This is a genomic window from Bacillus sp. LL01 (assembly GCF_001037965.1).
Map to the genome: position 1 here is coordinate 344,260 of NZ_LFEL01000003.1, position 57,671 is coordinate 401,930.

A 57,671-nucleotide genomic window follows, 5' to 3' on the forward strand; every position below is an offset into this window, starting at 1 on the left:
CGGTGATCGTAAAAGGCACAAGTGATAAACCCAGTTTCAATTGTACTTGTTTCTTTTTCCAAATCGTATAGAAGCTCGTAAAAGAACTGAATGTATTAGAGAATTTGTTGGCAGCAATGGCAGTGTGAATCGGCACTCCCAACAGAAGCATGGAGGGTAGATTGATAAGACCTCCACCTCCGCCGAGTGTCCCGATGAACGTTGCGATAAAACCGATTATTATTAGATAGTAGTAGGATGTTTCCATTGATGTCGCCTTCCTTCCGCAATTTTTTCATTGCTTGGAAATGGTATTTGTATATCCGACCTAGCTACTTTATTTTATGCTTTTAATAGTCATAATGAAATGACATTAAAATTAAGATATACTATAAGAAAAACTTATATTGAGGTTGGTCTATGAATACTTCAGAGTTTCAAATTTTATCGGTATTGGCAAAGGAAAAGAATATGAGAAAAGCGTCTGAACGATTATTCGTTTCACAACCAGCCTTATCACAAAGGTTGCAATCCATTGAAAAAAACTGGAATACAAAAATTTTCATTCGGACACAAAAAGGGTTATTGATTACACCGGCGGGTGAAAAAATTGTGGAGTTTGCAGATGAAGTTTTGGCTAAGGATGCAAAGGTAAGAGAAGATATCACTTCTTTGGATAAAGAGATCTATGGGACATTAAAGATTGCCGTAGCGACCATTATTGGACAGTACTGGCTCCCTAAGGTATTGAAGAGATTCATTCAAAAATACCCTAATGCGAAAGTCTCTCTTGTCACAGGGTGGAGCAGTGATATAGTTAAAAATCTATATGAAGATGAAGTTCATGTGGGGATAATTCGGGGAAATCCTGAGTGGAAGGGGGTAAAAAAACACCTCCTCAGAGACAAACTCTACTTAGTAGATACAGAAATAAAAGACCTTTCAGAGCTTGAACTAACCGAGCGCCCTTTTATACAATTCAAAAGCGATTCTACCTATTATCAGGAAATCCAAGTGTGGTGGCATAAAAAGTTTCAGTCTCCCCCAAAACGAACAATTGTGGTTGATCAGATTGAGACTTGCAAACAGATGGCATTGAACGGAATCGGCTATGCCATTTTGCCTTCTATCACGTTGCAGGACGATTACGATAACATCAAAAAAATACCTCTCGAGGAAAATGACGTCTCGAATTTGCACAGGGATACATGGCTGATTGGATATGAGTCTGCTTTTAATCTAAAACAGGTGAAAGCTTTTCTAGAGGTCTTGGAGGAGTACAATGGGTAGTTCCTGAGATTCTTCTGTTAAGATAATATTGGATTATCTATGAAAGTAATAGTAATATATAACTTTGAGGTACTAGACTGAAGATTAAGGTGGAACGAATTTCTATGGAATGGAAAAATATTTTTCGCGGTATGTTAATGGGTATCAGTGATGTGATACCTGGAGTAAGTGGAGGAACGATTGCATTTATTCTGGGTATTTATGACCGACTTATTGAGGCAATAAGTGGGGTTTTCAGCAGAGATTGGTTAAAGCATCTCAAATTCCTGTTGCCTCTTGGTATAGGGGTAGTGGGGGCACTGCTTCTCTTTAGTCATATACTTGACTATTTGTTGCATACCTATCCGCAACCGACCATGTTCTTGTTTTTAGGGTTGATCATTGGAGTATTGCCATTGCTCTCCAAAGAATCCAATATGTTCCAAACTTTTACGAAACGTCACTATCTGGCTCTGATTCTCTCGTTCGTATTAGTTGGTTCTATGGCATTTTTACAGGAATCGACGAGACCGGTTATTGAAACGCTTACGATTGGATCTGCGATAAGTCTATTTTTTGCAGGATGGATTGCAAGTATGACCATGCTGCTACCTGGTATAAGTGGCTCGATGGTATTATTGATTCTTGGTTTCTATACTACTGCGATTGCGGCACTGAAAGATATCAATATACCGATCATACTTACTATTGGTGCAGGAGTAGCAGTAGGTTTCATTATTTCAAGTAAATTGATCAAGTATGTTTTGGAGCACTATCCAAAAATAACGTTTGCTGCCATTATAGGACTTGTGATGGGATCCACCTTAATTGTGTTTCCGGGCTTTTCTGAAAGCATGCTTACAAATGTCATAAGTGTTTTTACTTTCATCATCGGATTGATAGTTGTGCAGTTCATTGCACGAACAAATGAAAAAATGATTGCCAAAAGAGAGACTGAATAGGTCTCTTTTTTTTTCGTTGCTCTGTTAAAGAGTTTAATGGAGCCTTTTTAGAAATAAAATGTATATTTTTTTACTTGTCACACTTTTCTTTGTTTGATAGAGTAAAGGGATAAAGACTTATTGAAGTTTTAGGAGGAATTACATAATGAAAATGATGGATGCAAACGAGATTATCTCTTTTATTCAAAACAGTACTAAATCAACTCCTGTAAAGGTTTATGTGAAAGGTGAGGTAGAAGGTATCGACTTCGGTTCTTCTTCTAAAACTTTCTTAAATGGCAATAGCGGTGTCGTATTCGGTGAGTGGGCTGAAATTGAGGTGGCACTGAAAGATAACGAAGCGAAAATTGAAGATTATGTTGTCGAAAACGATCGTCGCAACTCTGCAATCCCGCTTCTTGACATGAAGGGTGTAAAAGCTCGTATAGAGCCGGGTGCAATCATCCGTGACCAAGTGGAAATCGGCGACAACGCGGTAATCATGATGGGAGCTTCCATCAATATCGGTTCCGTGGTCGGAGAAGGTACGATGATTGATATGAACGTAGTACTTGGTGGACGCGCTACAGTCGGGAAGAACTGTCACATTGGTGCAGGGTCTGTACTTGCTGGAGTAATCGAGCCGCCTTCTGCAAAGCCGGTTGTTATTGAAGACGACGTGGTAATTGGTGCAAATGCAGTGGTGCTTGAAGGTGTAACAGTCGGAAAAGGTGCGGTTGTTGCGGCAGGAGCCATCGTTATTGATGATGTAGCACCATACACAGTGGTAGCTGGAACACCTGCAAGAAAAATTAAAGACATTGATGAAAAAACTAAATCCAAAACTGAAATCAAACAAGAACTTCGTCAATTATAATAAGGCTGTTTTCGTAAAAATTGTTGCTTTTTCGTATTTATAATTCAACCGTTATATACCTTGCTATCGTGCTCTTTTCCTGGCTATACGGGATAGACTGCATGTCTAATTTAGAGTATGTAAGCAGTAAAAAGTCCAATTGCCGACTTTTTACTATGAATAGCAACAATCCTTGAGAAAAGAGCCTATAATAAAGATGAAAGAAAAAAGGCGTGGGTGCTTTACTCCACGTCTTTTTCTTAAAGAAAGAGAGGAAGAATCGTGTCGAATTTGCTTAATCCCTTTATACAAATAAGAAGAGATCTTCATCAAATTCCGGAAAAGGGATTCCAAGAAACAAAAACACAAGGATATATGCTTCATTATATACAGAACCTTCCTCAGGACCATATACAAGTTAGAACATGGGAAACTGGAATTTTTGTAAGAGTTCAGGGGACCAGTCCGTCTATAACCATTGGTTACAGAGCGGACATAGATGGTTTGCCTATAACAGAGGAAACAAATTTGTCCTTTCATTCTCTGCATGAGGGAATGATGCATGCATGCGGTCATGATATGCATATGAGTATCGGATTGGGGATCCTGACGCATTTTTCTCAACATCCACCAAAAGATAACCTATTATTTATGTTTCAGCCGGCTGAAGAGGGACCAGGTGGGGCTTTGCCGATGATTCAATCGGATATATTTAAAGCCTGGAAGCCTGATATGATTGTTGCTCTCCATATTGCCCCTGAATATCCAGTCGGTACGATTGCCACAAAGCCGGGTCTTCTTTTTGCCAATACATCCGAACTGTTTATTGATCTAAAAGGCCGTGGTGGTCATGCAGCATATCCCCATCAAACAAATGATATGGTGGTTGCCGCATGTTCCCTTGTAACGCAATTGCAAAGTGTTATCGCCCGTAATGTAGACCCGCTTGACAGTGCAGTGATTACCATAGGGAAAATAACAGGGGGTACCGTTCAAAATATCATAGCGGAACGTGCACGGTTAGAAGGAACGATACGCACGCTTTCTGTTGAAAGTATGAAAAAAGTGAAAGAGCGTATCGAAGCACTAGTCCATGGGGTAGAGGTAGGCTATAACTGTCAAACATCCATAGATTACGGCAGCATGTACCATCAAGTGGATAATGATCCTGCACTTACGGAGGAGTTCATGAAGTACGTCGTGGAAAATACAAATGTAAACGTTGTGGAGTGCAAAGAGGCCATGACAGGCGAAGATTACGGGTATATGATTCAAAACATTCCCGGATTTATGTTCTGGCTTGGAGCAGAGTCACCTTATGGACTGCATCATTCGAAGTTGAATCCCAACGAAGATGCTATTGGAGTAGCTATCAGTACCATTATTTCCTACATTAATTTTAAAGCGAACTGACAGAATTCATCTTCTCCTTCGTATAATCTGGCGAATCTAAGCCACATTAAAGAAGAGGAGGTGGATTACATATGCCAAAAATCGGTGTAGAACAATCCTTGACAGATGTTCAAGAAGCATTGCAGCAAAAAGGGTACGAAGTTGTTCAATTGACGAACGAAAACGATGCCAAGGGCTGTGACTGCTGTGTGGTTACGGGAATAGACAATAATGTAATGGGTATCTCCAATAGTGCCACGGCTGGTTCTGTGATTGAAGCCAGTGGTATGACAGCTGATCAGATTTGTCAACAGGTGGAAAGCAGAATCAACCATTAAAAAAAGAGCCGGTTGGCTCTTTTTTTTGCTTCGTATAAAGCAAAAGAAGTCCGGAGTTCCTCCGGGCTTCTTTACTGTAATTAATCCTTCTTTTCAATATATACTTGATGCGGAAATGGGATGTCGATTCCATTGGCATCCAATGCTTCTTTCAATGCTTTGCGTAGCTTACGTTCGATTGCCCATTGTTGCATGTTCTCGGTTTTGGCAATAATACGGATAACCACATCTGAGTCACCTAATCCTTGGACACCTACAACATTTGGTCCTTCAATGATTGTTTCATCCTCTGCTGCAACCTGGTCGCAAACGTTTTGCATAACTTGGATTGCATGATCGATATTGTCGTCATAAGAAATGCCAATATCGACAAGAGCGCGCATATTCCCTCTGGTATGGTTAGTCAGGTTGGAAATTTCGCGGTTTGGTACATAATGCAGGGATCCATCAAAATCTCGAATTTTTGTCGTGCGCAAGCCGACTTCCTCTACAATGCCTGAAAAGCCTGCGGTAGTGACATAGTCGTCTACATCGACCTGTTTTTCCAATAGTAGAAAGAAGCCGGTCACGACATCACTGACAATGCCTTGAGCACCAAATCCGATCGCAAGGCCGACAACCCCTGCCCCTGCCAATATTGCAGTTGTTTGTACTGCAAATACATTTTCCAGTACCATTATGACAAGGAAAAAAATCAAGGTATATGTAAAAATATTAATCGTGAGTTTCTCAAGTGTTTTCGCTCTGCCTGGAGAAATTCCTTGTCTTTCTGTTGCTCGAACGAAGGTGCGGGTAATAATCCTAGTCCCTATGGAACGCACAATCGCATAAACAATGAGGATTACCAGAAGCTTGAGAAAGATAATCCCAACCGCAACCAATATAGCATAAATATCAATATCTGTGAGATCAAATACCATTAAAACGAAACTCCTTTCACTGTCATTGATGAATAGTTCTAATAAGGCATTATAGTGTATTCAGGTCTGAAAACCAAATAATATACAGGGCATGTTATGGATAAGCTTTTTATTTTGTTCTCGAAGTAAAGAATGTTACTATGAATATAGAGAAAAAATTCCCATTTAATGATGTAGATTACATTCACAATTGAAAGGGAATACCAACAAGGTGAAAATGAATTGAAGTGCTCTTCAGATAGACTTCTAAATTAAATTAATTATCATTTAACATTGACTAAAAATAAAGTATGGTTTATAATAGTTGATGTTGATAAAATAACTAAATGAGAATGTGCTTATAGCATTCTCATTTGAAAGAAATTACAACTTGGAGGGATTTACAAATGGCAGAACGCATGGTAGGTAAACAGGCTCCACGTTTTGAAATGGACGCTGTATTACCAAACAAAGAATTTGGAAAAGTAAGCTTGGAAGAAAATATGAAAAACGATAAATGGACAGTTCTTTTCTTCTACCCAATGGATTTCACGTTCGTTTGCCCGACTGAAATCACTGCAATGTCTGATCGCTACGATGAATTCGAAGACTTGGATGCAGAAATCATTGGTGTATCTACTGATACTATCCATACTCACTTAGCTTGGATCAATACTGATCGCAAAGACAATGGTCTTGGCGAGTTAAGATATCCTTTAGCAGCTGACACTAACCACGTTGTATCTCGTGACTACGGAGTTCTTATTGAAGACGAAGGAATCGCACTACGTGGATTATACATCATCAGCCCAGAAGGTGAACTTCAATACCAAACAGTATTCCATAACAACATTGGCCGTGATGTAGAAGAAACACTTCGTGTACTTCAAGCATTGCAAACAGGTGGACTTTGCCCGGCTAACTGGAAGCCTGGACAAGCTACATTATAAATTCTAGAAACCAAAAATAAGGTCTAACGTTCTCGTTAGGCCTTTTCTTGCACTACATATTTGATTAGGAGGTTTTGAACCTATGAAATTACGCTCTCCGATGCCTGAATTGACAGGCGCGACAGAATGGTTAAATGGTCAGGTGACAAAAGAAGACTTGACCGGAGAAAAGCCAACACTAATACATTTCTGGTCAGTAAGCTGCCACCTATGTAAAGAAGCGATGCCGCAAGTGAATGAGTTTCGAGATAACTATAAAGACAAGTTGAATGTTATTGCTGTTCACATGCCACGTTCAGAGGACGATTTGAATCTGGATTCCATTAAAAAGACGGCTAGTGAACATGATATCACGCAACCGATTTTCGTGGACAGTGAACATAAGCTGACAGATGCGTTTGAGAATCAGTATGTACCAGCATATTATGTATTTGACGCTGAAGGAAATCTTCGACACTTCCAGGCTGGCGGAAGTGGAATGAAGATGCTTGAGAAGCGTGTGAATCGCGTATTGGGTGAAATGGAGAAATAAAGTTTGAGATTAGTTCAGAGGATTACCGTTCTTAGGTAATCCTCTTTTTGCGGGTATATTCATACATATCTCTCCTGTCATACCTTCGTAAGTTGTTCACTTCTCTCCGTCTAAAGATGTAGAAAACTTCCGTCTTCGTGTCACTTACAATGTCCAACAAGAACAAATAAAATAATAATATAAATAATTTAAATTTTTCCAAAAAAGACTGGATAAATATTTCGAAACTCGATATATTAGATACTATCTTATATTTTCCAGCATGAGTAAACAAAGGAGGGAATACATGTGGAGACTTTTAAGAAACTGAAAGAGTTTTACTGGCCATATCGCAGAAATTTCTATATATCATTGATCTTTTTGCTGCTGGTAACACTCATTACTGTCATCTATCCGGTCATTTTACAGTTGACTATTGATGAAGTGATTGAAAAACAACAATTCCAATATGTCCCATATATTGCACTTGGCTTCATTGGAATCATGGCACTAAAGGGGTTATTTACTTATTTCAATCAATTCTTGGGTGACATGTTCGGAATTCGTTCCGTTTATCGCCTTCGAAACGAATTGTATGAAAAACTACAATTTTTGCCGTTTCGATACTATGACAATGCGAAAACAGGGGATTTGATGTCGAGGTTAACTGCGGATGTAGAAGGATTCCGATTTTTCCTATCTTTTGGGTTTGCCGAACTGATCAGGTTTGTTCTACTAGTTACCATCAGTTTGGGCTTAATGTTCTACTATTCAGTAGCATTAACGTTTGTAACTTTGTTGGCAATGCCATTTTTGGCATTTGTCACCTTCCGATTTGATAAAAGGGTTCACCCTGCCTTTCGTGGAATTAGGAAGTCTTTTGGAAAATTGAATACAAATGTCCAAGAGAATATCAGTGGAATCAATACTGTAAAATCTTTATCACGTGAAGATTATCAAATCAGCAAATTCAATAACTCAAATGTTGACTACAAAGACAAATACATTACGACTGCAAACATCTGGGCAAAGTTCTTTCCTCTGATGGAGCTTATCGGTAACGCCTGTGTTGTGGGACTCCTTGGCTTCGGTGGTTATTTGGTTATCAACGGCCAGTTAACTGGAGGGGAGCTTGTCGCATTCTTCAGTTTGGTTTGGTACATCGTCTGGCCAATAGCCAACTTGGGGTTTGTTATCAATCAGTTCTCACAGGCAAAAGCTTCCGGGGAGCGTCTTTTGGAAATATTGGAAGCGGAAGAGGATATACAGGACTCACCTGATGCAAAGGATGTACCGAATTTAAGGGGGCATGTAACCTTTGAGGACGTCACATTTAGTTACCCGAATGAAGACAAAACGGCACTTGAAAATGTGTCATTTGACGCAACTCCTGGAAAGCAGATCGGCTTGATCGGGGCAACAGGATCGGGTAAAACAAGTATTACACAATTGATTACAAGATTTTACGAACCGCAGTCCGGAAGAATCTTGATTGATGGGGAAGAAGTGAATAAATATTCTTTGTATTCTCTAAGAAATCAGATTGGTTTCGTCTTACAGGAGTCATTCTTGTTTTCTTCCACAATCAAATCAAATATTGCATATGGAAGACCGAATGCATCAATGGAAGAGATTGTCCGTGCAGCGAAAATGGCACAGGCTCACGAATTTATCATGGAGTTGCCAGATGGTTATGACACCATGTTAGGGGAAAGAGGGATGGGATTATCCGGTGGACAGAAACAACGTATTGCCATCGCTCGTGCCCTGATACTGGATCCAAGTATTCTGGTTCTTGATGATGCAACAAGTGCGGTTGATATGCAAACAGAGTTTAATATACAAAGAGAATTAAAGGCGGCCTTAGCGGGCAGGACTACATTTATAATCGCCCATCGTATTTCATCCTTAAAACACGCTGACGAGATTCTTGTGTTGGAAGAAGGTAAAGTGGTGGAGCGTGGAACACATGACGAGCTTGTCCAAAAGAATGGGGCATACCGGAGAATATATGACATCCAGTATAAGGACCAAAAAACGGTTTTGGAAGCTCAGACTAACTGAAGGCAGGTGAAAAAGAGTGCGCAAAAAACAAAAAATCGAACTGAACGATAACGTAAAAAAGAGATTCTACTATTCTACCGACCAGGCTATCGAGAAACCGTTCAACTGGCAACAGATGTGGCGACTGTTCTCTTATATGAAGCCATATTCCAAAACATTGCTACCGCTTGCCATCATTACGATGTTAATAGCTACAGCGGTCAGGTTGGCGATCCCGATTATTATCGGTAAATACTTGTTTGATATTGCCATAAAACAGAAAGACATTAATATGTTAGTAAATCTTTCTATCATCATTTCCGTTCTTTATGTCATTTCTTATGTGGCGAACGCATTGAGGATCAGATGGATGAACATGCTCGGCCAAAACGTCATCTATGATTTAAGGAAGCATTTGTTCACCCACGTTCAAGGGTTGTCTCATCGCTTTTTCGATCAGCGTTCGGCCGGATCCATCCTTGTTCGTATCATGAATGATATTAACTCGCTGCAGGAATTGTTTACAAATGGCGTAATTAATCTTTTAATGGACTTCATTTTATTGATTGGTATCGTGGTTATTCTATTTGCATTAAGTCCGGAATTGGCAACTGCAATCTTAATAATCCTACCGATCATGTTCTTTATCTCAACAAGTCTTCGTAGAAAAATCAGAAGAGCGTGGCAGGATGTCCGTATAAAGCAATCCATGCTGAACTCGCATCTGAATGAGAGCATACAAGGTGTACGAGTAACACAATCATTTACACAAGAACGAGAAAACATGGGATTCTTTGACCGCATCAATACGGAAAACTTCGAATCCTGGAAAAATGCGACAAGACAGAATGCGATTTTCCGTCCTTTTGTCGAGATGACCAATGCCGTAGGAACTGCAATCCTTATCTGGTTTGGGGCTTATCTCATTCAGGTAAGCATGTCAGGTGGTTCTAGTTCCCTGACGGTAGGGATATTCATTTCCTTTGCATTCTATTTAGGAATGTTCTGGGAGCCGATTTCTAGACTAGGCCAGCTTTACAATATGTTGCTTGTTGGTATGGCATCGTCCGAACGTATTTTTGAATTTCTCGATGAGAAGCCGATTGTCGATGAGAAAGCCGATGCAATCAACCTGGAAACAATCCAAGGGGAGATTGAGTTTAAAAATGTAGAGTTCTCCTATGACAGTAAACGTACGGCGCTTAATCGAATTTCGTTGAAAATGGAAGCGGGGCAGACTGTAGCGCTGGTTGGTCACACAGGATCCGGTAAAACGACAATTGCCAACTTGATATCAAGGTTCTATGACGCAACAGGTGGAGAAGTGAAGATTGATGGACACAACATCCGTGATATCTCCTTACAGTGCCTTCGTTCACAAATAAGTGTCGTGCTTCAGGACACATTCATATTCTCGGGAACGATCAATGACAACATCCGATTTGGCCGCCCGACTGCAACAGATGAAGAGGTAAAAGCAGCTGCTGAAGCGGTAGGAGCAAACGAATTTATTGAACGACTCAAAAACGGGTATGACACTGAAGTGGAGGAACGAGGAAATGTCCTTTCCGTCGGGGAAAGACAATTGATTTCCTTTGCCCGTGCACTCCTAGCAGACCCTAGCATCATCATACTGGATGAAGCAACAGCAAGTATCGATACTGAAACGGAAGTGAAGATACAAACTGCTCTTAAACAGCTTTTGAAGGGACGTACAGCAATTATTATCGCTCACCGACTTTCCACTATACGGGAAGCTGATAACATCATTGTCCTTGACCATGGGAACATCATGGAGCAGGGTAATCATGATAAGCTGATGGAACACGGTGGTATCTATTACCACTTAGTTAAAGCGCAGTTTACGATGCAGGATGTAAGCTGAGAATAAAAAGAGACATCGGTTTTTGAGCCGATGTCTTTTTATAAATTATTTGATACTGGGCGCCTGAATGCCGATAAAGGTAATTAATCGAAAAAAGGGGGGAATTATACAAATAAGTGGTCAAAGTATGCAAAAAACCTATCCAATTATACAAAAAATCACATCAAATTATTAAGAATCCATATATTTCCAACAAAATGACCTCGTTTTGCAAGTATCTGCAATGAAGGAGGCCATTTCATGAAATTAAAGCTACAACTAGAGCCGATCCCTATACATAATTTGATCAATGATACTCAATCTTTTCAGTAATATAGCAAGCAGCCAGAAAAATAGGGCAGAGGACAGCAATCAGAAGGACAATATTGACATCCATTAACTCATTCTTCTTTCTTTTGTGCTGATAGCTCGTGCAACCTGTGTATCGCATCTTCTTTTTCAAAAGAGCTGTACCAGCGGAAGTCCATTTCATCAAGAATTCTATAATGCTGGCTGATAACATTTTGTTGCAGGCGGAATGTGCCTTGCGTTTTCACCTCTTTCCACCAGACTTTGCCGCCCATAGTCTTATCCCTAGGTGCATCAATCTTCTCGTGTGCGATTGTTTCCATAACTTCTAATGGATCAGCACCGAGTACTGAAGATAATACTTGGCTTTCTCTGAATAGGGCGCAAGTAGCTGCACAAACGGTCCAGCCAGCTAAGTTTCTACCTTTTTCAATTTGGACTAGCGTCTTCTTAGAGATTCCCAAGATTTCCGCCATCCGATCTTGTGTATAGTCATGTTCCGTTCGAATTAGCTTAATTTTACTTGATATTAAGGAAATTGCTTCGTTTTGATTCATCATCGAAGATGGATGCTCCTTTTTTATATTATATGTGTAATTTTACACTTTTTAGAATGTTAATTCAATGATTATATAAAAATATGATTCGAAGAATATTTTTTAAATCTAGAAAATAAAGGATTGTGATACAATAGTATCTATACATAACCTTTGTAAATGGGGGAAGAACCGTTGAAGAGAAAAGAGTTTGCCGTAATAGGCCTTGGGCGTTTTGGGGGAAGCATGGTACAGGCATTAAGTGATGAGGGAGTAGAGGTGCTCGCCATTGATAATGATGAGGAAAAAGTAAATCAGTTTGCCAATATCGCATCACATGCAGTTGTAGGAGACACAACTGACGAAGCGGTGCTCAAGAGTATTGGAATCAGAAACTTTGACCACGTGATTGTTGCAATCGGTGATAATATACAAGCGAGTATTTTGACCACGTTAATTTTAAAGGAATTAGGGGTTAAGCATATTACTGTTAAAGCCACAAATGATTATCATGAAAAAGTATTAAGTCGGATCGGAGCTGATCAGGTGGTCCATCCAGAGCGTGACATGGGTAGACGTATTGCCCATAATATCGTATCCAATAACGTTCTGGACTATCTGGAGCTTTCTGATGAACATAGTATTGTGGAGATTGTAGCAAGTCGCCGTCTTGATGGTAACACGTTAATTGATCTGGACATACGTGCAAAATATGGGATTAATATCGTTGCAATAAAACGTGGAAGAGACATTATAGTTTCTCCTCAAGCCACCGACCCCATCAGGCAGGGTGATATCCTAATCGTTATCGGGGCTGACACGGACATTACGCGATTCGAGAAAAATGTTGTGGAAGAATAAAGTGGCATACCAGTGAGGGGAGACCTTTGCTGGTTTTTCTATTTTATTCCTGAAAAATACCCTTCCGAATTCCGAAATATTACAATAACGGATCAAAAAGTCATAATAACACTCGAAAAAGTTACAATAACCGAAAAATTTGTTATAATCATCCTTTGAAAAATAACAATCACAGCATATTGAGCTCATAAGTATTTCTTTATTCCAAAAGAAATTCAATTTCCAATGGCAAAAAAACTCCCCTGACCAAAAGGTCAGGGGAGTTTCATCTAATCCAACATCAAACTTCCATGATAATAGGAAGGATCATCGGACGGCGTTTTGTTTTCTCATAAAGGAATGGAGCAAGAGTATCCGTAATTTCGTTCTTAATTTCGGACCACTGTGTAGTGCGGCGTTCCATGATCTTATTCAGGTGCTTGGAAATCAAGGACTGTGCGTCATTGATTAAATCGCCGGATTCTCTCATATAGACGAAACCACGTGAGATAATGTCCGGACCGGAAGCAATGCGGAAATCTTTCATGTTAATGCTTACAACCACAACTACAAGACCTTCTTCAGAAAGGATACGGCGGTCACGTAATACGATGTTTCCGATGTCTCCAATTCCATTTCCGTCAATGTACACATTTCCAGAAGGGATTTTCCCTGCAACAGATGCTTCATCTTCGCTAAGCGCAAGCACTTCGCCGTTGTCCATGATAAAGCAGTTCTCTTCAGGTACTCCACAATCAATCGCAAGTTGCTTGTGGGTAATCTGCATGCGGTATTCACCATGAATTGGCATGAAGTATTTAGGTTTGATCAAGCGAAGCATAAGCTTTTGCTCCTGCTGACCACCATGACCAGAAGTATGGATGTCGCTTAATGATCCGTGGATAACATCAGCTCCTGCACGGAACAGCAAGTTAATCGTACGGTTTACACTCAATGTGTTTCCTGGGATAGGGGAAGAGGAGAATACAACCGTGTCCCCAGGAATGATTTGAATCTGACGGTGAGTACCGTTGGCGATTCTGGATAGAGCAGCCATCGGTTCACCTTGGCTACCGGTACAAAGAATAGTGATTTTGTTTGCCGGCATCCGGTTAATCTGGTTTGTTTCAATGAATGTATCTTTAGGTGCCTGGATATACCCAAGCTCTTGACCAATATTAATGGCAGCTTCCATACTGCGGCCAAAGACTGCCACTTTTCTGCCATGAGCAACAGCAGCTTCCACCACTTGTTGTAGACGGTGAATGTTGGATGCGAAAGTAGCAAAGATTACACGACCATCCACTTTGCGGAAGATGTCCTGGATGCTTTCTCCAACACGACGCTCTGACATAGTGAAATCAGGGATTTCACTGTTTGTGCTGTCGGATAATAAGCAAAGGACACCCTCTTTACCTATTTCAGCCATTTTCGTCAAGTTTGCAGGTTCTCCGACTGGAGTGAAGTCAAACTTGAAGTCACCTGTGTGTACAATGTTCCCTTGAGGTGTTTTCACAACAACTCCGTAAGAATCAGGGATACTGTGTGTGGTGCGGAAGAATGTCACCGAAGTTTTACGGAACTTGATGATATCATCTTCCTGAATTTCGATTAATTTTGCTTTGCGTAGCAGTCCATGCTCTTCTAGCTTGTTTTTGATTAGTCCAAGAGCAAGCTTTCCTCCGTAGACAGGAATGTCCACTTCGCGTAGTAGGTAAGGGATACCGCCGATATGGTCTTCGTGTCCATGGGTAACGAAAAGACCTTTGATTTTTTCTTGGTTTTTCACAAGATAGGTATAGTCAGGAATAACGTAGTCGATTCCCAGTAGTTCATCTTCAGGAAACTTGATTCCAGCGTCGATCAGGATAATTTCATCCTGGAACTGGACTGCATAGGTGTTCTTCCCGATCTCACCCAGTCCGCCTAAAGCGAATACTGCTGCTTGATTGTTTTTTACAAATTTCATTGTCTATCAGATCTCCAATACTTTAAAGTTTTCAGATTGTTTTTCATACTCATAGAACTCCCCTGATACAGGCTGGATAAATTCTATGTTATAAGGCTTGTCCTTCAGTTTTCTGCGGACCTCAAAGACTGCAGAAGCTTCTAAAAAAAGAGACTCCGTTTTTTCTCTTACTGGTGCTTCAGCAACGTCTTCCTGGTAATACACTTTAAACAACATTCATATCTCTCCTTAAAAAAATTCTGGCCATCTCTCCGCTACTCTTGCGACAGCAGGGGAGAAAGGGTATATATAGTTATTTTATGCAAGGGAAAAGTGCGGAAGTGTCCGTCGACCCACTATCTTGTGTCAAGCTACAAAGCTTTTCTCCTTACAAAAAGACAACGCGTAACTGAATAATGCTTCCTAGAAATATCTATATAGCCGGTCATTGGCTAAAAAGCCATTATTAACCTATATTATATACGATATTAGTGAAGATTTCATGTTTTTCTAGAAGAGGCTTTTTCTATTTTCTCCAAAATATAAGATTTAAAAGCATTATAAAGCGAAAAGTGTATGTAAAAAATTCATGAAATCTTAATCCTATTATAGTTATCAAAGGTTTCTTTGTAAAATTTTTCGCCGTTAAAATATGTAAGAGCCCTTCGAGAATAGAAGGACTCATCAACGTAAAGAATTAAGCGATCGTTTTTCGTTTGAGGATATTGTTCATTCTACGCAGTATTTTCTTTCTGAGTCTTCTTAACATAAGCATTCACTCCTTGTACTCAAGGTACGAACTGTTTGTTACTAGTTAATATGCGACAAACAGATAAATATGTTGCTGGTAAATATACGAAATTTCAGTACATAAGGAATGTCTTTTCACGTCTGAACAATGTACGCAGAATCAAGTATGGTTACATTTAGAGTAACATATAAATGGTATATTGGGAATAAGGCGCTCGTTGCAATTATTTATCTGTGTTGGTTGCATGAACTTTTAATTGACAGAAAACGCTTACTTCATGTAGGTTAGAATAAACTTTTATTTCGATACCCTAAAAATACAAGGTGGTAAAGTAAGATGAAGCGTTTATATCTGGCATTATTGACACTAAGTTTGATATGGGGAATGTCCTTTCTATTTATTAAATTACTTGTAGTGGATCTAGGTGTATGGGGCGTTGTTTTCTGGCGGTGTGTCTTTGGAGCTGGTACGCTGTTTGTATTACTTATTATTCAAAATAAAATCAATACGTTAAGAAAACTCCCGCTTATTCCAATTATCTTCATTGGATTGCTTAATAACGCTCTTCCTTGGGCGCTAATAGCAGTAAGTGAAACAACGATAAGTAGCAGTCTCGCATCTGTGGTCAACGCCACTACACCGATATGGACCATTTTAATCGGTTTTACCATATTTGGAAGTAAAATGGAAAAGATGCAATGGTTAGGAGTTGTAGTAGGTTTCTTCGGGATCATGGTTCTATTGGAATTGAACCTGTTTCAATTGTTTCAGGATAATCTTCTGGGTGTAGGTACCATGTTGGGCGCCACTATCTGTTATGGATTTGGAGCACATCTAAGTAAACGATATTTGCAAAACATTCCTATTACTGTGATCTCGTTCACTACCCTTGCAATGGCAGGGGTGATGTCGGGTATTATGATGGCGTTTTTTCAACCAGCCGGATTCTTGTCAGTCGGTAACATCGACATTTTATTTTCCCTAATTGGTCTTGGAGTCTTTGGTTCAGGCTTCGCCTACCTTCTCTATTATTTCATGGTGAAAGAGGGTAGTGCGGAATTCGCATCGCTAGTGACTTATTTAGTACCAATCACTGCTATGCTTTGGGGAAGCCTTTTACTGAATGAGAAAATAACACCTCATATGCTTATCGGTTTAATTCTCATCTTCAGTGGTGTATATTTGTCATCGTATAAAACAAAAGCTAAAAAACAAAAAGTGGTAAAGAAAGTCGCAGTCTAAAAAGAGTAAGGTGGTTAAGATGGAAAAAAATGAAAAGAAGATAGTGTTTTTTGATATAGATGGTACATTACTTAATCATGAGAAAGAATTGCCTGAATCAACAAAGAGAGCAGTAAAAGAATTAAAAAAACAGGGTGTGTATGTGGCAATCGCTACAGGAAGAGCTCCTTTCATGTTCGAGGATTTACGAAAAGAATTGGATATCCATACATTTGTAAGTTTTAACGGACAATATGTTGTCTTTGAAGGGGAAGTTGTCTACAAAAATCCCCTTAATGCTGAAAAAATGCATGAGCTCCGTGTAAACTCTGAGAAATTGTCTCATCCCCTTGTCTATTTAAATCATGAAACAATGAAGGCAAATGTAGAAAATCACCCTTTTATTCATGAAAGTATGGGAAGTTTAAAGTTTACACATCCTGAATTCGGACCTTCATTCCTTGATGAAACGGAAATCTATCAGGCGTTATTGTTTATAGAAGATAATGAGCAACAAACCTATGTTGATTCCTATGATGCTTTTCACTTTATCCGCTGGCACCAATATTCTACCGATATTCTGCCTAGAGGAGGATCAAAAGCGATTGGAATCCAAAGGATGCTTGAGAGATTGCCTTTTAAAAAGGAGAATGTGTTTGCATTTGGAGACGGATTGAATGATGTGGAAATGATTGATTTTGTTGGTACAGGTATTGCGATGGGAAATTCCCATCCGGAATTATTTAAAGTTGCCAACCATGTTACAAAGGATGTAGGGGAAGATGGTATTATTCACGGTCTGGAACTTGTGGGGTTGCTAAACAAGTCGGTTAGATCTTAGTGTAGTAAGTTCGCAAACCAACCGGGGAATGGCAAGTCCCAAGACAAAAAAGTATGAGAGTTAGCCTGCAGTATAAAAAGCCTGATCGCTAGTCGATCAGGCTTTTTATATGTTTATTTTTACCGTTCAATCGGCAGGGCCCCTTCAGGTGGTTGGAAAGGGTTCTGCTGATTGATATGATCATAGAACATGACTCCATGTAAATGATCAATTTCATGCTGGAATACGATTGCAATCAAACCTTTCAGTCTCAATTTAATTTCTTCACCCTGCAAGGTGGTTGCTTTAACTGTCACTCTGGCATATCTTGGTACAAGACCTGGTACGTCCCTTTCAACTGACAGGCAACCTTCCCCCGAAGTAAGATAACTTCTTTCTACAGAGTGGCTGATAATCCTCGGGTTGAAGAGTGCATAGCTATGTAATTTCCCAGTTTCATCTGAGATATGAACCGCAATCATTTTTTTTAGAACATTAATTTGTGGAGCTGCCAACCCCACACCTGGACGCAAATTGTATTGCATGGATATTTCCGGGTTCTGACTATTTTGAAGGTACTCCATCATTTTTGCAAGTATTGCGGCATCTTCGTATGAAGGCGGAAGTGCGACATCACTTGCTACAGTTCTTAATGTAGGATGTCCTTCCTTTATGATATCTTTGGTTGTAAGCATGATTTCACTCCTATCCTTAATACATATAATATACTCTATACATCAGTATATATGGTAACTATTATGAATCACGATATATTTTAACAAAAGCATAGTAGTAGATAAAACAATTCATCTGATCAAGATTATTTTATTCTACTAACCAATTTAATATTGTAAAAATTAGCAATAAAATTTATAGTTAAAGAGAAGAGATGTTAGGGGGATTTAAATTGCGTTTTTGGAAAAGCACATTATGTTCTGGTGCTCTAGCTTTTTCCCTATTCTTATCCGGTTGTACAAACGGAGAATCTCCTGAGCAGGAGATCTTTCAGACATTGGAAAAGGTAGTGGAACTTGAGGCGAGCTTTGAAGAACAACAAGAACCTTTATTGGAATTGGAAAAAGAGGAATCTGCCATTTATGAAGAGATTTTAAGTCTTGGAATGAAAGAGTTTGATCAGATTGTCAAACTTTCACAAGAAGGGCTTGCATTGGTAGAACAAAAAGAAGCCGCAATGGAAGAAGAGAAAAAGAGTATTGAGGCTGCACGCGAAGAATTTGAAGAAGTAAAAGCTTCCATGGAATCGCTCGAAGATGAAGAACTGAAAAAAGAAGCACAATCCTTGTATCAACTTATGGAACAACGTTATGAAGCTTATATGACTTTATGGAATCACTATATGGAATCAATGGTGATTGAAAAAGCAATGTATGAACTATTCCAGACAGAAGATCTTACACTGGAAGAATTACAATTGCAAATTAATAACTTAAATGAAAAATACGAGAAAATTAATGAAGCAAATGATTCCTTCAATGAATATACAGAACAATATAATGAGAAGAAATTGAATTTTTATGAAAAATCAGGTTTGGATGTAACCTATAATAATTAACGTAGTGTAACCCATGGAAGAGGTAATTCTTCTGTGGGTTTTTATTTTTGAATCTTTTTTCATATGCCAGAATAGTCACAACTTATGGAATGGTTAAGTTTAAACGATAGCGGGAATGGGATGAATAGTGACTAAATATTATTATAAAATAATTACAGCGTGTTGAAAGGAAGCTAATATAATACAGTGTGGATAATTGTATTAGTACAGATTGAATTTCAAAAAAAATTCTTTACATTAACTGGTGAGAAAAAAGTTAATGCAAGCAAAGATATTGACGGAATTATTCAGTGTATTGTAAACTTGACCTTGGTGAAAAGTTGTATTAATATTTTTCTTGGAAACATTAATACAGGATAATATTTCGCTTGCTATACTAAAAGTTGCAAGCGGCAAAAAGAGGAAAAATACGTTTTTGCATCACAAACAGAAAAATGTCTTTTAAAACACGTTTTTGGGTAACCTATTTTTGTATGTAATGATGTATTAAATAGTTCTCTTAATAGAAAGGAAGAGGTGACGTAGATGGCTGCAAAAACTAAAAACGCTAAATTTGATCCAAAGCAGCAGAAAGCGAAAGTGGAAGAACAATTCCAAACGTTCCAAATCTTGAATGAAGAAGGCGAAGTAGTAAATGAAGCTGCAATGCCTGAATTAAGTGATGACCAATTAAAAGAATTAATGCGCCGTATGGTATATACTCGCGTACTTGATCAACGTTCCATTAGCTTGAACAGACAAGGGCGCTTAGGTTTCTACGCTCCAACTGCCGGTCAGGAAGCTTCCCAATTGGCTTCTCAGTTTGCATTGGAAAGCGATGATTTCATTTTACCAGGATACCGTGATGTGCCACAGATGATCTGGCATGGTCTTCCTTTATATCAAGCATTCTTATTCTCCCGTGGTCACTTCCACGGAAACCAGATGCCGGAGGGTGTTAACCTATTACCACCTCAAATCATCATCGGAGCACAAATTATCCAAACAGCAGGTGTTGCACTTGGATTGAAGAAAAAAGGGAAAAAGAATGTAGCAATTACATACACAGGAGACGGTGGAGCATCTCAAGGTGACTTCTATGAAGGCTTGAACTTCGCAGGAGCTTATCAAGCGCCAGCTATCTTTGTTGTACAAAACAACCGTTTTGCAATCTCCACTCCAGTTGAAAAGCAATCTGCTGCAGGAACGATTGCTCAGAAAGCAGTAGCAGCCGGTATCCCTGGGATTCAGGTAGATGGAATGGATGCACTTGCAGTTTACGCAGCAACACTTGATGCACGTGAGCGCGCAGTGAACGGGGAAGGTCCAACGTTGATTGAAACATTAACTTACCGTTATGGTCCACATACAATGGCAGGAGATGACCCTACTCGTTACCGTACTTCCGAACTTGATGATGAGTGGGAAAAGAAAGATCCTTTGGTACGCTTCCGTAAATTCCTTGAAAACAAAGGAATCTGGAGCGAGGATGAAGAGAACAAAGTAATCGAAGAAGCGAAAGAAGATATCAAGGTTGCCATCAAGAAAGCAGATGACCAACCAAAACAAAAAGTTACAGACTTAATCTCTTTCATGTACGAAGAGCTTCCACATAACTTAAAAGAGCAAAATGAAATTTACAAAGAGAAGGAGTCGAAGTAAGCCATGGCGCAAATGACTATGATTCAAGCAATCACTGATGCGTTACGCACAGAATTGAAAAATGATGAAAACGTCTTGCTTTTCGGTGAAGACGTTGGTCAAAACGGTGGGGTTTTCCGTGCAACTGAAGGTCTTCAAGCTGAATTCGGTGAAGACCGCGTATTTGATACGCCACTTGCAGAATCAGGAATCGGTGGACTTGCTGTCGGCTTCGGCGTAACTGGCTTCCGTCCTGTAATGGAAATCCAATTCTTCGGATTCGTATATGAAGTTATGGACTCCGTCAGTGGACAACTTGCACGTATGCGTTACCGTACAGGTGGACGCTGGTCTGCACCAGTTACTATTCGTTCTCCATTCGGTGGTGGGGTACACACACCTGAACTTCACGCTGACAGCTTAGAAGGACTTATGGCACAACAGCCAGGACTTAAAGTGGTTATTCCTGCAACTCCATATGATGCGAAAGGTTTATTGATTTCTGCTATCCGAGATAACGATCCGGTTGTCTTTTTAGAGCATATGAAATTATACCGTTCTTTCCGTCAAGAGGTACCGGAAGAAGAGTACACAATTGAAATCGGTAAAGCCGACATCAAACGTGAAGGCTCAGATATTACAATGATCACTTACGGAGCTATGGTTCATGAGTGCTTAAAAGCAGCAGAACAGCTTGAAAAAGATGGCGTCTCTGCTGAAGTAATCGACATACGTACAATCAGCCCATTGGATATTGAAACAATCATTGCATCTGTTGAGAAAACTGGCCGTGCAATCGTTGTTCAAGAAGCCCAAAAACAAGCTGGAATTGGTGCAAGCATCGTAGCGGAAATCAATGACCGTGCTATCCTTAGCCTAGAAGCACCGGTATTACGTGTTGCGGCTCCTGATACTGTATTCCCATTCTCTCAAGCTGAGAGCGTATGGTTACCAAACCATAAAGACGTTTTAGAAACAGCTAAAAAAATTCTTAACTTTTAATTAAATATATACAAAATCGGCAAGGTCCGATTTAAATCACGAGAAGTCCATTCTTAGCCTTGCAAAGAGTGGGCTCTCCAATTTATCGGTAAATAGGAAAACAAGCTATCTATCATAGGAGGTTGAATACTGTGGCATTCGAATTTAAACTGCCAGATATCGGTGAAGGTATCCATGAAGGTGAAATCGTAAAGTGGTTCGTAAAACCAGGTGACGAAATCGAAGAAGATGATGTACTTTGTGAAGTGCAAAATGATAAAGCGGTTGTAGAAATTCCGTCTCCTGTAAAAGGAAAAGTAACGGAATTGAAAGTGGATGAAGGTACTGTTTGTACGGTTGGACAAACCATTATTACACTTGATGCTCCTGGTTATGAAGACCTTAAGTTCAAAGGTGACGACCACGGAAGCGATGACGAAAATGCTGAAACGAAGTCTGATGAAAAAACAGAAGGACAAGTTCAAGCAACTGCTGAAGCTGGTCAAGATGTGAAAAAAGAGGAAGCTCCAAAAGAAGAGCCTAAAGCTGAAACAGGCGCAGGCGCTCAGGAGCAAGTGGAAGTAGATCCAAACAAACGTGTAATCGCGATGCCATCTGTTCGTAAATATGCTCGTGAAAAAGGCGTTGAAATCCGTCAAGTAGCTGGTTCCGGCGACAATGGCCGTGTTCTTAAGAGCGATATAGATGCATTCTTAAGTGGAGGCAGTGCCAAAGCAGAAGAAACTACTTCTACTGAAGCAGCTCCAGAAGCAAAAGAAGAAACAAAAGCAAAAGCAAAACAAGAGAAACAAGCAATTCCAGAGGGTCAATACCCAGAAACTCGTGAGAAAATGAGTGGAATGCGTCGTGCAATTGCAAAAGCGATGGTTAATTCCAAGCACACTGCTCCACACGTGACATTGATGGATGAAATCGATGTGACAGAACTTGTTGCACACCGTAAGAAATTCAAATCAGTTGCAGCAGACAAAGGAATTAAGTTAACATTCTTACCATACGTAGTTAAAGCACTTACATCTGCGTTACGTGAGTATCCTGTACTTAATACTTCTCTAGATGATGCAACAGACGAAATTGTACACAAGCATTATTTCAACATCGGTATCGCGGCTGATACGGAGAAAGGCTTATTGGTTCCTGTCGTTAAAGATGCGGACAGAAAGTCTATCTTCTCCATTTCCAACGAAATCAACGAACTTGCTGGAAAAGCGCGTGACGGTAAATTGGCTTCTGATGAAATGAAAGGTGCATCTTGCACAATCACAAACATCGGTTCAGCTGGTGGACAATGGTTCACACCGGTTATTAACCATCCAGAGGTTGCGATTCTAGGTATCGGCCGTATCGCAGAAAAACCTGTAGTGAAAGACGGAGAAATTGTAGTGGCTCCGGTTCTTGCATTATCACTAAGCTTTGACCATCGTATGATTGATGGCGCTACTGCTCAAAATGCGCTAAACCATATCAAGCGCCTATTGAACGATCCACAATTATTGTTAATGGAGGGTTAATAAATGGTAGTAGGAGATTTCGCAATTGATGTAGATACGCTTGTCATCGGTTCGGGCCCTGGCGGATATGTTGCTGCAATCCGCGCGGCTCAACTGGGACAAAAGGTAACAATCGTGGAAAAAAACACACTTGGTGGAGTATGTCTAAATGTTGGATGTATCCCTTCCAAAGCATTAATTTCTGCAGGTCACCGCTATGAAACAGCAAAACATTCTGAAGATATGGGAATCACAGCTGAGAACGTTACAGTGGATTTCTCTAAAGTCCAAGAATGGAAAGCTGGAGTAGTGAAAAAACTGACTGGCGGAGTAGAAGGTCTACTTAAGGGGAACAAAGTGGACATCGTTTCTGGTGAAGCATACTTCGTAGACGGTAACACAGTTCGTATCATGGACGATAACTCTGCGCAAACATACAAGTTCAACAACTGTATCATTGCAACAGGTTCTCGCCCTATCGAAATCCCGACTTTCAAGTATTCGAAACGTGTCCTTGATTCTACTGGCGCATTGGCTCTTAAAGATATTCCAAAGAAACTTGTTGTAATCGGTGGAGGGTACATCGGTACAGAACTTGGTACAGCATACGCTAACTTTGGAACAGAAGTTGTCATTGTCGAAGCTGCGGATGAGATATTGGCTGGATTTGAAAAACAAATGAGCTCCCTAGTAAAGCGTAACCTGAAGAAAAAAGGAAACGTGGAAATCTTCACAAAAGCAATGGCTAAAGGTGTGGAGGAAACAAAAGATGGCGTGAAAGTAACGATCGAAGTGAAAGGCGAAGAGCAAACAATCGACGCTGATTACGTATTGGTTACTGTAGGTCGTCGTCCAAATACTGATGAGCTTGGTCTTGAGCAAGTTGGTGTGGAAATGACAGATCGTGGTGTTGTGAAAATTGACAAACAATGCCGCACCAGCGTTTCTAATATTTACGCAATTGGTGACATCGTTGAGGGACCACCGCTAGCACATAAAGCTTCTTACGAAGGCAAGATTGCTGCTGAGGCTATTGCTGGAGAGCCTTCTGAGATCGACTACTTAGGAATTCCTGCTGTAGTATTCTCAGAACCTGAACTAGCATCTGTCGGTTATACAGAAGCACAAGCTAAAGAAGAAGGTATTGAAATTGTTGCTGCTAAGTTCCCATTTGCTGCAAATGGGCGTGCATTAGCATTAAACGCGACAGACGGCTTCTTGAAACTTGTTACCCGTAAAGAAGATGGACTTATCATTGGAGCTCAAATTGCCGGTTCTAGCGCATCTGATATGATCGCTGAACTTGGTCTTGCTATCGAAGCTGGAATGACAGCAGAAGATATTGCTATGACTATCCACGCGCATCCAACATTGGGAGAAATCACAATGGAAGCTGCAGAAGTAGCAATGGGAAGCCCGATTCACATTGTAAAATAATTGACTGACTAAAGAGCCTCCGATCATTTCGGAGGCTCTTTTTTGGTGATATGAATTGCTTCAGAGGGCACACAAAAAAGCAGGCATTCCACAACTTAATATGTAGAATCACCCGCTTCGTTTAAAGCTTGTTCAATGGTAACGACAATGTCCTCTTTTGGTTTGGATCCTTCCACGTGTGTCACTACTTCGTTATGGTGTACGACGATCAAAGAAGGGGTCGACTTTACATTAAACTGCTTATATAATATTTTTTCATTCTCAGAATGAACTACCTTCAAGTTAGCTACTTCATTTGGAAATGAATTCTTCAAATCAATGATGGCATCATAATATGTATGTTCATCTTGTAAGTTGGATTCATCCGAAAAAAACACAAGTGTATGGGCATCATCTGGAAATTGAATGTGAGTAATAGATTGATTTTCTTGACAAGAAGATAAAATGAAAAAAGACAAAGTGAAAAAAATGACCGAGCCTCTAATCATGGCAATCCTCACTTTCTGATTAAAACATACTTAAAGCTATTATAGAAAATCTAATTTCTATTTGGTGCTATTCTACCACTAAAAATATTGTAAGCTTTACTTGTCATCGAAATGTTACAAAATTGAAAAATAGAATGCTCCTTATTAGCATATTTATTACAAAGGTCTTCTTTCGCGATAAATCGGATAGATATATATATATAGAAATATGCAGTAAGGAGCTGCTTTTATGAAGAATTATGTGGTGTTTTTAATACAAAATATTTTTTGGGGAACATATAGTCTGATAGAATGGTTTTCAGCCAGGGACAAGATGCAGGCAAAAGTGATCCTTTTGGGTATTTTTATCTATCTTTGCTATACACTTGCCATATCAATTACTCATAAAAAAGAGCAGGCAGCATTGACCACGGCAATCAGTTTTATTTTCTACTTTAGTTTTCAGAGACTTTTTTACTATTTGGTTTTCAGCTAGGTGCAAGGAAGAAAATCCTATTATTTGAAAACAGTTCTTGGACGTGCTTAAATATCTTGGAAAAACATTGCCTTCATATACTACTTGCTAGTATGATTAAAGATGAACCTTACATATGGAGGAAAGAATATGAAAAAATGGGTACTATCTGCATTGTTATTGCTCCTCCTAGTAGCTTGTGGGGAAAATGGACAAGTAAATGAAGAGCAAGAATCCAATGCAGTAGATAGTCAAACAGAAGAAAACGAATCTACTGAAGATGCGGAAGAGGAAGATGTTCCGGCTTCAACGAACGAAGAACCAGCTGAAAATGAAGAGTATGAAGAAAAACAAACTGAAGAAGATACCGGCACTATTGATAAAGAAGAAACCGATAGTGAGCTCAAAGAACCCCAGTACATAGTGAACGAGAGTAATTGGGCATTAGAACCGATCAGTGATGCTAATCCTGAGGTTGTGTTATTGACAATCGATGATGCTCCTGATAGATATGCGTTGGAGATGGCGGCAATTCTTAAGGAACTGAACGTGAAAGCGATATTCTTTGTTAACGGACATTTCCTTGAAACGGAAGAAGAACAGAACGCTCTCAAAGAAATTCATGCTATGGGATTTCCTATTGGAAACCATACTATGACTCATAAATCCTTAAGACAGTTATCAGAAGAAGAACAATATGAAGAAATTGTCTTGCTAAGTGATAAGGTAGAGGAAATTATCGGGGAACGTCCCCGGTTCTTTCGAGCTCCATTTGGTACCAATACCGACTATGCCCAAGAGCTTGTCAAACAGGAAGGTATGATTCTGATGAATTGGACTTACGGTTTTGATTGGGAGACTGAATATATGGATGCCGAAGCACTTGCAAATGTTATGGTGAATACAGAATATCTTAGCAGTGGCAGTAACCTACTAATGCATGACCGAGAGTGGACAAAAGACGCATTAGCCGATATTGTAAAGGGTCTTCAAGCCAAAAACTACGAAATTCTGGACCCGGATCTTATTGGAACCGACGAGGCAGCATCTGAGTTAGAATAAAAAGAAAGCCCGCTATTTCAGATAGCGGGCTTTCTTTGGTTTTTAGCGCTTATAATAATACATGATACTTCCTGAAAAGAGTTTTAACTCCGCCTCCAGTTTTTTGGCTAGGAACTTGCATAGCTCATTGGCCTTTCCTTTATCGCCATGGGTACTCTGGTCATGTAATGTGACCTGTATGTAAGATAGGGGCTCCGCCGCTTCGGAATCCTCCGGTTGGGTCCCTACTCCGATAAGAATCAACTTATAACGATCCTCCGTACCTTTTAAATAAAACCATTGATCTTTTCCTTCCGTTTTTTCTTTAATTTCATAAGGAAAGGCTGCCTCACTGTATTCCCATCCCAACTGTTTTCCAGTTTTAGAGGTTATCTCTTTATAGTAGTTTAATAATTCCTTCACGGCTTCTACGGTAAGCGTTTTCTCTTTTGATTTGGGGACTAAATTAATATAAGCGCTACTGGCCATTAGATTCACTCCTAAATATGACAAATTCATCTAGTACTATTCTAGCATTAGGGCAAAACAACTGACAATCACTAAGTGAAAATTCTTGCAAATGTGTTAAAGTGTAAGTTATAATAATATTCTGAATAACCAAAAAATTAAAAGGAGGTACCTTATGAACTTATTTGACAAGCTTTATGATAACAATGAGAATGTTCCAGTTCGATTTGTTGGCTTTACGACTAAAGATGTTAGATATGATTTTGGTATTGTGTACACGAATATGTTTTTTGGTAAGCCTCTCGTCATCTGTATGCAAACTGGCCGTTCCACCCTCCTCGACCCTAAAGACATTACTGACTTAAACCACCTTCAGCATGTATTCCGAATTGATTCACAAGAGCAAGCAGAAGACCTTGCAGAATTTTTTGCAGAAGCCATTCCTACCATTCCGTTTCAAGAGCAATATGAGTAATGAATAATTGAGGTAATTAATGTGGCCATCTTCCAGTTAATCGGAAGGTGGCCATTTATGTATTAAATGTGTTATACAATTTAATTATTGACATAACACATTAAAGGGTTTATGATGTATTTAACAACATAAAGCGCTTTCATTTTAAAGGCAGCTTTGCAAAAAAATTTCTTTAAGGGAAGAGGTTGAAGGGTATGGGTACAATCATTTGTCAAACTTGTAACAGTGCAGTAGATCACTTTGAGGATGAAAAAGTTACGACTTACTATGCCAAATGTCCAGATTGTCAGTGCTCTGAAAAAAGCGAAGATTTAGCCTAGAATCATAGATTATATATGAAAGAGCAGATTCCTATTGAGGGGAACCTGCTCTTTTCCTATTTATCGGATTGCTTTATGTTCTTTAATTACTCTTAAGGTTTTCAATTCATGATCTTCCGGTCCTTGAACGGGAAGGCCAACTTCCAATGTCTTGGTTATATAGGCCAAGTTTTCTTCCGTGATAATTTCACCAGGAGTAAAAATAGGGATACCAGGAGGATAGACCATGATGAATTCTGCAATAATACGTCCTGCAGATTCTTCGAATGGCACAATTTCCGTCTCTGAGTAAAATGCATCACGCGGTGCGATTGCAAGTACCGGGATATCAGGAAGTAGTACTTTGACTTCTTTCTCCGGGTCTCCTGCTTGGTGAAGGAACTCCTCAGAAAGTTCTTTTAAAGCATCCAAAAGTATTCCAGTTTCCACATCGGAGTCTCCAGGTGTAATAATGCAAAGGATATTGTATAAGTCGGATAATTCCACTTCAATATTATACTTTTTGCGAAGCCATTTCTCCACATCATATCCAGTCAGATTGAGCTTCTTAACGGAAATGATCAATTTGGTGGGATCGTAATCGAAGGTAGCTTTTCTTCCTAGAATTTCCGGACCTATACAATGAAGGTATTCTATTTCATTTATTGCATTTCGCGTTTTGTTAGCCAAATCAATTGTTTTCTCGATGAGCATATGCCCTTCCGTTGCCAGGCGTTTACGTGCCACATCCAATGATGCAAGAAGGAGATAAGATGTGGATGTAGTAGTTAACATACTCAAAATGCTTTGAATTCGGTTGACATTAACTAATCCTTCACGGACGTTCAAGATAGAACTCTGAGTCATGGAACCACCCAGTTTATGCACGCTTGTTGCAGCCATATCAGCACCAGCCTGCATGGCAGACAGAGGCAATTCCTCATGGAAATGGATATGAACGCCATGTGCTTCATCAACAAGTACGGGTACATTAAAGGAATGGGCTATTTCTACAATCTGACTCAAATCAGCTGATATACCGAAATAAGTAGGATTAATGACAAGTACACCTTTTGCGTCAGGATGCTGTTTCAAAGCCCTTTCCACGGAGTCTGTGGTGATACCATGGGAGATCCCGAGCTCTTTATCCACCTCTGGGTGAATAAAGATTGGAACGGCACCTGAAAAAACGATGGCGGACATTACGGATTTGTGCACATTTCTTGGCACAATGATTTTCTCTCCAGGACCGCAAACAGCCATCACCATGGTCATGATAGCCCCGCTGGTACCTTGAACGGAGAAGAAAGTATGATCGGCACCGAAAGCTTTTGCTGCAAGGTCCTGTGCGTCTTTAATCATTCCTTTCGGTTGATGAAGATCATCAAGTGGACCAATATTGATTAAGTCAATGGAAAGAGCGTTATCGCCGATGAATTCACGGAATTCAGGGTCGATTCCAGCTCCCTTTTTATGTCCGGGAATATGAAATTGAACAGGATTTTTTTTGGCGTGATTTAATAGTCCAGTAAATAATGGTGTATCAATTTGAGAATATGTCAACTTACTTATGCACCTCTTTAAATAATCTTGGTTTCGTATATCTTAACGCAACTAGAAACGTAGAACAAATATCCACATAAAACAAGTGAAATTATAGCATTTATCTTCATGATTGCATAGATTTTTCTTTTGATTATTTTGTTGAAAAAAACAGGGATTTGTCTATAAAGAAAGAAACATTTAAAGAGGCAAAGAAAGGGGAAGGTTGGAGATGAATTGGAATACAAGCGTGACTGAACTTCTAAATATAGAATACCCCATTATTCAAGGAGGTTTGGCGTATCTTGCATATGCGGACCTTGCGGCAGCGGTCTCGAATGCAGGTGGACTGGGTCAAATTACGGCAATGAGTCTGGATACTCCTGAGCTCTTGAGGGAGGAAATAAGGAAAGTCAGAAAGATGACGGACAAACCATTCGGTGTGAACTATGCCATCGGTCAGCACGGAAGACCGTTTGAACATATGTTGGATGTGGCTTTGGAAGAGAAAGTTCCAGTCATCTCTATGACAGGGGGGAACCCGGCTCCAATTTTCAAAAGACTGGAAGGTGCAAGTTGCAAGAAGCTTGTTCTGGTAGCGGCACGAAGGCAAGCTGAAAAAGCGGAGGAACTAGGTGCGGATGCAGTGATGGTCGTTGGGCAAGAGGGAGGGGGGCACCTCGGGAAGAATGATTTGGGAACCATGGTCCTCGTACCAAATGTTGTAGACGCTTTAGGCATACCTGTAATCGCTTCAGGTGGAATAGGAGATGGTCGAGGGTTAATGGCAGCATTGGCACTTGGAGCACAAGGGATAGAAATGGGCACAAGATTCATAGCGACAAAGGAATGTCTTCACGCTCATCCTGTTTACAAGGAGTTGCTGGTTAAAGGCACAGAGAATGATACAGTGGTCATAAAAAGAAGCTTAGGATCTCCGGCAAGGGCGTTACATAATTCTTGGACTGAACAGATATTAACATTGGAACAGGAAGGCAAAGGGTACGAGGGGTTGAAGGATTATATCGCAGGGACTGCCAATAAGCAATTTATTTATGATGGAAAAACAGATTCAGGATATGCATGGGCAGGACAGGTTATGGGATTGATAGACGATGTTCCCACTGTTGGAGAGCTCCTCTCAAGAATGATAAATGAAGGGGAAATAATTAGAAGCAAGTGGACAAACTAGAGGAAGAAAGTGATATACTTTACTTTTCAAATATACATATTAAAGAGGTGAACAAATGGACTACTCTTATCCGATTTCATATGAATGGTCCACAGATGAAATAGTCGATGTCATAGCATTGTATGAGGCGGTGGAGCTCACTTATAGTAAAGGTGTGGAGCGTGATCAGCTATTAGGCTTGTACCGACGCTTTAAAGAAATAGTCCCGGGTAAGGCTGAAGAGCGGAATCTGGCAAACGAGTATGAAGAATTAAGCGGATTCTCTGTCTATCGAACTGTCAAAAAAGCAAAGGACATGCAGCCAGGGGAACGAATCATGATGTCAAAGTAAGCAGAAAAAAACCCAAAAGACTAAAATTCTTTTGGGTTTTTCAGGCTGTTGACAAAGCTTTGAAGATATTTAAAACTGCATCTAGCTGTTGATCTCCGTTCCAGGCGCTTCGCTTTCCGCGGGCGGTCCGGAAGCCTCCTCAGGCTACGCCTTGCGGGGTCTTCCCTGTCCCTTCCTCCCGCAGGAGTCTGCGCGCCTTCCACTGCGATCAACCTGGTTAGTGCATATTCCATAGAATAAAATAACTTTGTCTACACACTGAAAAACCCAAAAGACTAAAATTCTTTTGGGTTTTTCTTTTTGCTTATACGGCTTGTTTGGAAAGGTTATAAAGTTCTCGTAGGGTCTGGAATGCTTCTTCGATTCTTGCAATGGTTTCATCTCCTGAAAGCATAATCGCTTCCTCTTGCGGGATTTGAATGCCGCATAGAATTTCCGCCTTTTTTACATTGATAAGACGCTCAAAAAGTTCTTTATGGGTTTCTTCTGTCATTTCGCTCTGGTGAATCACCTCAGGTTTCGTATGGTCTTTGGACCATACGTAATAGGATGGTATCTGCTTTCGAATCCCCTTTACATCCTGTAGCAATGTTTCACCGAAGGCTTCCTTCATTGGTGCTTCGTAAATTACCGCAAACCACACAAATACATGTGTTTCCCATAAGCCAATTTGAAAATGGGGGAGCATTTTATAGCCTCTGGGGCTACTACCGAAAGCCACCCAGGAGTCCTTGGGGGGATTCTTGGTTCTTCTTGCGTGCTTGGCTACATGATAATGCATTTCTTCTCCTGTCATTGCTGTCAATGAAGGTGCGAAATACTGGCCAAGCTGTTCGAATTTCGGTTGTATCTGATTCTTTAATGCTTCCATTCTTTCCTCTAATCCATCTATCGTGAAAACTTGAAAGTCTTTTTTCTTAAAACCGTTAAATTTCTTGTTAGCCATAAGATCGCTCCGTTTCTGGAATGTCTGGTTTATATGTTGCCTTAAGTTTTTCTGGGATTATGATATTCATTTTATCATAGGCGTTTTTCAGTGCCAAAAAATTAGATTCTCTACTGGCGGAATCTTTTTGGGTAACTGCACATTTTAGTTACCAACTTTCATTCCCTTCATATGATATAGCAACCATTTAATATTGAACCTTTTGGGAAACGAGAAACTTAAATCGAGGGAGGGGATTCGTATGAAACAAGTGGCGACGCCGTGGAAAAAGAAAAAAGAAGAAAATCAACGTGCGGTTTTGCGAATGGAGATTGACTATGAACTGGCGGTTCTGTATGAAGCAATACAGGAAAGTGACCAGGATAAAATGAAGAGGACAAAATCCAAATTAGAGCAGTTACGAAAAGAAATGTTAAGTCTAGAGGTTTAGTGGCATTTGCTACTTAGACGAACCTGTATGAGGTTCGTTTTTCTATGTTTCGGATTACTTGATTTTAACCCTCCGTTTCAGTAAGCTAAAATATACATAATTCGATATCAAGATATAAATTATTTTTGTTAAGAAGGGCAGGAGACTATATGAAATGGTCGGAAATAGATGAGAATGCTAAAAAATGGACAAGAGAGGCCGGAGAAAGAATCCGTGCTTCATTCAGTACGGAACTGATGATACATACGAAAACCTCCCCTGACGATCTTGTAACTAATATGGATCGGGAAACGGAGCAGTTTTTCATTGAGCGGATCAGAGAAACCTACCCTGAACATCAAATCCTTGGAGAAGAAGGATTTGGTGATGAATTGGATAAGCTCGATGGCACAGTATGGATAATTGATCCGATTGATGGCACGATGAACTTTGTACATCAGCAACGGAATTTTGCCATTTCAGTAGCGGTTTATGAAGATGGTGTCGGTAAAGTTGGATTGATCTATGATGTGGTTCACGATGAGCTTTACCATGCAACAGCAGGAGGAGGCGCATATCTTAATGATCTGAAACTTCCAAAACTGGAAGAGGTGTCAGTGGAGAAGGCTGTTATTGCATTAAATGCTACCTGGATTACAGAAAATAAACGAATAGATCCGACCATTTTGGCACCTCTTGCAAAAAAAGTAAGAGGAACAAGATCTTATGGATCAGCAGCACTTGAGATGGCCTATGTGGCAACGGGCCGCTTAGATGCATATATTACTTTGAGACTTTCCCCTTGGGATTTTGCAGCGGGACTAATACTTGTAAACGAGCTTGGAGGTAAAGTTACGACACTTCATGGCGAACCCCTTGATTTGCTCGGGCAGAACAGTGTGTTTGTGAGTAAGCCTGGTTTGCATGAAGTGATCAGTAAGGACTATTTGTATAAGTTAAAGAAATGAGTAAAAACCCACGGAATTGAAATAGCCGTGGGTTTTTACATTGAATTATTCTCTGTTTCATAAAAAAAAGGTAAATTATAGCAAGAACATATTCTCTATTTTATAATTGTCCATTTTCACGCATTTTTCTTTTTGTTTTGAATCCAAGTCCCATGACTGCACCAAATAAAATAAACGCCAAGACCATGCCGATGGTGTTTCGCTCACCGATAGCAATTCCGACCAAGCCTAAAGAAACCGCTGCCAAAACAGCATACACAATAAAAATCCATTTAATATTCCTCATAAAATCAACTCCTTTTGATAACGCTAAGAACATATAACTTATATTTTACATAAGTCCCTTTCTCTTTTCTACCATGTTTGTGGTATAATACTAAAGTTATTAAGTTGTATAATTAGGGAGATGAAATAGTGAACATCCGCAATGATATCAGAAACATCGCAATTATCGCTCACGTAGACCATGGTAAAACAACGTTAGTGGACAAATTGCTACATCAGGCTGGGACGTTTAGAACGAACGAGCAGGTAGCAGAACGTGCCATGGACTCCAATGATTTAGAGAGAGAACGTGGGATTACAATTTTAGCTAAAAATACGGCAATAAACTATAAAGATACGCGCATTAACATCATGGACACACCAGGACATGCCGACTTTGGTGGAGAAGTGGAACGTATTATGAAAATGGTTGATGGTGTACTATTAGTAGTTGATGCTTATGAAGGCTGTATGCCTCAAACACGCTTTGTATTGAAAAAAGCGTTAGAGCAGAACTTGACGCCAATTGTTGTTGTTAACAAAATTGACCGTGATTTCGCTCGTCCAACAGAAGTGGTAGACGAAGTAATTGATCTATTCATCGAATTGGGCGCTTCTGAAGAACAATTGGAATTCCCGGTTGTTTATGCTTCTGCCATTAATGGTACGGCAAGCAATAATCCAGAGAAGCAAGACGAGAACATGGAAGCGATCTATGAGTCCATCGTAGAAAATATTCCTGCTCCAATCGACAACAGCGAAGAACCTCTCCAATTCCAAGTAGCTCTTCTTGATTACAATGACTATGTAGGTCGTATCGGAGTTGGACGTATCTTCCGTGGAACGATGAAAGTTGGTCAACAGGTTGCATTAATGAAGCTTGATGGCTCTGTTAAGCAATTCCGTGTGACGAAATTATTTGGTTTCATCGGACTTAAACGAGTAGAAATCGAAGAAGCAAAAGCTGGAGACTTAGTTGCCGTTTCCGGAATGGAAGACATCAACGTAGGGGAAACAGTTTGTCCGGTGGATCATCAGGATGCACTTCCTGTTCTACGTATCGATGAGCCGACACTACAAATGACTTTCCTGGTCAACAACAGTCCGTTTGCCGGTAAAGAAGGTAAGTTTGTAACTTCCCGTAAAATTGAAGAGCGTTTGAATGCACAGTTGGAGACTGATGTAAGCTTACGAGTAGATCCTACCGATTCTCCGGATGCATGGGTTGTTTCAGGACGTGGAGAACTTCACTTATCCATTCTTATTGAAAACATGCGCCGTGAAGGCTTCGAGCTTCAAGTGTCGAAACCTGAAGTAATCATCAGAAATATCGATGGTGTGACTTCCGAGCCGGTTGAGCGTGTACAAATTGACGTACCTGAAGACTACACTGGTGCGATTATGGAATCCATTGGAGCCCGTAAAGGTGAAATGGTAGACATGATTAACAACGGTAATGGTCAAGTTCGTTTGATTTTCATGGTACCTTCTCGTGGATTGATCGGTTACACTACGGAATTCCTTTCCCTTACTCGTGGATATGGAATTATCAACCATACATTTGACAGCTATCAGCCAATGGCAGCAGGTCAAGTTGGTGGACGTCGCCAAGGTGTACTTGTTTCTATGGAATCAGGTAAAGCGTCTACTTATGGAATCATGGGAATTGAAGACCGAGGAGTTATCTTTGTAGAGCCAGGAACTGAGGTTTACGAAGGAATGATCGTTGGAGAGCATAACCGTGAAAATGACTTAGTAGTTAACGTTTGTAAAATGAAGCAGGCAACTAACGTTCGTTCTGCAACAAAAGATCAAACTGTTAGCATGAAAAAGCCTCGTCTTATGACATTAGAGGAGTCTTTAGAATACCTAAACGATGATGAGTACTGTGAGATCACTCCACAATCCATCCGTTTACGTAAGAAGATTCTTGATAAAAACGAGCGTGAAAGAGCAGCGAAAAAGAAAAAATTCGCTGAAGCATAAAATTCTTTTTGAAGGAGGCGAGGTTGCTTAGCTGTTAGGCGGCCCTCGCTATCCTTTTTTTCAAAGGCTCTGTTAAAGTTATTTGTTAATAATGTGATGGTCTCTAGCTTGTTTGGAGCAATAGGCGTAGACTCCAGCGGGGGAGTAACGACAATCTTGAGTCCCCGCAGGGCGCAGCCCGAGGGCACTGAAGAACTGAAAACGAATTGTTTTTAATGGTTTTCTAGCTGTGGATTGGAGCAAATAGCGTAGACTCCTTGAAGATGCGAGCATTTTCTGCGTGCGATGAATCGCTGCCGTAGCCTTCCTTGTCCTGCAGGGGAGTAGCGACAATCTTGAGACCCCGCAGGGCGCAGCCCGAGGAGGCTCAAGGTCGCCCCGCGGAAAGCGATGCAGATTGCGGAAAACAACAGCGGAGATTAACAGAACCTTTTCTAAAATATGTTAGAAATGGGGAGTATGGCAATGGATGTAACCCAAAGACTTTCCTTCTTTGCTAGTTTATACCGTGTCGATGAAAGCCCTGACTTAGGTATGTGGCTACTTTATTTTACGATTCTCGGCCTGTCCATTTTAGTGTACAAGCTTGGATTTGCTTTGAAACTGCCTATCTTGAAATCTGTTGTAATCTACTTATTCCTAGCTTTCGGAAGTACTGTTCTAACATTTCTTGGAATCTTTCTTCCTGTTGCCGAAGGATTAGTAGTTGCGGCATTAATACTGATAATCTACAAGATTCGACTTCATCGTTCCAAGCAAACTGAAAGCACTGAATCTTAAAGGAGGACGTTACATATGAGGTCCTTACAAGATACGCTATACAATTGGCTGACCATAAAAGTGGTGGCGGAAGCAAGACCGGATGATAAATCAGCCCAGGACACAAGGGAGCTTTTTGAAGGTATTCTTTTGGATGATCATAAGCTGGCAAACATCGTAGTCTCCAAAGAGGATCCGATGTATTATGTGGAATATGATAAAGATGGGGAACGTCATAAGGTAAGGTTTCCAATCGAACTGATAGATGTAATGCTCGAGCAAATACAAAACGAGCCTGACAAGTATCATAATTATGAATAGAAAAAGGATAGCTCCTTCCCAAGTGAATATCACTTGCGAGGGATCTATCCTTTTTGTTTTTTTGTACTGTAAAATATGGGAAGGAAGAATGCAAACGTCAAGTGGCCGATAGACCATAAGAGGATTGCGGTTGGATCAGTAGTAGCTGGTGTTTCTTTTGTAGCAAGGATGGTTAATGGAAAATATAGTAGTACAGTAGGAAGTGTCATTATCATAGCAAGGAAGTATTGTTTACTTTTTTTAACAATGTGGAAGTGTTCCACTATAAAAGCGAACAAGATTCCAATAAGAATGGCAATAATAAGGTGGAAGCAAAACTCCGTCAGTTCCGAAAACCTTATATCTTTGAAACCTGGAATAAAGTCGACATTCAATAAAAGCACATATATCTTTTTTTCCCGAAAGGGCTTCAAGTGCCTTGATGAACAGCCCCATTATAATCCCACTTAATAATCCGGTAAACGCACCACTGAATATCAAGGCCTACCACTCGTCATGATTTTGTTTTTGTTCATATAGCTTGAAATTTCCTGTTGCTTTTCTTTCGTTGGTTCTCTTTTCTATTCTTTCACTGCATTCCTCGCACATATATGTATGGATTGGTCGATTGCGAAGTCTTTTCGCAATTAATGTTTCGTCATTGATGCTTTCAATTTTATCGCAAATTACACACTTGACTCTCATGGTCCACCTCATTCGTATAATCATTGTCAATAGTATAGCATAAAGGAGATAATATAAGAATTAAATGGTAAACAGGCTTGGTTTGATAAGATGTCTGTTGCCCATTTCCTCTTATTCAAGATAGTGATATGATAAGATAAATAAAAAGCTGTGGGAGGATGGACAATGCCCAATCTTGTAGAAAATGTTCTTGTGGAACCGCTTATAGCCGCTCTGCAAAAAGAAAAACTGGTCACAATAAGCACCGTTGATCATGAAACCGGTGGGCCGAATGTAAGTGCAATTTCCTGGCTCTATGCTCCTGATGAGAAAACCATTTTGCTTGCTGTTAATGCCTCGTCGCGCATTGTGAAGAATGTCGTACATAATAGCGAATTAGTGGTAAACCTAATGGCGAATGATTCCGTATATGCCATTCATAGCAAAGCAACTGTAAAAGTGGACAAGATGGAAGAGGTCCCTTTGAAATTGTCCTTATTGCATCTGGGGGTAAAAGAAGTGAGAGATGTCATGTTTTATGGAGCTAAATTAAGCGTGGAGCCAAAGTTCGAAAAAACCTACGATATAGAAGCGGCAAAGAAGTTGGATCATCAGGTCATGACGGCCATACAGAAATATGAATAAGTGTTGATTTGGTTGTAGCAGGTGGAAACCTGCTATTTTTTGTGGAGTGTTCTGAGCCGAGGGAGGTGTTGGTGGTGTCGAAAAAATACGAGGGCATATGTCGATTTCCTGATATATCTCGAAAATTCCTGATATATCTCGAAAATTCCTGATATATCTCAAAATTTCCTGATATATCTCAAAATTTCCTGATATATCTCGAAAATTCCTGATATATCCTAAAATTTCCTGATATCCGACCCAATCCTTTACCTTCCCTCCATAAAAAAGCTGTCCGGAAGGGAAGTTTCCCCTCTGGACAGCGACCAGCGTTAATCCTGTTTCACTTTTTTATTACGCTCTTCATCTTTATAATGATTAGACTGATTTTGTTGCTTCTGTTCCAACTGTTTTTGTTCATCCTTCGGCAGTTGTGAATTGTTTTGTTCTGTCGGGTTTGGTGCAGTCGGCTCTTTCAAGTCAATTGGGATTTCCGGCATAACCCTGCCCACAATTTCTGCAAGTTCTTCCATAATTCCAGTAATCGGTCTGCCATTTTGAATATCTCTTCCCATTTCCTGCAAGCGAACAAAAGAGTCCGCATCTGCAAGTATGACTGCTGTTGCTCCATATGGATCATTCTTTAAGCTTTCAGCTACGGAATATTTAATTGTACTTACTCTTTCCCTGTCCAAATCGGAGTTAACATCGATTCCTACTACTGCATAAGGACCTAACACTACAGCAGTTGCATCATTTACATTTGGTACTCTTGTAGCCAATTCCACCAGATGGGCAGAAACCTCCTGTCCTGTTTTTCTGTCCACCTGTACATCTGCGGAATCTTTTACATGGATTACTTGAGAATTTTCCTTATCATTAGAAATATTCCGCTGTTGATTGTTCATACAACCGGTAAGTGCCAATGAAACGATGGCGGTCACCAATAAGTATTTTTTCACTTTATTTCACTCCTTCTGAGGATGATTCCATTTTCATGTGTCTTGATTTTATTGTTTATTTGTTCTTCTATCTTTATTCATTCCGACATATATTTTAACAACGGTCCGTCCCTCTTTTATGGTCAAGTAGTAACACACTAATTGTATCGGGACCATATAATGAAAGGGAGGATGCCTTGATTCACTCCAGAAAGACAAAAGAAGGGCTGAGAGTAGGAGGCGGCAGGTTGGGTAAAATTTATGTTCTAGATACAAATGTTTTGTTACAGGATCCATATGCAATCTATTCATTTGCAGATAATGAGGTAGTTATTCCTGCGGTGGTATTGGAAGAAGTGGATTCGAAAAAAAGATATATGGATGAAATAGGAAGAAATGCGAGACAGGTGTCGAAAATAATTGATTCGCTTCGAGCAACAGGGAAACTTCATGAGAAGATACCTCTACACAATGGTGGCGCTCTTAGGATTGAATTGAACCATCGAAGTTTTCATCAGTTGCAGGAGATTTTCGTGGAGAAGACTAATGATAATAGGATTCTTGCTGTAGCTAAGAACCTCTCTTTGGAGGAGCAGACGAAGGAAGAAGGCCGTACAGTCATTTTGGTGAGTAAGGATGCATTGGTCCGTGTCAAGGCTGATGCAATAGGGTTGATTTCAGAAGATTTTCTTAATGATCGTGTAGTTGAAGTGGATCATATTTACAAAGGATTCCTGGAGATCTATGTTCCGACAGATACACTGAACACGTTTTATGTAAAAGGAGAGATAAATGCCGTAGAACTGGCCAACCACCCTTTTTATGCCAATCAATTCATCATCATGAAGGATGCATTAGGAGGTTCGGCTTCGGCAGTTGGAATTATCGATTCAAGCGGGAAGAAAGTGAAAAAGCTTGTTTTTGATCAAGATCACATATGGGGGATCCGTCCACGAAATGTCCAGCAGACAATGGCATTTGAAATGTTGCTGCGTACCGATATTCCATTGGTTACTCTGACGGGTAAGGCAGGAACGGGAAAAACTCTTTTGGCTCTGGCTGCTGGGCTCATGCAGACGGAGGATTTGAACCGTTATAAAAAACTGCTAGTGGCACGTCCTATTGTACCAGTTGGCAAAGACATCGGGTTCCTTCCAGGTGAAAAAGAGGAAAAATTACGACCGTGGATGCAACCGATTTATGATAATCTGGAATATCTTTTCAATACAAAGAAACCAGGTGAACTTGACGCAATACTAGCTGGTATGGGATCCATCGAAGTGGAGGCTCTGACTTACATCAGGGGAAGAAGCATTCCGGAACAATTCATTATTATCGATGAAGCCCAGAATCTTACAAAGCACGAGGTGAAAACTATTTTGACGAGGGTCGGAGAGCGAAGTAAAATTGTTCTTATGGGTGATCCAGAACAAATAGACCACCCTTACCTGGATGAGTATAACAATGGTTTAACCTATGTAGTGGAGCGTTTCAAGGACCAAAAGCTAGCGGGCCACGTGAAACTTGTAAAAGGAGAACGTTCGATGCTAGCCAAACTTGCTGCAGACCTTTTATAAAAATGCTCTGTTAACCACCGCTTTTGCTTTCCGCATAAGCTAAAAGGTCTCAAATACGTCAACATTAAAATAGCGCCGCCGTAACTTTTTAAGTCACGGCGGCGCTATTGGGAAGTCCAAGATTATTTTACAATGATTTTATGTACATATGTCAGTGGTGCAGACTGATTGGAACCGTCCTCAAAATAGACGTGAATAGGTCCGTTTTCTTTTAATGGTTTTCCGTTTTTGGAAAAGGCGAAAATGATTTCTTGTGCTGTTGGGATGTCCACTTCGAGTTCTTCTTCCCTTCCTACAAAAACAACTTTCGAGGAGTCGGGTTGTGGTTCTGCATTATGCAAAAATGGACCGAATTTTATACCAAAGGTTCCGTTCAGCAGTTTCTCCTTTTCGAATTTACGCTCTGATTTCAGTGTTGGAGGATAGATGGCCCCTTCTCTAATTTCACGCTCCCAGTGCTTTGAAACTGCTTTCGTATATTCCTCAAGCTCGTCCGTTTTTTCTCGTTTTTCTTCTGCGAAATATGTATCCAAATCAATTCGACGATCGTCAAAAATCCATACGCCAGGATCAAGAGTGATCGAATAATTGACTTTACCTTCTATTCTGATGATATTTTCCATGTTGTCCCCCTCTATTGTAATCCTTTTCATCATTATATAACTTGAATGTTTTTTTGTCATGTTATCGGGGAATCTATTGTTAGACTATTATGTAACATGAAAAGGGATGTGATGATGTTGGCATTTATAAGTGAGGAAACTTTACAGTCATTAGTGGAGGAAGCAAAGAAGGTTTCATTTGAGGGGAAAGTAGCCAATTACATACCTGCTCTGCAAAAAGAAAATGCGGATTATTTGTCTTGTGCGATTGCGTATCCAGATGGAAACTGTGTTTCCGCTGGAGATATAGATAAGCGTTTCACATTACAAAGCATATCTAAAATAATCACCCTTGCTCTTGTGCTCATGGATTATGGACCTGATCACGTTTTTCATCGAGTAGGCATGGAGCCTACTGGTGATCCATTCAACTCCATCATCAAACTTGAAACCTCTTCTAAGGCCAAGCCATTAAATCCGATGATCAATGCTGGCGCGCTGGCCGTTACATCGATGATGAAAGGAAGTAGCGCGGAAGATAAAGTGAAATATATATTGGATTTTATCTGCAAGCTCACCAATGAACCGGATATTGACTATTGTGAAGAAGTGGCGATATCCGAATTTACCACTTCCTTTCTAAACAGGTCACTCTGTTTTTACATGAAAGGGGATGGATTCATACATGGCAACGTCGAGGAGATTATGGAGGTATATACTAAACAGTGTGCCATCAGAATGAATTCCCTCCAATTGGCAAGAATTGGTACCGTTTTTGCAATGGATGGCGTGAATCCATTAACAAACGAACGTGTTATGCCTAAAGAGGTCGCAAGAATCTGTAAAACATTCATGGTGACATGTGGTATGTACAATGCTTCTGGAGAATTTGCCATTAAAATCGGGATTCCTGCAAAGAGCGGTGTTTCAGGTGGTATTATGGGATCTGTCCCAGGCAGGATGGGAATCGGTATATTCGGTCCTGCATTGAATGAAGTGGGGAACAGCCATACAGGACTTAAATTACTAGAATTACTACAGGAAAAATATGATTTAAGCATGTTTTAATAAAGAGTCATGTATAAAATAGTGTGCATATTTATTTTAGAATAACTAAGAAGTAAAAAGTCCAATTGCCGACTTTTTACTAGTGATATCAACTATCTTTTAGAAAAGAGCCTAGTAAATAAACGTATCCTCCTTGCAATTTTATAAAAATAACGATAAAATTTAAAGATAAGCTAAGTAATTGTACGTAAACGGAGGGATCGATATTGGCATCAGATATCGTGGTCGATCATCGTGATAAAGCTATTTCGCTGTTAAAAGCTGATTCAGATAAAATATTGAAGCTGATTCAAGTCCAAATGGACAATCTAACCATGCCTCAATGTCCATTATATGAAGAAGTGCTGGATACTCAGATGTTCGGCTTGTCTCGTGAGATGGACTTTGCTGTTCGCTTGGGCTTAATTTCCGAAAAAGAGGGAAAAGACCTCCTTTCCAAGTTGGAAAAGGAACTTTCCGCACTTTATGAAGCCTGGGAAAGAAATTAATGATAAAAACGCTCAATCTGCTGAAAAAGCTGGTTGAGCGTTTTTCATAAAATTCTCCTTATTTCAGGGTTTCTACATAAAATTAGTCGGTATGAGAAGAAAAAGAGGAAAATTATCGAAACATAATGTATAATGGCAAATATAATTGATACAATATTCTAAACTTTTCCAAACGAGAAGTAGCTACTAGGGGGAGACAATATGACAAGAAAAATTAACAAAATCCTTGTTGCAAACCGCGGCGAGATTGCAATTCGTGTTTTTCGAGCTTGTACCGAGCTAAATATTCGCACAGTTGCTATTTACTCAAATGAAGATATCGGTTCGTTCCACCGCTATAAAGCGGATGAAGCCTACCTTGTAGGAGAAGGAAAGAAACCGATTGATGCTTATCTAGATATCGATGGCATCATTGAAATTGCAAAAGCAAATGACGTAGACGCCATCCATCCTGGTTATGGTTTCTTATCGGAAAATATTCATTTTGCCAGAAAGTGTGAAGAAGAAGGCATTGTTTTTATCGGACCGACTTCTAAACATCTTGATATGTTCGGGGATAAGGTGAAAGCAAGACACCAGGCTCAGCTCGCTAACATCCCTGTAATACCGGGTACAGATGGACCTGTCCACTCCTTGGATGAAGTGATGGATTTCGCTGCCACTTACAGTTATCCATTGATGATCAAGGCTGCTTTGGGTGGTGGTGGACGAGGAATGCGTATCGTTCGCAGTAAGTCCGAGTTGCGCGAGTCCTTTGACAGGGCAAAATCAGAAGCAAAAGCGGCTTTTGGAAATGATGATGTATATGTAGAAAAACTGATTGAAAATCCTAAGCATATTGAAGTCCAGATTCTCGGAGATCAGCATGGAGAAATCATTCACCTGTTTGAGCGTGATTGTTCCATTCAACGACGCCATCAAAAAGTGGTGGAAATCGCACCAAGTGTATCTATCTCTGAAGACCTGCGTCAACGTATTTGTAATTCTGCAGTAGAGTTGATGAGAAATGTTGATTACATCAATGCAGGAACAGTTGAATATCTTGTTGCTGGAGATGAATTCTTTTTCATTGAAGTAAATCCTCGTGTCCAGGTGGAACATACCATCACGGAAATGGTAACTGGGGTGGATATTGTACAATCCCAAATCATGATTGCAGAAGGACATGCTCTACATAGCAATAAACTTGGAATTCCAAAACAGGAAGACATCCGAGTTCATGGATTTGCCATACAGTCCCGTGTCACAACGGAAGACCCGTTGAATGGGTTCATGCCTGACACAGGGAAAATTATGGCTTACCGATCTGGTGGAGGATTCGGTGTTCGTCTTGATGCAGGTAATGGCTATCAAGGTGCTGTCATTACACCTTATTATGATTCCCTGCTAGTTAAGCTTTCCACATGGGCCCTGACATTTGAACAGGCGGCTTCCAAAATGGAACGTAATTTAAAGGAATTTCGTATCCGAGGTATTAAAACAAATATTCCGTTTCTGGAGAATGTAGTAAAGCATCCGAAATTCATGAATGGGCAATATGACACATCTTTCATTGATACGACACCAGAATTATTTATGTTCCCTAAACGGAAAGACCGCGGAACAAAAATGCTAACATATATCGGAAATGTTACCGTGAACGGTTTTCCTGGAGTTGAAAAAAGAAATAAACCGATTTTTACCAATCCAAGAATGCCGGATGATTCAGGAATCCTTGAAGTGCCAAGAGGGACAAAGCAGATATTAGACGAGCGTGGAGCGGAAGGATTGGCCAAGTGGGTTACAGAACAGAAAGAGGTTCTCCTCACAGATACCACTTTCCGTGACGCACATCAATCATTATTGGCAACTAGAGTCCGTACAAACGATATTAAGCAAATTGCTGAACCTACAGCCAAATTGCTGCCAAATCTCTTCTCGATGGAAATGTGGGGAGGGGCCACCTTTGATGTAGCTTACCGATTTTTGAGTGAAAACCCCTGGGACCGCTTGCTGACAGTTCGTGAAAAGGCACCAAATGTTCTTTTCCAGATGTTGCTCCGAGCATCCAACGCAGTAGGGTACAAGAACTATCCGGATAACCTGATCAAAGAATTTGTAGAAAAGTCGGCTTATGCAGGAATTGATGTTTTCCGAATCTTTGACAGCCTTAACTGGGTCAAAGGGATGACGCTTGCAATTGATGCAGTTCGCGATACCGGTAAGCTAGCTGAGGCGGCTATCTGCTATACTGGCGACATCAATGATCCAAGCAGAACAAAGTATGACTTGCAATACTACTCTGATATGGCAAAAGAGCTTGAAAGAAGTGGAGCACATATCCTGGCTATCAAAGATATGGCAGGTCTATTAAAACCACAATCGGCCTACCGTCTGATTTCAACATTAAAAGAAACGGTTGATATTCCGATCCATTTACACACTCATGATACAAGCGGAAACGGTATCTATATGTATGCGAAGGCCATTGAAGCGGGAGTGGATATTGTCGATGTTGCAATTAGCTCCATGGCAGGCCTGACATCGCAACCAAGTGCCAATTCCCTTTACTATGCTTTAGAGGAAACAGATCGTAAACCAGATGTTTCTGTTGATGCGTTGGAACAGCTTTCCCACTATTGGGAGGATGTCCGTAAATATTACAGTGACTTTGAAAGCGGGATGAACAGCCCTCACTCTGAGGTATATATGCATGAAATGCCTGGAGGTCAATATAGTAACCTTCAGCAACAAGCAAAAGCGGTTGGTCTTGGTGCACGTTGGGAAGAAGTTAAACAGATGTATCGTCGAGTGAATGACATGTTCGGTGATATCGTAAAGGTTACTCCTTCATCCAAAGTAGTAGGGGACATGGCGTTGTTTATGGTGCAGAATAACCTATCTGAACAAGATGTTCTCGAAAAAGGAGAATCCATCGATTTTCCGGATTCCGTAATCGAATTGTTTGAAGGATATTTAGGACAGCCACACGGTGGTTTCCCTACAGAACTTCAAAAAGTCATCCTAAAAGGCAAATCTCCAATTACGGTTCGCCCAGGCGAGTTGTTGGATGATGTGGACTTTGAAGAGATTCGCAATAAGCTATTTGAAACATTGAATCGTCAGGTGACAAGCCATGAAATGATTGCTTATGCTCTTTACCCGAAGGTGTTCTTGGATTTCCAGAAGAAAGACGAACTGTATGGAAACGTATCAGTCCTTGATACTCCAACCTTCTTCTTCGGTATGAGATTAGGTGAAGAGATTCAAGTGGAGATTGAACATGGGAAAACATTGATGGTGAAACTAGTTTCAATAGGTGAACCTCGAAAAGATGGCACTCGTGTTGTCTATTTTGAATTGAATGGACAGCCGCGTGAAGTGAATATCAAAGACGAAAGTGTCAAATCTGATGTTGTAACGAAACCGAAAATGGATGCTACCAACCCAACACATATCGGTGCAACAATGCCAGGAACAGTAATAAAGGTATTGGTGGAAAAAGGGGAGAAAGTATCCAAAGGTGACCATCTGATGATCACAGAAGCGATGAAAATGGAAACAACGGTTCAAGCGCCATTCAGTGGTACTGTTAAAGAGATTCATGCAGCTGCCGGTGAGGGCATAGCAACAGGAGACTTATTGATTGAAGTAGATAAAGTTTAAGGATTAAATAGATTTTCCAAAAACCCAATGGTGATTAATAATCGCCCTTGGGTTTTATTCTTTTAAACAAAACCCATCCAAACTTTCTTTCGAACAACATCACAACTAAAATAGTAGGTGAGGTGACTAACATATGACTTTATCTGTAATGTGGTTCCGAAGGGACTTTCGCCTACAGGACAACACTGCCTTATACAACGCAGTAATAGAAGCACAGCATAGAACAGAACCTTTATTGTTTATCTATCATTTAGATCTTAAATTCACAAAAATGGATACACCCAATCATCGTTTTTTCTTTGCTACGTTGCACCAGTTCATAAAGAGGTGTGAAGAAAGAGGAATCTTCGTCCATATAATGGAGGGGACCTGGAAAGGCGCCTTCACTCGACTATTAGAACGCTTTCCCGAGATGTCCTCCTTATATTTCAACAGGGACGAAGTAGGAGAAGGGCAGAAAAGAGATAAAGAAGTAGAGACCTTTCTAAAACATAGGAACATCAGAGTCTGTTCGTATGATGATTACAATATCCATCATGCAAATGACGTAAAAAAGGCGGACAATACGATATATAAAGTGTTCACCCCTTATTACAAGAAATGGTCAGCCCTGGGTAAAAGAGAGCCATTGATTATTTCAGAAGAGAGCATAGTAAATTGCATGACCAAAGATAAAGAGTTATACACCCAAGGTTTGAAAACTTTATCCGCAATAACGGAAAATAAGCCGGCCTCACAGCTTCCTTCTCAGGAAGAAGAAGCAGTCAACCTGCTCATCACCTTCTTAGAGAATAAAGTTGATCACTACGATCGCTTAAGAGATCTGCCGGCAGCCGAGGGAACATCTAGGTTATCAGTGCATTTAAGGACAGGTACCATATCCGCCAGAACTGTTTTCTATTATATCCAGGAGAAACAACTTACTTCTTACGGCACAGGAATGGATGCATTCGTAAAAGAGCTGGCGTGGCGTGACTTTTACAATATGATCCATCATCACTATCCGGAAAGTAAAATGAAAGAAATTGACCCTAAGTATCAACAACTTGATTGGATTAATGATGAGAGGTTATTGCGGAAATGGAAAGAAGGGAAGACGGGTTTTCCTATTGTTGATGCAGGAATGAGGCAATTAATGCAGGAAGGCTGGATGCATAACCGAATTAGGATGATTACAGCTTCTTTTTTGACCAAAGATTTGCTAATCGATTGGAGACAAGGAGAACATTATTTTGAGGAAATGCTGAATGATTACGATGAGTCATCCAACATAGGGGGCTGGCAATGGGCTGCATCAGTAGGAACTGATGCGGTTCCTTACTTTCGGATTTTTAATCCTATTAATCAATCTAGCAGGTTTGACCATGGAGGCGAGTATATAAAAAAATACGTAACAGAGTTGAGCCGTGTTCCGGAAAAATATATTCACGAGCCTTGGAAAATGAATGTATCAGATCAAGAGAAAGCAAAGTGCATCATCGGCAAGGATTACCCTGAACCTATCGTAGATCACGCTATGCAAAGGAAAAGGGCAATTGAGATGTTCCGAGACTTAAAATAAGACATATAAAAACGAGTAGGCGCAATAGCGTCCACTCGTTTTTTACATGGATTTAGTAGTTCCTTTTTCCCCGATTGATTTTGTTCCGTGTCACAAGCATCAGAAAGTAACTAAGAACCCCGAATAAACAGGAGATAATTAAAGCATGAAGCAAAGCAACAAAAATATTTAATTCAGTAACAACAATTAAAGCGCCGGTTGTTGCCTGTAATAATACAAGTATGGAAGAAACAATCCAACCGATATAGATAACAGGTTGGTGTTTGTATTTCTTTATTGCGAGAATTGTTACATAAACGATCCACACGACAATAAGTCCTGCAGCAGCTCGATGTCCCATTTGAATCCATTCATGCATTTGAGTTGGAACTCCCAGTCCATTTCGTGTACAGCTTGGCCAACTTGGGCATGCTAAGCTTGCACCAACATGTCTTACTAAAGCACCACTATAAACGACCATATAACAGTAGACGATAATCCCGATGATATGGAAGGACATTCGGCGATCTACTATCAGTATTTCTGCATCAAACTTCTTATCCACTTCAAAAATCAGCAAAGTAAGAAGAAAAACTGAAGCAAAAGATACTAGAGATATTCCGAAATGGAGCGCAAGTACTGCAGAGGATTGTCCCCACATTACGGCTGCAGCTCCAATGAGTGCCTGTAAGATTAAAACTAGAAATGATAACAGTGCCAAAAATTTTGTTTCTCTTTTATGCCCAATGGCTCTCCAGGCCCAAATCGCTAGAGTCAACACCATAATTGCAGCTACACCGGAGACTATTCGATGACTTAACTCAACTATAAGAGCAAAGTCAATATTGCTAGGAATAAGCTCGCCGTGACATAGAGGCCAAGATTTTCCGCACCCCATACCTGAACCTGTCTTTGTAACAAGTGCTCCCCCGATTAGAACAAATAGCATGACAATAGACGTGCAAACGGCGAACCATTTCAATAATTTGTACATTCGATTCACCTTCTTAGAAAGAATTTGTATCTCCCTTATATAAAAAAAGAAGCAGAAATGGTAAAATAATAAACGTCCTCCCAATACTACACAATCCTACTTTAATTGACAATATTTTCGTACAGTTTATAACGACTAAATTATTATCGTGAAAAAGGTTGAATAATGGGATGGAGTTTGCTAGAAATATATAAGGAAGTGTAGAAAGTGCTCATTCATGTATGTGAACAGATTCGACAAATCCTATTATATACCGTTTTATAAAGCACAGGGAGTATTCTCTATAGGTGACACAAATTAGTCATATTTTCTTCAAATATAATTCACAATGTATTTGGTAAATATGATTTAATATACAGAGAGAATGTTATACAGCATCCCTTGTTTAATACATGCAAAGACTGCTAAAAATTGCGATGGTGAAAACGCATTCACATCGTCACAATTTGATGGGCGGGCTTTTGCATTAAGGTTCAAAGGAGGAATATAAATGGCAAATTTGAGGACTTTGGACCAAGCGCCTGCTTCATTATCAGATGAACGTCCTCAAGGTATGGAAGTTGCTCCTTCTAAATGGAAAGACTTCTTAGCGCTAATAAAAATTGGGATCGTGAATTCCAATTTCATCACTACGTTTACCGGCCTCTGGTTAGCTATATATTTTACCCAGACAGATGGTTTTATCGCTAACTTGGGTATCGTACTTCTTACAATGATAGGATCTTCTCTTGTTGTAGCAGGTTCCTGTAGTTTAAATAACTATATAGATCGTGATATCGATCATCTTATGTCGAGAACCAAAAACCGGCCAACTGTAACCGGTAGAATGGATCCGAAAGGTGCCCTTTACCTTGGGCTGTTTCTAACAGTTGTCGGAACTGTAATACTGGCATTTACTACAATTACTGCAGCAGTAATCGGACTTATTGGGGCTTTCACCTATGTGGTTTTATATACAATGTGGTCAAAAAGGAAAAACACACTTAATACTGTGATTGGAAGTGTATCTGGAGCGGTTCCGCCTCTAATTGGTTGGGCAGCAGTAGATCCGGGTCTTTCATTGATTGCATGGATTTTGTTTTTCATCATGTTTGTATGGCAGATACCACATTTCCTTGCCATCGCCATCAGAAGGTGTGAAGAGTACCGGAATGCAGGCATTCCGATGCTACCTGTAGTACATGGATTTGACATTACGAGAAGACAGATGCTTGTGTGGGTTGCCTGTTTGTTGCCTCTTCCGTTCTGGCTATTTGACCTAGGAGCGGGATTAATCGTATTAGCAACCTTGTTGAATATAGGCTGGCTAGCATTAAGCATTGCAGGATTCCGGATGAAAGATGGGATGAGATGGGCAACTTTGATGTTTGTCTACTCTTTGAACTATCTGACTATTTTATTTGTATCCATGATTATTGTGACAATCTTTTAATCAAAAGCTGGCAGCTATTGCTTACAAAGGGTAGCTGTCTGTTTTCACGCGATTACCTCAAAATATAAGGGTGAAAAGGCACAAGCTGTGGTATAGTAAACAATGAGTGCGAAATTTGTCTTTTTGAGGTGAAAGTGTATGGCTGATCCCGTGAAAAGATCCGGTCGGCTACTAACTTCGTGATTAGATTCTTTCTCTAAGATTTGAAGGAATTTATCAATACATTCTACTTCACTCACTAAATATGAAAGAGGGGTTTGATTAGGCTATGAAGAAATGGCTACCTAATTGGCGTATAGTATCACTTTTCAGTGTAATGGCGCTATTCTTAGCAGGCTGTGGTGAACCATTCTTATCTACACTTCAGCCAGTTGGTGAAGTGGCAGATATGCAAAAATCACTGATTTTGTTAAGCTCAGCAATTATGATTCTTGTAGTAGTTGTGGTTTCTATTATCTTCGTTTACGTTGTGGTAAAATTCCGTCAGCGAAAAGGCGATAAAGAAATTATTCCAAAGCAAGTGGAAGGAAGCCACAAGCTTGAAATTACCTGGACTGTTATTCCGATTTTATTACTTTTAATCCTAGCAGTTCCAACTGTATCGTACACTTTCCACCTTGCTGATGTAAGCAAAATGGACGAGGAAGATTCTGATGCACTTGTAGTAAACGTTACTGCACATCTCTACTGGTGGGAGTTTGAATACCCAGAGTATGGCGTAGTGACAAGTCAAGATTTATATGTTCCTACTGATGAGAATATTTACTTCAACTTGGAAGCAAGTCAGGTAAAACACTCATTTTGGATTCCTTCTGCGGGAGGAAAAATGGATACAAACACGGACAACATCAACCGTTTCTGGTTAAACTTTGATTCAGAGCGTGTTGGTCAAGCTGAAAACCTATTTCATGGTAAATGTGCCGAGTTATGCGGACCTTCCCATGCATTGATGGACTTCAAAGTAAAAACGATGCCTCGTGAAGAATTTGATCTGTGGCTTGAAGACATGCAAGGTAAAGAGCATGCTGCTGATACAGATTTGGCACAGGCTGGTGAAGAAATCTTCGCTGAAAGCTGTATTACCTGTCACGCAATCGGAGCAGATTCGCAAGCTGATGCCAATGTTGGGCCTAACTTAACAAACTTCGGGGATAGAACGAAGATTGCAGGTATTTTAGATCATACCCCTGAAGAATTGGAAAGATGGATTAAAAATCCTGAAGAAATCAAGCCTGGTAACCTGATGACAGGGAAATACGGGGACTTGAATCAGGAAGAAGTCGACGCTCTAGTTGAATACTTAATGTCATTAAAAGTGGACGAAGAATAGATTTTTAAGAAAGGGAGGTTACATTGTGAGTACGTTAGCACAGAAAAAAGGCTTTGGCGCAACAGTTTGGGACTACCTGACAACGGTTGACCATAAGAAAATCGCCATCCTTTACCTTATTGCCGGCGGATTCTTCTTTATCGTTGGCGGCCTGGAAGCGATGTTCATTCGTATCCAGTTGGCTGTACCTAATAACGATTTTTTAGCTGCAGGCCTTTATAATGAAATACTTACTATGCACGGAACAACAATGATTTTCCTGGCAGCGATGCCATTATTGTTTGCGTTTATGAACGCAGCTGTTCCTTTACAAATCGGAGCTCGTGATGTTGCGTTTCCATTTATCAACGCCTTAGGTTTCTGGTTATTCTTCTTTGGAGGAGTTTTCCTTAACCTTAGTTGGTTCTTAGGTGGAGCACCTGATGCAGGTTGGACATCATATGCCTCTCTGTCCTTGGCATCTGAGGGCCATGGTATAGACTTTTATGCTCTGGGTCTCCAGATTTCGGGAATTGGTACTTTAATTGGTGGTATCAACTTCCTTGTAACAATTATTAACATGCGTGCACCTGGTATGACATATATGCGTATGCCATTATTCACTTGGTCCACGTTTGTAGCATCTGCACTAATTTTATTCGCTTTCCCTCCATTGACTGTAGGGTTGGCACTATTAATGTTTGACCGTCTATTCGGTACAGCATTCTTTGATCCAAACTTAGGTGGTAACACAGTAATCTGGGAACATCTATTCTGGATCTTCGGACATCCTGAGGTGTACATATTGATTTTACCTGCATTCGGTATATTCTCTGATGTATTCTCAACATTCTCCAAGAAACGTCTGTTCGGATATTCTTCTATGGTATTCGCAACAGTATTGATCGGTTTCTTAGGGTTCATGGTATGGGCTCACCACATGTTCACAACAGGTCTTGGACCGATTGCGAACGCTATCTTTGCTGTTGCAACAATGGCAATTGCCGTACCGACCGGTATCAAAATCTTCAACTGGATGTTCACAATGTGGGGCGGACAGTTGCAAATCAACACAGCAATGCTTTGGTCAGTAGCATTCATCCCTACTTTCGTACTTGGTGGGGTTACAGGGGTAATGTTAGCCTCAGCAGCTGCTGACTATCAGTACCATGATTCCTACTTTGTAGTAGCCCACTTCCACTATGTAATCGTTGGTGGGGTAGTGTTTGGTCTATTTGCAGGACTTCACTACTGGTGGCCGAAAATTTTCGGTAAGATTTTAGATGAGAAGCTAGGAAAGATCACGTTTTGGTTGTTTTTCTTCGGGTTCCATTTAACATTCTTCATCCAGCATTTCCTTGGACTTATGGGTATGCCACGTCGTGTATTCACGTTCGGTAAAGATTTAGGATGGGATCTTGCTAACCTGATTAGTTCCATCGGTGCTATTTTCATGGCAATCGCAACAGTTGTCTTATTTATCAATATCGTGAAGACTGCATTAAGCAAGCAGACTGTAGCTGGCGATGCTTGGGGTTATGGCCGTACGTTAGAATGGTCCATTCCTTCACCACCACCTGAGCACAACTTTACTCAGACTCCTCTTGTTCGTGGACTTGATCCATTATGGGTGGAGAAGATGGAAGGCAAAAAAGGTATGACACCAGCAGAACCAATCGGTGATATCCACATGCCGAACGGTTCCATTCTTCCATTTATCATCTCATTAGGGTTGTTCATAGCAGCGTTTGGAGTTATGTTTAAAAATGAATTTGCTTGGGGCATCCCAGTGATGATTCTTGGTTTATTAGTAACATTTGGTGCCATGTTCTTCCGTTCTATTCTTGATGATCATGGATATCATATTCATAAAGAAGATCTTCTTGGTGAAGATGATGACAAGGGGGCGAAGCTATAATGCATACAGAAGAAAAATTTACAGCAGAAACTTTCCCAGCTTCGCCTGAAAAGGCGACCCTTGAAGGCAAAAACAAGTTTTTAGGTTTCTGGCTGTTTCTAGGTGGAGAGACTGTTCTATTTGCTTCATTGTTTGCAACATATTTAGCTCTTAGCGGACCTGATTCCATTGTATCTGGACCAGACCAAAAAGAATTATTTGAATTAGGGCTTGTATTCGCGGCAACGATGATTCTTTTGACAAGTTCTTTAACAAGTGTGTACGCAATGTACCATATGAAAAACTTCAACTTCAAAAAGATGCAATTATGGATGGGAATTACATGGCTTCTGGGATTATCTTTCTTGATCTTGGAGATTTATGAGTTCGTTCATTATATCCATTTAGGCCATACGATTACTAGTAGTGCATTTGGTTCTGCATTCTATGTATTAGTTGGTACTCACGGTGCCCACGTATTTTTCGGATTACTATGGATCGGTACTCTGTTGATCCGTAACATGAGACGTGGATTGGATCTGTACAATGCTCCTAAGTTCTATGTGGCATCACTATACTGGCACTTTATCGACGTTGTATGGTTATTCATCTTTACTGTAGTATATTTAATGGGATTGGTGTGATGACTGATGGCAAATACTCAATCAAATACAGGTAACCCAAAAGTAGACTTAGAATACCGTCGTAAAAAGAATAAGGAAGAGATGAAATATCAAGTTGTTTCCTTTGCTTTGATGATCTTCCTTACACTACTTGCTTTCTTGGCGGTTGGTGCAGAAATGTCCAAGTACTTTATCGTACCGTTCATTATCTTGCTTGCAATTGTACAATGTATCTTCCAACTTTACTATTTCATGCATATGAACCATAAAGGGCATGAAACACCAGCTTTGTTCCTATACTCTGGTTTAGCAGTTGGACTGATTACAATTTTAGCATTCACGACTATCATCTGGTGGTAAGAACAAATAGTAAAGGCAGCCTCTTGAGAGGCTGCCTTTTTGCTATTTACATGAAGGCTAGACTTCCTAACCTTGTCTAAATAATGACACTTACTATTTTTAACACTATCCTTTTTCATACCACATTGAAGGGACTTGTCCTTGTATAGTATAATATTCGTATGTAGACTGGAAGTGAAATCTTGCTTTCATAATAATTGAGGTGACAGCATAATGATTGGCAACTTGGATATGTTTGGATTTCAAGCGTTATGGAGTCCTTATTTATTGGTAACTACCATACTTATAACATTTGTTTATTTTTATATCACAGGAAAAGGTCGACACCGGTTTAACGATTCTGAAGAAATATCGAATAAACAACGGGCGTTTTTCCTCAGCAGTATGATATTGTTTTATCTTGTCAAAGGATCACCGGTGGATCTGTTAAGCCACTTGATGCTTAGCGCACATATGACGCAAATGGCCATTCTCTATCTGGTCATCCCGCCTATCTTGCTAATGGGAATGCCGGCATGGGTATTAAGAAAAGCCATAAATCTTCCGGTTGTTAAACCGGTGTTCAGATTTATCTCGAAGCCGCTAATTGCATTGTTGGTGTTCAATGTGCTTTTCTCTCTTTATCATATCCCGGTTGTATTTGATACGATAAAAGTGGACATGGTCTATCACACAGCATACATGTCCGTTATGTTCGTTGGAGCTTTTATCATGTGGTGGCCATTAGTTAATCCACTACCAGAGGAACAACGTTTGTCCGGAATTAAGAAGATTGGTTATATCATGGCCGATGGCATGTTGCTTACACCTGCGTGTGCACTTATCATTTTCGCCGATCAGCCTTTATATGCCACATATTCAGAGATGACAGCTTGGCTTGCTGCGCTTGAATTATGTGTACCGGCAGGAACCTTGGCAGGACTTGATCTTGGAGGTCCTGAATTATTTAATGCATTGCCACTGGTAGAAGACCAGCAGCTCGGCGGTGTCATAATGAAGATTATACAGGAAATCATGTATGGAAGTATCCTTGCCTACGTATTCTTTGGCTGGGCCAAACGAGAGCGTGAAAAAGATGAAATCGATTTGAACAAGGCAATGCAGCCTAAGGTAGTAGAGTAAGTGGAAGAACAGCAACAGGATTTCGTTGCTGTTTTTCTAGGTGCAGATGAATGAGAGATACAATTGACGAGAGGAGAAAGAAATGGATTATTCAATTCCGATTATGCCAACGGTCAGTACCTTTTTTATCGTATTGAGCGCGATTTTTGTTGCGATAGGCTGGTACCTGATATTAAAGCGAAAGATTGAAGCACATAAAAAAGTGATGTTCTTAGCGGCAATCTTTGCAATTATCTTCTTTATCATTTACGCTTCAAGAACCATTTTTGTTGGGAACACCAGTTTTGGTGGGCCAGATGATATTAAAGTGTACTACACCATTTTTCTTCTATTCCATATAACGCTCGCGACAGTAGGGGCTGTTATGGGGATCATAACCTTATGGACAGGTTATAAGAATAGACTTGACAAACACAGAAAGCTTGGTCCAATTACAAGTATTATTTGGTTTACTACAGCCATAACAGGCGTTGCCGTATATCTGCTTTTATACGTCATCTATCATGGCGGGGAAACCACATCCGTTTTCAAAGCCATCCTGGGGCTATAAAAAAGGTGTTTGGACATTAGTCCAAACACCTTTTTTTGACATTAAATTTTAAAGTTCAATTTGATAATTCCTGCTTCTCGGGCCGAGTTGAATGCAATCAACACGAGAGGGCCGACTATGAAACCTAAGATACCGAGCAGTTTTAAACCTAAATACATAGCAATCAGCGTCGCTAGCGGGGAAAGACCTATATGTCTCCCCATGACTTTTGGTTCGACCGTTCTTCTAATTATCAGTAGTATAACAGCTAATACAGCCAATTGTGTACCGAGACCGATATCACCTGTAATAAGGTGGAACAATGCCCATGGTCCCAAAATGACGATAGAGCCGATAATCGGGATGAAATCAATGACCCAGATAATGAAGGCCATGATTAATGCTACCTCTGGTGCAATAAATAATAGTCCTACTAATGAAATAAAAAATATGATGATGCTGACTAAAAACTGTGCTTTAAAAAATCCGAAAATTACATAAGATAATCTTGAACTCATAAACTTCACCTTGTCTGCCGTTTCCTCTTTAAGGTGTGAATAGATGCCAGCTTTCAAGCGAGGCAAATCAATAAGAAATAGGAACAAAGCTATCAGGTAGACAATAAAGCTCACCAGATAATTCGGTATGTTGGTGAAAATACTTTTTACATTCTGAATATTGAAAAGGTCTGTTAAATATATTCTCAAATCATAAAGTAATTTGTCTACTTGCAGGCTTATTTCACTGACAAATTCAGGTGGAAGATCTTCCGAAGCATTATTCATATCGGATTGTAAATCCCGCCATACCCGATTTACTTCATTTATGTAGGATGGTGCATTTTCTACCAGGTTAATTGCTTCCGTAATCACTTTTGTTGTCAAGAAGTAGCCCATAATTCCAATGCTCGTTACAAACATCAAAAATACGATGAAAACAGAAAGGTTTCTTTTCAATTTGGCACGTTCTTGAATCAGCCTCACAAGAGGTTCAAGAAATAAAGCTGTGATTAAAGCAATAATGATGGGAATGGAAACAGGTAATATGAAAAATGCAATTACGGCTATTACCGCAATAATAATTAGAATAAAGAGTGTTCGAATACTAAACAGCGTTGACAATGGATGTCTCCTTTCTAAAATCATACTCCTCTTTTAATTATAGTATGGTTTTTATTGAAATAACAGTATGTAAGAAAATAAATATGTGACTAGAAAAGAAATATGATCTTTATTGCAAAAGTTAGGGGATTGAGGTAAACATAATGCATACAAGCACAATACTCCGTGTCTGTTCATAAAATAACAAAACCCCCAAAAAGTAAAGGAGGTCATTCTTGTGTTGGAGCTGAAGAAAGGACATGAAGAGATGAGTAATATGTTGCTCCAAACGGTTATTTCTATCTGTGTAAATGATATTGATGGAATAAAAACGCTTCCTCCAAGACTGTTGGGGAAATTTTATTCCATGCTTAGCAGGGATCAGTTGAATAGTGCGGTTATTCATCATGATATTGAAGATAACATTATCATTGATATTTTTATTGCTGTGAAATATAACCAATGCATTCCCAAGAAAATTAAAGAACTCCAGCAGTTGATAAAAGAAGAAATTGAAGTTATTACAGGATTCAAAGTGCAAGCTGTGAATGTGTATGTAGATGGGTTATGGTTGGAATAAAATTTGATATGTAAATGAAAAAGGTGACGTCCGGTTTCTACACCA

59 protein-coding genes (1 of these 59 running past the window's edge) are annotated in these 57,671 nt (G+C 40.0%); 43 read left to right on the top strand and 16 right to left on the bottom strand.

The genetic code is table 11. The features are described 5' to 3' along the window. Positions 1 to 247, bottom strand: the start of a protein-coding gene (locus AB685_RS11225) for a sulfite exporter TauE/SafE family protein (RefSeq protein WP_047970684.1). 494 nt of this gene lie to the left of the window's left edge; only the first 247 of its 741 coding nucleotides appear in the window; it begins with the start codon at positions 245 to 247; its stop codon lies off the left edge, out of view. 152 nt (positions 248 to 399) lie between these two features. Between AB685_RS11225 and AB685_RS11230 the strand changes: the two genes are divergently transcribed. The 5 genes from AB685_RS11230 (at position 400) to AB685_RS11250 (ending at position 4,775) form a co-directional block, all read left to right on the top strand. Continuing rightward, positions 400 to 1,269, top strand: a complete 870-nt coding sequence (locus AB685_RS11230) for a LysR family transcriptional regulator (protein WP_047970685.1) — start codon at positions 400 to 402, stop codon at positions 1,267 to 1,269. Between the two features lie 104 nt (positions 1,270 to 1,373). Next, positions 1,374 to 2,210 carry a DUF368 domain-containing protein gene (locus AB685_RS11235; protein WP_047970686.1) on the top strand — a complete coding sequence of 279 codons (837 nt, stop codon included), beginning with the start codon at positions 1,374 to 1,376 and terminating at the stop codon, positions 2,208 to 2,210. Between the two features lie 145 nt (positions 2,211 to 2,355). Beyond that, complete coding sequence (dapD, locus tag AB685_RS11240; protein WP_047970687.1) at positions 2,356 to 3,066, top strand: 2,3,4,5-tetrahydropyridine-2,6-dicarboxylate N-acetyltransferase; 711 nt, start codon at positions 2,356 to 2,358, stop codon at positions 3,064 to 3,066. A 261-nt stretch (positions 3,067 to 3,327) separates the two neighbouring features. Continuing rightward, the gene (locus AB685_RS11245; protein ID WP_047970688.1) at positions 3,328 to 4,458 is read left to right on the top strand and encodes an N-acetyldiaminopimelate deacetylase; all 1,131 of its coding nucleotides are present in this window, start codon (positions 3,328 to 3,330) and stop codon (positions 4,456 to 4,458) included. A 71-nt stretch (positions 4,459 to 4,529) separates the two neighbouring features. Beyond that, positions 4,530 to 4,775, top strand: coding sequence for a YkuS family protein (locus AB685_RS11250; protein WP_047970689.1), 246 nt, complete (start codon positions 4,530 to 4,532; stop codon positions 4,773 to 4,775). A gap of 80 nt (positions 4,776 to 4,855) precedes the next feature. Here AB685_RS11250 and AB685_RS11255 read toward each other — a convergent pair whose 3' ends face one another. Beyond that, positions 4,856 to 5,695: a mechanosensitive ion channel family protein gene (locus tag AB685_RS11255; RefSeq protein WP_047970690.1), complete on the bottom strand. Its 840-nt coding sequence runs from the start codon at positions 5,693 to 5,695 to the stop codon at positions 4,856 to 4,858. Between the two features lie 386 nt (positions 5,696 to 6,081). On the opposite strand from AB685_RS11255, the gene AB685_RS11260 reads away from it, so the two are divergent. From AB685_RS11260 to AB685_RS11275, 4 genes are all read left to right on the top strand, one after another. Further along, positions 6,082 to 6,624 carry a peroxiredoxin gene (locus AB685_RS11260; RefSeq protein WP_047970691.1) on the top strand — a complete coding sequence of 181 codons (543 nt, stop codon included), beginning with the start codon at positions 6,082 to 6,084 and terminating at the stop codon, positions 6,622 to 6,624. Between the two features lie 82 nt (positions 6,625 to 6,706). Beyond that, complete coding sequence (locus AB685_RS11265) at positions 6,707 to 7,156, top strand: redoxin domain-containing protein (protein ID WP_047970692.1); 450 nt, start codon at positions 6,707 to 6,709, stop codon at positions 7,154 to 7,156. A 288-nt stretch (positions 7,157 to 7,444) separates the two neighbouring features. Continuing rightward, positions 7,445 to 9,199 carry an ABC transporter ATP-binding protein gene (locus tag AB685_RS11270; RefSeq protein WP_047970693.1) on the top strand — a complete coding sequence of 585 codons (1,755 nt, stop codon included), beginning with the start codon at positions 7,445 to 7,447 and terminating at the stop codon, positions 9,197 to 9,199. Between the two features lie 16 nt (positions 9,200 to 9,215). Then, entirely contained in the window at positions 9,216 to 11,063 is a 1,848-nt protein-coding gene (locus AB685_RS11275) for an ABC transporter ATP-binding protein (RefSeq protein ID WP_047970694.1), read from the top strand. Positions 11,064 to 11,443: 380 nt separating this feature from the next. Here AB685_RS11275 and AB685_RS11280 read toward each other — a convergent pair whose 3' ends face one another. Next, the gene (locus tag AB685_RS11280; protein ID WP_047970962.1) at positions 11,444 to 11,908 is read right to left on the bottom strand and encodes a helix-turn-helix domain-containing protein; all 465 of its coding nucleotides are present in this window, start codon (positions 11,906 to 11,908) and stop codon (positions 11,444 to 11,446) included. Positions 11,909 to 12,067: 159 nt separating this feature from the next. Here AB685_RS11280 and AB685_RS11285 point away from each other — a divergent pair, with 159 nt between their 5' ends. Continuing rightward, on the top strand, positions 12,068 to 12,748 hold the full coding sequence (locus AB685_RS11285) for a TrkA family potassium uptake protein (RefSeq protein WP_128755848.1): 681 nt from the start codon (positions 12,068 to 12,070) through the stop codon (positions 12,746 to 12,748). Positions 12,749 to 13,028: 280 nt separating this feature from the next. On the opposite strand, the gene rnjA is transcribed toward AB685_RS11285, so the two are convergent. Beyond that, positions 13,029 to 14,696: a ribonuclease J1 gene (gene rnjA / locus AB685_RS11290; RefSeq protein ID WP_047970696.1), complete on the bottom strand. Its 1,668-nt coding sequence runs from the start codon at positions 14,694 to 14,696 to the stop codon at positions 13,029 to 13,031. A gap of 6 nt (positions 14,697 to 14,702) precedes the next feature. Further along, positions 14,703 to 14,912 carry a DNA-directed RNA polymerase subunit epsilon gene (locus AB685_RS11295; protein ID WP_047970697.1) on the bottom strand — a complete coding sequence of 70 codons (210 nt, stop codon included), beginning with the start codon at positions 14,910 to 14,912 and terminating at the stop codon, positions 14,703 to 14,705. Between the two features lie 850 nt (positions 14,913 to 15,762). On the opposite strand from AB685_RS11295, the gene AB685_RS11300 reads away from it, so the two are divergent. Both AB685_RS11300 and AB685_RS11305 read left to right on the top strand, forming a co-directional pair. Next, the gene (locus AB685_RS11300; RefSeq protein ID WP_047970698.1) at positions 15,763 to 16,668 is read left to right on the top strand and encodes a DMT family transporter; all 906 of its coding nucleotides are present in this window, start codon (positions 15,763 to 15,765) and stop codon (positions 16,666 to 16,668) included. Positions 16,669 to 16,687: 19 nt separating this feature from the next. Continuing rightward, positions 16,688 to 17,488, top strand: a complete 801-nt coding sequence (locus AB685_RS11305) for a Cof-type HAD-IIB family hydrolase (RefSeq protein WP_047970699.1) — start codon at positions 16,688 to 16,690, stop codon at positions 17,486 to 17,488. Between the two features lie 119 nt (positions 17,489 to 17,607). Here the strand turns inward: AB685_RS11305 and def are convergent, their stop codons facing one another. After that, positions 17,608 to 18,162: a peptide deformylase gene (def, locus tag AB685_RS11310; RefSeq protein WP_047970700.1), complete on the bottom strand. Its 555-nt coding sequence runs from the start codon at positions 18,160 to 18,162 to the stop codon at positions 17,608 to 17,610. A 212-nt stretch (positions 18,163 to 18,374) separates the two neighbouring features. Between def and AB685_RS11315 the strand changes: the two genes are divergently transcribed. The 5 genes from AB685_RS11315 to lpdA all read left to right on the top strand — a co-directional run bounded on the left by AB685_RS11315 (position 18,375) and on the right by lpdA (position 24,589). After that, the gene (locus AB685_RS11315; RefSeq protein ID WP_047970701.1) at positions 18,375 to 19,040 is read left to right on the top strand and encodes a YkyA family protein; all 666 of its coding nucleotides are present in this window, start codon (positions 18,375 to 18,377) and stop codon (positions 19,038 to 19,040) included. A 525-nt stretch (positions 19,041 to 19,565) separates the two neighbouring features. Then, positions 19,566 to 20,681: a pyruvate dehydrogenase (acetyl-transferring) E1 component subunit alpha gene (gene pdhA / locus AB685_RS11320; RefSeq protein ID WP_047970702.1), complete on the top strand. Its 1,116-nt coding sequence runs from the start codon at positions 19,566 to 19,568 to the stop codon at positions 20,679 to 20,681. A gap of 3 nt (positions 20,682 to 20,684) precedes the next feature. Beyond that, positions 20,685 to 21,662, top strand: coding sequence for an alpha-ketoacid dehydrogenase subunit beta (locus tag AB685_RS11325; protein ID WP_047970703.1), 978 nt, complete (start codon positions 20,685 to 20,687; stop codon positions 21,660 to 21,662). Positions 21,663 to 21,793: 131 nt separating this feature from the next. Continuing rightward, positions 21,794 to 23,173: a dihydrolipoamide acetyltransferase family protein gene (locus AB685_RS11330; protein ID WP_047970704.1), complete on the top strand. Its 1,380-nt coding sequence runs from the start codon at positions 21,794 to 21,796 to the stop codon at positions 23,171 to 23,173. Between the two features lie 3 nt (positions 23,174 to 23,176). Then, positions 23,177 to 24,589, top strand: a complete 1,413-nt coding sequence (gene lpdA / locus AB685_RS11335; RefSeq protein WP_047970705.1) for a dihydrolipoyl dehydrogenase — start codon at positions 23,177 to 23,179, stop codon at positions 24,587 to 24,589. Between the two features lie 95 nt (positions 24,590 to 24,684). Here lpdA and AB685_RS11340 read toward each other — a convergent pair whose 3' ends face one another. Beyond that, on the bottom strand, positions 24,685 to 25,047 hold the full coding sequence (locus tag AB685_RS11340) for a hypothetical protein (protein WP_198530496.1): 363 nt from the start codon (positions 25,045 to 25,047) through the stop codon (positions 24,685 to 24,687). 259 nt (positions 25,048 to 25,306) lie between these two features. Between AB685_RS11340 and AB685_RS11345 the strand changes: the two genes are divergently transcribed. Both AB685_RS11345 and AB685_RS11350 read left to right on the top strand, forming a co-directional pair. Beyond that, positions 25,307 to 25,552: a hypothetical protein gene (locus AB685_RS11345; protein ID WP_047970707.1), complete on the top strand. Its 246-nt coding sequence runs from the start codon at positions 25,307 to 25,309 to the stop codon at positions 25,550 to 25,552. Between the two features lie 129 nt (positions 25,553 to 25,681). Continuing rightward, positions 25,682 to 26,593: a polysaccharide deacetylase family protein gene (locus AB685_RS11350; protein WP_047970708.1), complete on the top strand. Its 912-nt coding sequence runs from the start codon at positions 25,682 to 25,684 to the stop codon at positions 26,591 to 26,593. A gap of 42 nt (positions 26,594 to 26,635) precedes the next feature. Here AB685_RS11350 and AB685_RS11355 read toward each other — a convergent pair whose 3' ends face one another. Beyond that, the gene (locus AB685_RS11355) at positions 26,636 to 27,061 is read right to left on the bottom strand and encodes a DUF1885 family protein (protein WP_047970709.1); all 426 of its coding nucleotides are present in this window, start codon (positions 27,059 to 27,061) and stop codon (positions 26,636 to 26,638) included. 154 nt (positions 27,062 to 27,215) lie between these two features. Between AB685_RS11355 and AB685_RS11360 the strand changes: the two genes are divergently transcribed. Both AB685_RS11360 and AB685_RS30290 read left to right on the top strand, forming a co-directional pair. Next, on the top strand, positions 27,216 to 27,515 hold the full coding sequence (locus AB685_RS11360) for a DUF3055 domain-containing protein (RefSeq protein WP_047970710.1): 300 nt from the start codon (positions 27,216 to 27,218) through the stop codon (positions 27,513 to 27,515). A 194-nt stretch (positions 27,516 to 27,709) separates the two neighbouring features. Next, entirely contained in the window at positions 27,710 to 27,835 is a 126-nt protein-coding gene (locus tag AB685_RS30290; protein WP_010192775.1) for a GapA-binding peptide SR1P, read from the top strand. A 60-nt stretch (positions 27,836 to 27,895) separates the two neighbouring features. Here AB685_RS30290 and AB685_RS11365 read toward each other — a convergent pair whose 3' ends face one another. Next, a complete protein-coding gene (locus AB685_RS11365; protein WP_047970711.1) occupies positions 27,896 to 29,377 on the bottom strand; it encodes an aminotransferase class I/II-fold pyridoxal phosphate-dependent enzyme in 1,482 nt (493 codons plus the stop codon). A 211-nt stretch (positions 29,378 to 29,588) separates the two neighbouring features. On the opposite strand from AB685_RS11365, the gene AB685_RS11370 reads away from it, so the two are divergent. Further along, positions 29,589 to 30,548 (top strand): nitronate monooxygenase family protein, encoded by a 960-nt coding sequence (locus AB685_RS11370; RefSeq protein ID WP_047970712.1) that lies wholly within the window; start codon positions 29,589 to 29,591, stop codon positions 30,546 to 30,548. 55 nt (positions 30,549 to 30,603) lie between these two features. Then, positions 30,604 to 30,879, top strand: a complete 276-nt coding sequence (locus AB685_RS11375) for a UPF0223 family protein (protein WP_047970713.1) — start codon at positions 30,604 to 30,606, stop codon at positions 30,877 to 30,879. Between the two features lie 304 nt (positions 30,880 to 31,183). Here AB685_RS11375 and AB685_RS11380 read toward each other — a convergent pair whose 3' ends face one another. Next, the gene (locus AB685_RS11380; protein ID WP_047970714.1) at positions 31,184 to 31,825 is read right to left on the bottom strand and encodes a DUF1054 domain-containing protein; all 642 of its coding nucleotides are present in this window, start codon (positions 31,823 to 31,825) and stop codon (positions 31,184 to 31,186) included. A gap of 241 nt (positions 31,826 to 32,066) precedes the next feature. On the opposite strand from AB685_RS11380, the gene AB685_RS11385 reads away from it, so the two are divergent. Both AB685_RS11385 and AB685_RS11390 read left to right on the top strand, forming a co-directional pair. Further along, positions 32,067 to 32,255, top strand: coding sequence for a hypothetical protein (locus AB685_RS11385; RefSeq protein WP_047970715.1), 189 nt, complete (start codon positions 32,067 to 32,069; stop codon positions 32,253 to 32,255). Positions 32,256 to 32,404: 149 nt separating this feature from the next. Further along, positions 32,405 to 33,202 carry an inositol monophosphatase family protein gene (locus tag AB685_RS11390; RefSeq protein ID WP_047970716.1) on the top strand — a complete coding sequence of 266 codons (798 nt, stop codon included), beginning with the start codon at positions 32,405 to 32,407 and terminating at the stop codon, positions 33,200 to 33,202. 100 nt (positions 33,203 to 33,302) lie between these two features. On the opposite strand, the gene AB685_RS11395 is transcribed toward AB685_RS11390, so the two are convergent. Beyond that, the gene (locus AB685_RS11395; protein WP_047970717.1) at positions 33,303 to 33,488 is read right to left on the bottom strand and encodes a YlaF family protein; all 186 of its coding nucleotides are present in this window, start codon (positions 33,486 to 33,488) and stop codon (positions 33,303 to 33,305) included. 128 nt (positions 33,489 to 33,616) lie between these two features. On the opposite strand from AB685_RS11395, the gene typA reads away from it, so the two are divergent. The 4 genes from typA to AB685_RS31695 all read left to right on the top strand — a co-directional run bounded on the left by typA (position 33,617) and on the right by AB685_RS31695 (position 36,982). Beyond that, positions 33,617 to 35,452: a translational GTPase TypA gene (typA, locus tag AB685_RS11400; protein ID WP_047970718.1), complete on the top strand. Its 1,836-nt coding sequence runs from the start codon at positions 33,617 to 33,619 to the stop codon at positions 35,450 to 35,452. 465 nt (positions 35,453 to 35,917) lie between these two features. Beyond that, the gene (locus AB685_RS11405; RefSeq protein ID WP_047970719.1) at positions 35,918 to 36,232 is read left to right on the top strand and encodes a YlaH-like family protein; all 315 of its coding nucleotides are present in this window, start codon (positions 35,918 to 35,920) and stop codon (positions 36,230 to 36,232) included. 15 nt (positions 36,233 to 36,247) lie between these two features. After that, positions 36,248 to 36,532, top strand: coding sequence for a hypothetical protein (locus AB685_RS11410; protein ID WP_047970720.1), 285 nt, complete (start codon positions 36,248 to 36,250; stop codon positions 36,530 to 36,532). 75 nt (positions 36,533 to 36,607) lie between these two features. Then, positions 36,608 to 36,982, top strand: coding sequence for a hypothetical protein (locus tag AB685_RS31695; protein ID WP_198530497.1), 375 nt, complete (start codon positions 36,608 to 36,610; stop codon positions 36,980 to 36,982). 33 nt (positions 36,983 to 37,015) lie between these two features. On the opposite strand, the gene AB685_RS11420 is transcribed toward AB685_RS31695, so the two are convergent. Beyond that, entirely contained in the window at positions 37,016 to 37,216 is a 201-nt protein-coding gene (locus tag AB685_RS11420; protein WP_047970721.1) for a YlaI family protein, read from the bottom strand. Between the two features lie 165 nt (positions 37,217 to 37,381). On the opposite strand from AB685_RS11420, the gene AB685_RS11425 reads away from it, so the two are divergent. Beyond that, on the top strand, positions 37,382 to 37,840 hold the full coding sequence (locus tag AB685_RS11425) for a pyridoxamine 5'-phosphate oxidase family protein (RefSeq protein WP_047970722.1): 459 nt from the start codon (positions 37,382 to 37,384) through the stop codon (positions 37,838 to 37,840). Positions 37,841 to 38,151: 311 nt separating this feature from the next. Here AB685_RS11425 and AB685_RS11430 read toward each other — a convergent pair whose 3' ends face one another. Next, the gene (locus AB685_RS11430) at positions 38,152 to 38,781 is read right to left on the bottom strand and encodes a YhcN/YlaJ family sporulation lipoprotein (protein WP_047970723.1); all 630 of its coding nucleotides are present in this window, start codon (positions 38,779 to 38,781) and stop codon (positions 38,152 to 38,154) included. Between the two features lie 227 nt (positions 38,782 to 39,008). On the opposite strand from AB685_RS11430, the gene AB685_RS11435 reads away from it, so the two are divergent. Further along, positions 39,009 to 40,337, top strand: a complete 1,329-nt coding sequence (locus AB685_RS11435; protein ID WP_047970724.1) for a PhoH family protein — start codon at positions 39,009 to 39,011, stop codon at positions 40,335 to 40,337. A gap of 122 nt (positions 40,338 to 40,459) precedes the next feature. Here the strand turns inward: AB685_RS11435 and AB685_RS11440 are convergent, their stop codons facing one another. Beyond that, the gene (locus AB685_RS11440; protein ID WP_047970725.1) at positions 40,460 to 40,960 is read right to left on the bottom strand and encodes a hypothetical protein; all 501 of its coding nucleotides are present in this window, start codon (positions 40,958 to 40,960) and stop codon (positions 40,460 to 40,462) included. Between the two features lie 96 nt (positions 40,961 to 41,056). Here AB685_RS11440 and glsA point away from each other — a divergent pair, with 96 nt between their 5' ends. The 4 genes from glsA to AB685_RS11460 all read left to right on the top strand — a co-directional run bounded on the left by glsA (position 41,057) and on the right by AB685_RS11460 (position 47,701). Beyond that, positions 41,057 to 42,007 (top strand): glutaminase A, encoded by a 951-nt coding sequence (glsA, locus tag AB685_RS11445; protein WP_241773279.1) that lies wholly within the window; start codon positions 41,057 to 41,059, stop codon positions 42,005 to 42,007. A 206-nt stretch (positions 42,008 to 42,213) separates the two neighbouring features. After that, positions 42,214 to 42,495 carry a YlaN family protein gene (locus AB685_RS11450; protein WP_047970727.1) on the top strand — a complete coding sequence of 94 codons (282 nt, stop codon included), beginning with the start codon at positions 42,214 to 42,216 and terminating at the stop codon, positions 42,493 to 42,495. Positions 42,496 to 42,696: 201 nt separating this feature from the next. Then, positions 42,697 to 46,140 (top strand): pyruvate carboxylase, encoded by a 3,444-nt coding sequence (gene pyc, locus AB685_RS11455; protein ID WP_047970728.1) that lies wholly within the window; start codon positions 42,697 to 42,699, stop codon positions 46,138 to 46,140. Positions 46,141 to 46,273: 133 nt separating this feature from the next. After that, on the top strand, positions 46,274 to 47,701 hold the full coding sequence (locus AB685_RS11460; RefSeq protein ID WP_047970729.1) for a deoxyribodipyrimidine photo-lyase: 1,428 nt from the start codon (positions 46,274 to 46,276) through the stop codon (positions 47,699 to 47,701). A 52-nt stretch (positions 47,702 to 47,753) separates the two neighbouring features. Here the strand turns inward: AB685_RS11460 and AB685_RS11465 are convergent, their stop codons facing one another. Beyond that, positions 47,754 to 48,674, bottom strand: a complete 921-nt coding sequence (locus AB685_RS11465; RefSeq protein WP_047970730.1) for a heme A synthase — start codon at positions 48,672 to 48,674, stop codon at positions 47,754 to 47,756. Between the two features lie 553 nt (positions 48,675 to 49,227). On the opposite strand from AB685_RS11465, the gene cyoE reads away from it, so the two are divergent. The 7 genes from cyoE to AB685_RS11500 all read left to right on the top strand — a co-directional run bounded on the left by cyoE (position 49,228) and on the right by AB685_RS11500 (position 55,967). Next, positions 49,228 to 50,106, top strand: coding sequence for a heme o synthase (cyoE, locus tag AB685_RS11470; protein WP_047970963.1), 879 nt, complete (start codon positions 49,228 to 49,230; stop codon positions 50,104 to 50,106). A 268-nt stretch (positions 50,107 to 50,374) separates the two neighbouring features. Next, entirely contained in the window at positions 50,375 to 51,436 is a 1,062-nt protein-coding gene (gene coxB, locus AB685_RS11475; protein WP_047970731.1) for a cytochrome c oxidase subunit II, read from the top strand. A 22-nt stretch (positions 51,437 to 51,458) separates the two neighbouring features. Further along, positions 51,459 to 53,333 (top strand): cytochrome c oxidase subunit I, encoded by a 1,875-nt coding sequence (ctaD, locus tag AB685_RS11480; RefSeq protein ID WP_198530503.1) that lies wholly within the window; start codon positions 51,459 to 51,461, stop codon positions 53,331 to 53,333. After that, on the top strand, positions 53,333 to 53,956 hold the full coding sequence (locus AB685_RS11485) for a cytochrome (ubi)quinol oxidase subunit III (RefSeq protein ID WP_047970733.1): 624 nt from the start codon (positions 53,333 to 53,335) through the stop codon (positions 53,954 to 53,956). The genes ctaD and AB685_RS11485 overlap by 1 nt, the downstream gene beginning before the upstream one ends. A gap of 6 nt (positions 53,957 to 53,962) precedes the next feature. Then, positions 53,963 to 54,295, top strand: coding sequence for a cytochrome c oxidase subunit IVB (gene ctaF / locus AB685_RS11490; protein ID WP_047970734.1), 333 nt, complete (start codon positions 53,963 to 53,965; stop codon positions 54,293 to 54,295). A 213-nt stretch (positions 54,296 to 54,508) separates the two neighbouring features. Next, entirely contained in the window at positions 54,509 to 55,417 is a 909-nt protein-coding gene (ctaG, locus tag AB685_RS11495) for a cytochrome c oxidase assembly factor CtaG (protein WP_047970735.1), read from the top strand. Between the two features lie 82 nt (positions 55,418 to 55,499). Beyond that, entirely contained in the window at positions 55,500 to 55,967 is a 468-nt protein-coding gene (locus tag AB685_RS11500; protein WP_047970736.1) for a DUF420 domain-containing protein, read from the top strand. A 41-nt stretch (positions 55,968 to 56,008) separates the two neighbouring features. Here the strand turns inward: AB685_RS11500 and ytvI are convergent, their stop codons facing one another. Then, complete coding sequence (gene ytvI, locus AB685_RS11505) at positions 56,009 to 57,067, bottom strand: sporulation integral membrane protein YtvI (RefSeq protein ID WP_047970737.1); 1,059 nt, start codon at positions 57,065 to 57,067, stop codon at positions 56,009 to 56,011. A 217-nt stretch (positions 57,068 to 57,284) separates the two neighbouring features. Here ytvI and AB685_RS11510 point away from each other — a divergent pair, with 217 nt between their 5' ends. Continuing rightward, positions 57,285 to 57,626 (top strand): Asp23/Gls24 family envelope stress response protein, encoded by a 342-nt coding sequence (locus AB685_RS11510; protein WP_047970738.1) that lies wholly within the window; start codon positions 57,285 to 57,287, stop codon positions 57,624 to 57,626. Positions 57,627 to 57,671: the final 45 nt, after the last annotated feature.

Bases quoted from the DNA above. Each gene is read 5' to 3' on its own strand.
- AB685_RS11250 (WP_047970689.1), top strand. From the start codon at position 4,530: ATGCCAAAAATCGGTGTAGAACAATCCTTGACAGATGTTCAAGAAGCA.
- glsA (WP_241773279.1), top strand. From the start codon at position 41,057: ATGAAAAGGGATGTGATGATGTTGGCATTTATAAGTGAGGAAACTTTA.
- AB685_RS11380 (WP_047970714.1), bottom strand. From the start codon at position 31,825: ATGGCTAACAAGAAATTTAACGGTTTTAAGAAAAAAGACTTTCAAGTT.
- AB685_RS11280 (WP_047970962.1), bottom strand. From the start codon at position 11,908: ATGAATCAAAACGAAGCAATTTCCTTAATATCAAGTAAAATTAAGCTA.
- pyc (WP_047970728.1), top strand. From the start codon at position 42,697: ATGACAAGAAAAATTAACAAAATCCTTGTTGCAAACCGCGGCGAGATT.
- AB685_RS11295 (WP_047970697.1), bottom strand. From the start codon at position 14,912: ATGTTGTTTAAAGTGTATTACCAGGAAGACGTTGCTGAAGCACCAGTA.
- AB685_RS11405 (WP_047970719.1), top strand. From the start codon at position 35,918: ATGGATGTAACCCAAAGACTTTCCTTCTTTGCTAGTTTATACCGTGTC.
- AB685_RS11230 (WP_047970685.1), top strand. From the start codon at position 400: ATGAATACTTCAGAGTTTCAAATTTTATCGGTATTGGCAAAGGAAAAG.
- cyoE (WP_047970963.1), top strand. From the start codon at position 49,228: ATGGAAGTTGCTCCTTCTAAATGGAAAGACTTCTTAGCGCTAATAAAA.
- AB685_RS11355 (WP_047970709.1), bottom strand. From the start codon at position 27,061: ATGGCCAGTAGCGCTTATATTAATTTAGTCCCCAAATCAAAAGAGAAA.
- AB685_RS11300 (WP_047970698.1), top strand. From the start codon at position 15,763: ATGAAGCGTTTATATCTGGCATTATTGACACTAAGTTTGATATGGGGA.
- AB685_RS11390 (WP_047970716.1), top strand. From the start codon at position 32,405: ATGAAATGGTCGGAAATAGATGAGAATGCTAAAAAATGGACAAGAGAG.
- AB685_RS11485 (WP_047970733.1), top strand. From the start codon at position 53,333: ATGCATACAGAAGAAAAATTTACAGCAGAAACTTTCCCAGCTTCGCCT.
- AB685_RS11345 (WP_047970707.1), top strand. From the start codon at position 25,307: ATGAAGAATTATGTGGTGTTTTTAATACAAAATATTTTTTGGGGAACA.
- dapD (WP_047970687.1), top strand. From the start codon at position 2,356: ATGAAAATGATGGATGCAAACGAGATTATCTCTTTTATTCAAAACAGT.
- AB685_RS11425 (WP_047970722.1), top strand. From the start codon at position 37,382: ATGCCCAATCTTGTAGAAAATGTTCTTGTGGAACCGCTTATAGCCGCT.
- AB685_RS11410 (WP_047970720.1), top strand. From the start codon at position 36,248: ATGAGGTCCTTACAAGATACGCTATACAATTGGCTGACCATAAAAGTG.
- AB685_RS11325 (WP_047970703.1), top strand. From the start codon at position 20,685: ATGGCGCAAATGACTATGATTCAAGCAATCACTGATGCGTTACGCACA.
- AB685_RS11385 (WP_047970715.1), top strand. From the start codon at position 32,067: ATGAAACAAGTGGCGACGCCGTGGAAAAAGAAAAAAGAAGAAAATCAA.
- AB685_RS11375 (WP_047970713.1), top strand. From the start codon at position 30,604: ATGGACTACTCTTATCCGATTTCATATGAATGGTCCACAGATGAAATA.
- AB685_RS11460 (WP_047970729.1), top strand. From the start codon at position 46,274: ATGACTTTATCTGTAATGTGGTTCCGAAGGGACTTTCGCCTACAGGAC.
- AB685_RS11370 (WP_047970712.1), top strand. From the start codon at position 29,589: ATGAATTGGAATACAAGCGTGACTGAACTTCTAAATATAGAATACCCC.
- AB685_RS11260 (WP_047970691.1), top strand. From the start codon at position 6,082: ATGGCAGAACGCATGGTAGGTAAACAGGCTCCACGTTTTGAAATGGAC.
- ctaF (WP_047970734.1), top strand. From the start codon at position 53,963: ATGGCAAATACTCAATCAAATACAGGTAACCCAAAAGTAGACTTAGAA.
- coxB (WP_047970731.1), top strand. From the start codon at position 50,375: ATGAAGAAATGGCTACCTAATTGGCGTATAGTATCACTTTTCAGTGTA.
- AB685_RS11465 (WP_047970730.1), bottom strand. From the start codon at position 48,674: ATGTACAAATTATTGAAATGGTTCGCCGTTTGCACGTCTATTGTCATG.
- def (WP_047970700.1), bottom strand. From the start codon at position 18,162: ATGCTTACAACCAAAGATATCATAAAGGAAGGACATCCTACATTAAGA.
- AB685_RS11360 (WP_047970710.1), top strand. From the start codon at position 27,216: ATGAACTTATTTGACAAGCTTTATGATAACAATGAGAATGTTCCAGTT.
- rnjA (WP_047970696.1), bottom strand. From the start codon at position 14,696: ATGAAATTTGTAAAAAACAATCAAGCAGCAGTATTCGCTTTAGGCGGA.
- lpdA (WP_047970705.1), top strand. From the start codon at position 23,177: ATGGTAGTAGGAGATTTCGCAATTGATGTAGATACGCTTGTCATCGGT.
- AB685_RS11285 (WP_128755848.1), top strand. From the start codon at position 12,068: ATGGGGGAAGAACCGTTGAAGAGAAAAGAGTTTGCCGTAATAGGCCTT.
- AB685_RS11265 (WP_047970692.1), top strand. From the start codon at position 6,707: ATGAAATTACGCTCTCCGATGCCTGAATTGACAGGCGCGACAGAATGG.
- ctaG (WP_047970735.1), top strand. From the start codon at position 54,509: ATGATTGGCAACTTGGATATGTTTGGATTTCAAGCGTTATGGAGTCCT.
- AB685_RS11235 (WP_047970686.1), top strand. From the start codon at position 1,374: ATGGAATGGAAAAATATTTTTCGCGGTATGTTAATGGGTATCAGTGAT.
- AB685_RS11305 (WP_047970699.1), top strand. From the start codon at position 16,688: ATGGAAAAAAATGAAAAGAAGATAGTGTTTTTTGATATAGATGGTACA.
- AB685_RS31695 (WP_198530497.1), top strand. From the start codon at position 36,608: ATGGGAAGGAAGAATGCAAACGTCAAGTGGCCGATAGACCATAAGAGG.
- AB685_RS11420 (WP_047970721.1), bottom strand. From the start codon at position 37,216: ATGAGAGTCAAGTGTGTAATTTGCGATAAAATTGAAAGCATCAATGAC.
- AB685_RS30290 (WP_010192775.1), top strand. From the start codon at position 27,710: ATGGGTACAATCATTTGTCAAACTTGTAACAGTGCAGTAGATCACTTT.
- AB685_RS11255 (WP_047970690.1), bottom strand. From the start codon at position 5,695: ATGGTATTTGATCTCACAGATATTGATATTTATGCTATATTGGTTGCG.
- AB685_RS11395 (WP_047970717.1), bottom strand. From the start codon at position 33,488: ATGAGGAATATTAAATGGATTTTTATTGTGTATGCTGTTTTGGCAGCG.
- AB685_RS11500 (WP_047970736.1), top strand. From the start codon at position 55,500: ATGGATTATTCAATTCCGATTATGCCAACGGTCAGTACCTTTTTTATC.
- AB685_RS11440 (WP_047970725.1), bottom strand. From the start codon at position 40,960: ATGGAAAATATCATCAGAATAGAAGGTAAAGTCAATTATTCGATCACT.
- AB685_RS11350 (WP_047970708.1), top strand. From the start codon at position 25,682: ATGAAAAAATGGGTACTATCTGCATTGTTATTGCTCCTCCTAGTAGCT.
- pdhA (WP_047970702.1), top strand. From the start codon at position 19,566: ATGGCTGCAAAAACTAAAAACGCTAAATTTGATCCAAAGCAGCAGAAA.